This window comes from uncultured Fibrella sp. (assembly GCF_964250085.1).
Taxonomy (GTDB): Bacteria; Bacteroidota; Bacteroidia; order Cytophagales; family Spirosomataceae; genus Fibrella.
The window spans coordinates 115,343-173,013 of record NZ_CAXUEC010000011.1; the positions used below are offsets into that span (position 1 = coordinate 115,343).

Below are 57,671 nucleotides of genomic sequence, written 5' to 3' on the forward strand. Positions count from 1 at the left end.
TGGGGCTGGGAAGATCACCGGCGGCAAATTGGTAGGTGCTTCCGCCTCCGGCCGTAAGCGTTGCGGTTTGACCGGTGCAGATAGTAGCTGAACTAAAGGTAGCTACCGGCTGGGTGGTCACGACCAGTGTTCCCGTTGCCAGTGCGGTACAACCGCTAGCGTTAGTGACCGTTACGGTATAGGGAGTGGTCATCAATGGCGCCACAACCAGCGTATTACCGGTACCTGCCGCCGCGCCGGGGGCAAACTGATAAAGTTGGCCTCCACCCGCTACGAGCGTAGCCGTTTGCCCTGGGCAAACCGTAGCTGAACTGAGTGTAGCCGTTGGCGACGGATTGACAGTGACAGTGCTCACCGCTGTGGCTGAACAGCCACTGCCGTTGGTAACCGTTACCGTGTAGGTCGTTGTGCTTGTAGGCCTAACCAAAAGGGTCGAACTCCCACTGGCTGGCTCCCCCGTTGAAAAGCGGTAAAAACTCCCCCCCGACGCGGTAAGGGTAGTAGCCTGACCGGCGCAGAGGGTGGCCGAACTCAGCGTGGCAGTTGGCAGCGGATTAACACGTACCGTCGCTGTTGCCATTGCTGAGCAGCCGCTGGCGCTGGTTACCGTAACGCTATAAGGCGTAGTCGTGGATGGGCTGACAGGCACTGCAGTGGTTGCCGAAGCGGCTCCACCCGTGGAGAAGCGGTAGAAACTGCCACCGGTAGCGACCAGGGTAGCTGATCCACCCGTGCAGATCGTAGCTGAACTCAGCGTAGCTACGGGCAAGGGATCGACCGTTACGGTCGCGCTGGCGACACCCGTACAGCCAAAACTGTTGACCCCACTCACGGAGTAGATCGTGGTGGTTACAGGGTACACCACCACGGTGCTGCCCGTGGCTCCAGTCGTCGAAAATGCGTAGGTGCTGGCTCCACTGGCCACCAGCGTAGCTGATTGGCCAACACAGATGGCAGGCGTCGCCGTCAGCAGGACGTTGACGGAGGGACAGGTAAAGAAGCCTGCATCAAGCGTCGTATTATTCTCGCCCGAAGTGAGTGTCACGGGAGCAGAAAGGCCATTGACGGGATCACTGTCAGTGGCATCATTACCCGTGTTGGGAGTAGTTGCGGTATAGCCGGTCGGCGTGGTGAAACTGACCGAGTAAGGTTTACCCGGTGTCAGGCCCGTGAAGCTATAAAGTCCTGATCCGTTTGTCGTCGTCGTGGCCACCACCGTCCCGTTACTCATCAGCGTAACCACGACGCCCGCAATCGGTGTGTCACCCGCGTCCTGCTGTCCATTTCGGTTCGTATCGGCAAATACGTAATCGCCCAAGCTGGCAGGTTTATAATAGCCCATGTCGACAGTAGGATTATTTTCTCCGGCCGTCAGGCTGTAGACGCTTGTCAGGCCGGTAGCTAGGTTGCCGTCTGAATCCGTCACGTCGTTCCCCGTATTCTGAAAGGTAGCCGAAAAGCCGCCTGGGGCCGTGAAACTGACCGAGTAGGGCTTGCCCGGTGTCAGGCCGGTGAAACTGTAGAGCCCCGATCCGTTTGTTGTCGTCGTGGCCACCACCGTCCCGTTACTCATCAGCGTGACCACTACGCCCGCGATCGGCTTGTCAATGCCTGCATCCTGCTGCCCGTTAGCGTTCACATCCTCAAATACATAATCACCCAAACGGGCCAGCTGGTAGAATCCAACGTCATAAGTGTGATTGGCTATACCAACGTCCCCGGTAGTCAGGCTTATGACAGGAGCCGTGATGCCCGCTACGGTAGCCAGGATGGCGTCCGAGTCGTTAAGGTCGTTAGCCGTCGCGGTGGTGCTGTTAGCCTGCGTTAGTCCGTACTGATTCCCGTTGAGCGTTAGTTTGTTATTGGCAAACTGATTGGTACCGAACACGAGCTGGTATGCCGTTCCCGGCTTGATAGCGGTGCTGGAAGCCACACCGGTAACTGAACTGCTGACGGGGTTATTCGTAAAGAAATATTCGCCCTCGGCTGTCGTCGTCGTCGTGGCAATCAGTGTGCCATTGTTGTAGAGGGATACCCTGATACCAGCCAGCGGGGGCTCACAGGCATCCTGTATTCCATCCAGATCGTCATCCCGCCACACCCGGCTTCCGATCTCAAGTAGGGTGATCGTGTTACAACTAAGCTCTATATCGCCCAGCCCGGTCGCTTTAGCGAACGTTCCTGGGGTTTGGGTACCTCCCGGTTCGCGGGTAATGTAGACCGAATAGGCTCCGGTGACCTTACCTGTCGTGTTGTTCATGTACCGAACCCCACCGGCAAACGGATGCGCGTCCAATGGGTCAATGACTGTCACGACGACCTCTCCGGTGCCCGGCTTTAAGGCCAGCCCACCCATGATCTCTTCGGCGTGGTAAATGACGTTGGTACCCCCTTCTTGAATCCAGTTATCGTTATAAAACTCGCCAAAACCGGGGCCTTGTGCATTTTTAGCGCCATACCCGGTAGTAGGGCCCGCTTTGGCATTGTTCTCCAGTACAAAGGTGCCGTTCGAGTAGTAGGCACGCAGGATATCGCCCGCCTGCGAGTTGGTTTCGTACAGCGTAGAACTGGTGCCGTCGGGCCGGTAGTTCTGATCGCCGCCCTGAAAGCCAGTCCGGTCGCCAAAAGCCAGCACCATCGAGCCATCGATATCAAATTCAATATCGGTAAAGATTGGAACGGGGTGGCGCAGCGTGGTACTGGAGCCATCCAAGAGGTCGTTAAACGTATCTGTCCAGGGGAACCAGCCCGTTATATTCCGGTTGGCGGCGGCCGGATAACCTTTAGGGTAAGTAAGTGGAAAGTCGAAAATCTGGGTAAACGTCGAGCCGTTCAGTTCATAGACCGACGCCCGCAGGTCCGATTTATCACCCGACACCTGGGCATCGCAGACACCACCCACGTACACTTTCCCGTTATACACTTTTAGGGCCCAGGGTCTAAATTGACCATCCACACAACTGGACGGTACGACGTAAGCGCTCACGTTAGCGGCCGTGGGTTTAGTTACTCCGTCTAGATTATACTGCGTAATATCGATTGAATACAGCTTCTTATCACTCAGGTTCATCAGCCACAGTTTGTTGCCGTCTTCGGAGATCTCCAGATCGCCGATGCCCACTTTCGCCGTCACGCTGAAGGACTGGGCATCGCGGCTAGCCAGGGTTTTGTCACCCAGTAACCCACGAGCCGCATTACTGGCGATGCTACCCACGTTGATGCCGATGGTCGAGACGCTCAAAAACGTACTGGTAACCGGGGCTGATGGATTGGTGTAATCGGTAACGTATAGCCCTCCCAGGCCAGCGGGCCCCAGACCAGCATGGCGTTTCAATACAGCGCTCAGAAACAGTCGTTTCGTTAACTTATTGTAAGCGGATCCCCAGACAGTACCAATTTTACTGGCCAGTGCCAGCTCCTTTTCACCTTGAAAGGTCATCGAAGAGACCCCGTACGGAATACTGACTAGCGCCGCTGAGTTGGCCGACGAGCTTCCCGCAATCAATGGATCACCATAGACATAGCAGGGCACAAACACGTCGGGCGTGTTGGAGCAGTAATCGGCTGGATTACTAACGCCTAGGTTAATGTCGCAAGCGGGGGCCTGAACAAACTGAACAGACGTTCGTGAGTCGGCTCCATTTACCCCCGGGTTGTAGACGGTTGGAATGCTAGTGAACTCGACCCGAACCGGATACTTTCCCGTAGGTACCGGTAGCGTATAGCGGCCATACGGGTCGGTAACGGTCGAATAAACCGTACCATCACAGGCGATGGCTTGCACGGTAGCTCCTGGTATCCCGGCCGTCTCGCCCACTTCTTGACTGCCATTGTCGTTAAAATCGCTGAAGAGCATCCCGCCTAACCCCGTCCCCGAACAAGCCGTTGGTAAGCAGGGAGCCGGGGCAGTAAACGAGTGAGTAGCCTGGCAACTCGTGGTTGCATTAAACCGGGCAACAATTGTACTGGCAGTACTATTGGCGTCAATTTCAAAGGCGACTACTTGGGGCGATACAATCGTCGTCTGACCGGTAAGTGTACCCACTACCTGTGGATAGGTAATGGTAACAAGACCCGGTGTGATCGTTCGGCTTTGCGTTCCCGTGGTGACCACTATATACTGACCGGCGGGCGCATTGGTCCAGGCTACCTCCACGCTTACGGTGGCTTTGCTAACTCCGCTAATCGAGTAACAGCCTGAAACCTTCGGCGTAACGGTTAAGCTACACTGAGCCTGCGCCAGCGATGGTAGCAGTAGGCAGACTATACCGATTATACCGGACAGCGTGAGTTGGCGCCTGTGTATCCGTGTGCTGGTAGACTTGGCTACGGCAAGTGAGGGCGACGTACTCCGCCAGCGAATGGTTTCAGCGCAGCAATCTTCCTGCAAACCCCTGCGCACGTATTCGAGCCAACAGGTGAAAGCAGCATAGATATGAATATAAAGTGTAGTCATTAGGGTCAAGTGAGAAGGGAAGCGAAGTGTATGTATAGAGTCCTGTAAGCCAGGCGCAGGCAGCATTAATTTTCTTAAGCGCTTGGCGGCCTGCTCTAGTTACCTACGGCGTTGTACGTCGACGTGAAGCGGTTGGGCCAGGTCGAAAGCATACTGGCTTCGTTGGAGGCGATACCTGCCAGAACCTACCTGTGTTTCAGCACGTGCGCAAATCAGCTGTGTCAACCGGTTGACACGCACTGCTCGAACCGTTCCCCAACAAGGGGTCACTAACGAGTCGATTGGAACAAGCCAGTAGGATATCAAGTCGTTTGGTGTCCTGCCATTTACGACAGGTGCTGGCCAGTTGTTCCAACTCATCATACTGCCAGAAGGTATAATCCTGCAACCGAACCTGCAACTTGCGCGAACTGAGCCGCGCATCTTTCAGCAAGCGGCTCCGGACGCCATCGGGCAGGCTCATCAGCCGAAGCGCCACCGTTTGCAAACCAACGATTCCTTCAGCAGGGAGTCTTAATGTCTGGGCTACTTTACCTAACTCATCGGGCCGCCAGTGCGCCGCATTCTGCCGACGGCGAGCAAGTACACTGTACTTGACCAGTAACATATCCCCTAGTTCCGAGCAGGTTAACGCCCGTTTGTCTAAGGCACGCAGAATGGCCGCCCGGCTATTGAGGTACGCTTCAATGGGGTAAAGTAGTTGTTCGATACGCATAAGGAAAAGAATTAGAAAATCTCTGTTAAATGAATGTTGATCAGTGTTCCCAGACTACTTACTGGACCTTCCCCGATGCCTCGTAACGCTTGCGAAGGTGTTGGGAAAGGCAGGTTTCCTCGCATGGGTTGATGCCCGCATCCGGCCAAGCTGTACTTGCGCGCACAGGCCGTCTGGCAAGGCACCGATCAGGACGACTGAGCGGATCAGTCGGAAGGCCGGACCACCGAACAGGTTGTCATGTGGTTTGTCCGTGTCGAGCACAGGGATTGGTTGAAAGAAAAAGTGGCAAGTAAGGCAGATGACGTCAGGTACATTAGCGAAATGGGTACGTATCGGTAAAGAAAAGGGGCTCGGTGGCCTGTACCTCCAGGCCGCATCCCAAGCGCAATAGGCGCAGCCATAATCGGCCCATTGGGGTGGTAGCCGCGGCGTCGGGGTTCAGCCGTTCTATCCGTTGATGGTCTGACGTACATATGGAGGACGGTGCCGTTTCGCTCTGGAGTAAGTCGGGATAAGGGACCACATAACTTTCCCAATGAGTTAGGCTTTCTGGATCGTCGCCCCAGTCACGCGGATGCCTGAACGTAGCGTCATTGACAGTGGATCGACCAGCCGATAGTCCCTTTTGCTGGGGCGTATGGGCTGGCGGGTCAATGGCATCGAGCCAGTAACCGGGAGCCGTCAAAGGCGTAATTTTAAACGGTCTAGCCAAGAGTTGTATCTGGGTTAACTAAGTTAAGGGTTAAGCATAAGCAAGCCCATAAACAGGGCAGTTAGTGAGTAGCCGCTGGTTCTTGCCATCGCCGCTACCGGAGATATAGCTTTGGTAGCAGCTAGTGACAGGTAGTACTAACAAGCGAGCTAGCTGTAGAGGATAAGCCTTCTAAGCTTATGCGATCAGACAGCTAAGCGCAACGGACGAGACTGTTACACGATGATAGGTAAGAATAAAGGCTGGTACGTCTGGTCATAGGAAGGCAGGCACCGTCTCTGACTTGTTGAGGGGCGGTAACTTAGTATGGCCCAAACGTACTAGCACTGGTTTCAGCTGCATAGCATTGGTCATGCTGTACACAGAGTGCCTCTTGCAAATTGCCCGGCAACTTTAGGGGCCAACCAGACACGCGCTGCCTTTATACCATCAACAGGGAGTTTACCTACTTAAACTGGCTAGTAGAACGACGTTAACTGATCAGGCCACCAAACCCTAGTCCGTATAACCGTATTGAGTATTTCTGTCAGAAAAAAAAATCTATCTCAACGCGCAGTTTGCTATCTTATACAGGCTGTTTTAGAGCTACCAACGACTGGTTTCCTACCTGTGTTGAGGCCCGATCTTACTTAGTTAGTAAATGAAGTGGCAAGGATAATGCTGTAGACTGGGGTTCCACGGGATTCAATGACCTGCTCACCAGATGAACAAGAGTCAGAAACGTATGCCTTACCCTTAATAAGTAGTTTACTACCATAAACAGCGGGTCTAAGCGGCTTTAACGCAAAACTTTATGTCTATAAAATAAGTAGATAGTAGCTTTATAGTTTGTGAATAGTACCTATATTTACCCTTACCCTGTAGTTTATATTGGTTCCTTTGCCCAACTACGTATGAAAATAAAGCAGTACCTGGTCATCGATGATACTGAGTCAGATGTCACGTACCTGAAGAAATACCTCGATAAGTTTGCGCTTTGTCAGTTGGCAGCCGTAGCTACCACCGTGGAAGCAGCTATCGAGATCTTGCATCAAAAACCCATCGACTTAATTTTCCTCGACATTCAGCTAACAAGTCAATCGGGGTTGGCGTTGCTAAAATCAGGGGTCGCCCTGCCCCCCGTCATTATTATCAGCGCTTATCCAGAATATGCCATTGAGAGTTATGAAATTGGTAAGGCGGCCGATTACCTGTTAAAACCATTTACATTTGAGCGCCTGCATATTGCCATAACCAGAGCCTTACAACTGCAGCAAACGACAAACTCCCTGGTTGAGCCGGATGCCATATTTTTGAAAATGGGCCGCAAGATACAGCGCTTCGATTTTCAGGCCATCGATTATGCCGAGGCCTTCGGCATCTATTCCAAACTTTACGTGGGCGATCAGATAAACCTGGTCAATGAACGCCTTTCTGCCCTGACCCGGCTGCTTCCCTCACAGCTGTTTATGCGGGTGCACAAGTCCTATTTGATCAACATCAGTAAGATTACCAGTTATGACCGTCATAATTTATGGCTGGGCAAAACGAAAATTCCCATTGGCATCTCTTTCCGTCCTCAGTTGGAGGGTTTACTTGCCCTATTTGATACTTCCAGCGAGTAGCTAACGGTGTAGGTGCTGTTACGCTGCCCGCGGCTGATCAGGGGATACGGACACGCTGCCAATTAAGGTAGGCGAACACCCGCTTTAAGTACAATTATTCCGCTGTTTAGCTAACTTTTTGCCAAACGGTACGGAGCCAGCGGACGTATTGCGTTGATAAAAGGTTGAGCAATACGTCTACTGGCTTAGGGGCAGATCGACCACCGGCTATTACCTACCCCGCTGACCTTCGACTCGTTAATCCGCTTTAGTGACGCACCGGTAGGAATGGCCAGGTTAGCAAGCTAGCACTACCTAGCCAATCGGTTGCCGTCTATAACCCGGTAGACAACGGTATTTATATGATAGACACTAACCTGAGTGATGAAGACCTGATCCGAGCCTACCTTTACTCGGAACCCAGTCGATGTTTTGATGCACTTTATCTGCGCTACGCTGGCAAAGTGTTTGATCGGTGTTTCTCGTTAACCCGCAATGCAGAGCAGGCGCAGGATTTCACCCATGACATCTTTATTTTGGTCTTTAACAAATTGAGCGGTTTCGAGTACCGTTCCCGGTTTTCAACCTGGCTATATTCAATCTCATTTAATTATTGTCTGACTCAGCTCCGGCGGGACCAGCGGCTAAAATTTTATCCCTTAGAGTCAGTTAATAGCCACTACATAATGAATACGGCTTTCTCACCCTCAATTGTCGATGATCCGCTCGGCCTGATTAATCAGGCATTAACCTTGCTTCCTCTTCAGGAGCAGCGTCTGATGAAGCTCAGGTATGAAGCAGGAATGAGTATTGAGCAAATTACTCAACTATATGGCCTCAAGGCCAGCGCCGTAAAAATGCGTCTGAACCGGACTCGCAAGAAGGTGCTGGTTACCTGCCAGCGGTTAGCCAACTCTTAGACAAGTGGTGAGACACGAATTTTTGTACCATGCACTTACCTGGAATTGCCTTGAACGATGATTTTGTACAAAATGGCAGAACTCTCCTAATCTGGTTCCTAGCGCCGTTTTGTGACACAATATGGCCGGCTTGATGGCATTAAATCCCGAATTCGGGTTGATACCGAATAACTGGGCAACGGTCTGGTTGCCCGTCACTTATTTTCGTGCAGGAAACGTCATGTTATTTCGTAGCTGTATGCGCTTAAAGAACAAGAAAAACCGGACCAATTATCATCCCTTCTGGGCCTTAATTACCGTTTTTGTGCTCTGGCTGTTACTGCTTATAAGCCGTAATAGGCAAACCGCGGCCCTGGCAATGGAAACCTGCACGGTAAGGCCGATCCCCGCTCAAACTCCGCTCGACAACGCCAACGCGTCCTGGTACCACGGGCGTTAGCTACGGGCAGGCTGCCCCCTTATAAACCGGAGATCGCTACCTAGTTGGCGTCTTCGTCGGGGCCGTCAAACAAGGCCAGTAAACTCGCCAGGTGGACGCGGTAGGTAAATCCGATGGGGATCTTGGTTTTGTTTACCCACAGATTTTGCCGGTCGAGGCTGGCAATTTTATTGATGTTAACCAGGTAGGATTTATGCACCCGCACGAACGAACGGCCCGGTAGCCTTTTGAGCAGAGCCGATAGCCGTTCGTTCACCACGCTGGCCTGCTCACCCACATATACCTTCGTATAAATGCCAAAGGCTTCAGCGTAGTCGATGGCAGGATAGTTGAACCGCTGAATCCGGCGCCCCATTTTCAAAAATATGGCTTCCTCGTCGAAGGTGAGGTGCATGGGGGCCGATACAGGCAGCGCGCGGGTAACGGCCTGAAGCAGCCGGTCGGGGGTGAAGGGCTTCACGATAAAATCAGCAACCCGGCCTATTTCGTAGCTGTCGACGGCATATTCAGGGTAAGCACTGGTGATAATAGTTGGCGGCAGCACCACCTTGGCCCGCAGTAGGGCCAGGCCTGATTGGTCAGTAAGCCGCATGTCCAGAAAGACCAGATCAATGGGTTGGATAGCCAGGATACTGATGGCTGTTTCGAGCGTAGTGGCGACGGCCGCCGCTTCCAGGAGCGGAAATTTGTCAAGCATACCCTGGAGTACCTCAACATCAGCTTCGGCATCATCTACAATTAGGTATTTCTTCACATGCATAGCGAATGGGGAAAAGCGGCAAAGCCATGCCAATAATACAAACGCCCGCGAACATTATTCTTGCCAATCTGTCCGATTTCAGTCCGTTTTATCGCAGAACGGGAACATTTAAGTCCCAATTCATGAGTTGGAAGTTACTCTTGGTGTTAAAAAAAACCTTGTTCGTATCAGTTTAAGGTGACCTACTATTGGCGAACTCGCCCTGTTTCGTGGTGAAACTTTTTCGTGTTGGTAAATCGCCCCATTCAGGTTATCAAACAGCCCAATCAAGACAGTTGCAACAATCTAGCCCAGAGCGCCCGCTCGTTTGTCGCGGTTCTTGCCAAGCAGAGGGCAGTGGCTATTGGTCGGCAACGCCCTGGTCTTACCGGTAAGTGGGATGACACGACCAAACGCCTGCGCACTCACCTGCCTACCCCGATCGGCTCCCTACCAGAGCCATGTTTAGAGGGAACGTATATCCCTTACCGTTCATAGTTATCACCTGATGAGTACTTCTACCAAATAAATTAACCAGCACGAACACAATGAGAAAACTGATCTACCGACACATTGGACTGCGACGCCTCGGAGGGGCAGCCTCCCGACTTCTTTTGGCTATGCTTCTGCTCGCGGGCGCAACCGCAACCTATGCCCAGGTAAAAATCGGGGCCAACGCCAAGACTATCGGTAGCGCTAGTAACCTCGAAGTGGAAGCCGCCAATGGTAATAAAACCATCGTGGACAAGGCCACCGGGCAGGTCACCATTCAGGACGGGACGCAGGGAACCAACAAGATTCTGACTTCGGATGCCAATGGCGCGTCGAGTTGGCAGCCGTTAGCCAGTCAACCCTCGTTTCCAATTAAGTTGACCAGTTTGTTCAACGGGTTAATTTTACCCAAATCGAATTTGCCGGGAAATGTCTCGCCTGCCTTAAATACGCCTACCAGTGCGACGACGACAAACGGAATTGCTTACACCTACACGATGCTAACCAACCGAGCTGCCAGTGTGTCATCGACGCAATATTTGGCCCCACTCTGGACCGTGAAATATACGTTTATTACCAATATCTTTTCCAACGGCAGTGTGGCAGATATGATCTTGCTTCTGCCTCAAAATACAACTGGTTTGCCTGATAACTTTTCGGTAAACCTCATTCAGAAAACAGCCAACACGTTAACAATCAGTATTGTCAGGACGGATGGAGGGGCGAATGGTTTTTACGGTTCGGGAGGAGATTTCCTGTTGGACCTGGTCGCATTTAAGCTATAAACTGTTTCTCCCAACACTCCTCCTTTCCGCCGTTCCCACTGGCACGGTAAGGGAGAGCTTTAGTCAACCTGCTTTTCAAACCCATTGTCGATCAAGGACATGAACCAAATGATGGCTAGATATAGGTGGCCGGGTTTGGGTCAGGGGCAGTCTGGTTGAAACCGGGAGAAACGAGTGGCAGAAACACAGCATTTTGCCGGTTCAGGATGAGGTCCTTGATTTTGCAAAGGACGAAAACGATTCGCGTAGCCAGCGGAAGCCAGGGGCGGCATTCTAGTTCGATTCCACAATAGGCAAAGCATGGACAAATAGCCAATCGAACGACGTAGGAATTTCCAGAAAGAGCAAACATTTCTGGCGGCTACCACTGGCATAAAAGGCATAGCATTTTTTTAATGATGAAGCCCGCGACAAAACAACAGGGAGAAACCGCTCCGACAATGATACACCACCATCCGATTCCCTTAAACGAATGAAACGACTGCTACATGTAATTCTTCTGCTGTCGGCTATGGTTGGGCTGGTCCAGGCCCAGCCTATAACTAACATCTCGGCTACCGTGCAGGTACACCCGGCGGGTAAAATGGCCCAGTACAGTAGCCTAACCTTCAACGCGGGCTACGTGATTACGCCCCGAAGTGCCCCCAACGCCAACCTCAGTTTTCGGCCCGGCAGTAGCTGGGCCGGGGCTTCAGACGCCAGCCACGTCAACGGTTACGCCGAAGTCGTTGGCTCGTCGGCCTTTACGTTTCCCATCGGCAACGGCACTACCCTGCGAACGGCGGGGATCACGGCCCCCGCGTCAGGTACGTTTCAGGCGGCTTACTTCGGTACAAATGCTGCGTCGGCTACGCTACCTCTGGGCGCACCCTTCAACACGGCCAGCCTGGGCACGGGCGTATCGGCGGTCAGCACGGCGGAATACTGGGACGTAAACGGCCCCTCGGCGGTGAACATCACCCTGAGCTGGAACCCAGCCAGTGGCCTCGGTTCGCTGGTGGGCAGCACCCTGGCCAACCTGGCCATTGTGGGTTGGGACGGCAGCAAGTGGGTGAACCTGGGCGGCACGGCCACCGGCACCCTGAGCGGAACCGGCACCATTGCGACCACCGCGCCCATTACGCCCGATACCTACACGGCCTATACGTTTGGCAAGCTCACGACTACCACGCCCCCTGCCACCACCTGCGGCATTGTGATTCACGGGCCAACCAATGTGGAGGTGCTGCCGGGGGGGCACATGGCCGTTTATTGCGACGTAACCTTTATCAGTGGCGATGTTGATACGCCCCGCCCTACGCCCAACGATAACATCACCTTTATGCCCGGCACCGGCTGGTTCGATGCCTCGGATGGTAGTCACGTAAACGGCTACGTGGAGAAGGTGGGCAATACAGCCTTTACCTTCCCCGTGGGCGATGGTACGGTGCTGCGCCCGGTGGGTATGTCGGCCCCGGCAAGTAGCACCTCGACGCTGCAGGCGGCTTATTTCAGCACTAACCCCTCGTCAGGTACGTTGCCTACGGGTGCCCCCTTCGCCACCACGAGCCGGGGCATGGGCGTGAGTGCCGTGAGTCCGGTGGAGTATTGGGACGTGAACGGCAGCGAACCCGTTGACCTCACGTTTACCTGGAATCCGGCCAGCAACCTCAACACGCTGACGGGCGGCACGATCTCAAACTTGATCATGGTGGGATGGGACGGGGCAAAGTGGGTGGATCTCGGTTCGCCCACGACTACCGGCACCCTGAGCGGCACCGGCACACTGAACGTAACGGGCATCACGCCTAACGCCTATACGGCCTACACGTTTGGGGCGAAAGGCACGACCTGCCCTAACCCTTCAGTGGGCGGTACGGTGGCCTTTGCCGGTTCGCAACCTCTATGCAGCACGGCCAATACCGGCACACTAACCTTGAGCGGCCAAACGGGCAACGTACTGCGCTGGGAAACCAGCACCGACAACGGCTCAAGCTGGACCCCGATCACCAACGCAACGGCTTCGTTCAATTTCACCAACGTAGCCAACAACCAGCAATACCGGGCGGTGGTGAACGCAGGGGGGAGTTGCGCCGATGCAAATTCCACGCCCGTCACCCTAACTACAAGCGCGGCAGCGTGTTCGGCAGTGCTGAACTGTGCCTTTGCGGAGGCTGTGATCTCAAAATGAGAGCTACCCTAACCCCGCAACCCTCGCCGGAATGCCGATTATAAACCTGATTTAGAACAACTGTCCCTCTGGGGCACCACAATAAACACAAATGAAAACCAACCAATTCTCTCTTTTTCTGGCTGGCCTGATGCTGGCCCTGTTGACTACCCTGCCCAACGCAGCCCGCGCCCAGGTAAAAATTGGCACCAACCACAACACCATCGGCCCCAGCAGTAATCTGGAAGTGGAAGCGGCCAATGGGAATAAGGTGACCATTGATAAAACCACTGGTGCAGTAAGCGTCTCGGGGACGTTTGCGGGCGACCCATTGCAGGTTACAGGCGTGAAAGAAGGACAGACCTCGGCGGCTCAAACCCTGATGATTACCGCCGATGGGTATGTGCAAAAGGCACCTGCCGCTGTTTCGTTGCAAACACGGTTTATTGCCTCAGCAAATCAAAATCCAAGCCAGACATACACTGGTCCTACTCCACCACCTTATATTACCATTGATCTCAGCTCGATTGATTTTGAGTCGTATCCTGGCAGTGTTGATTTGACGAACAATCTAATCAAGGTTCCGCGTGATGGCTATTATCAGGTAAACGGAACACTGGGTGTCACGGATGCTCCCGCTGGTCAGACGATATCGACCTGTATCTATTACAAACGAAACACAACTTACATTGGAGAAAACTGCATCCGGTCGCATACGAATGGCCGCCAGTCAGGCTCGTTTTCTATTGTGCTTTACCTGAACGCTAATGATACCATATCAGCAGTATTAGCCAATTCATTTGCTAATACGTTGACATCTAAAGGTGTAACTAGCCCCTCTATGCTTCAGGTTATTGAACTGCGATAACTAATCCCTCGCATTTCCGGCCTTTTCCACCGCTCCACTGTGGCGCGGGTAAGGGGATGGTTTGTTTCACCACCTATTTTCAACGCTTTGCCAATCAAGGCCATGAACCGAGGGATGAATAGACATAAATGGCCGGGTTTGGGTCAGGGATGGCCCGGCGTTCCGGTTGGTGCAAACGGATTCACGACGATCAACCCGGCAATGGCCTGGAAATCGGAGACGTTGCGGGTAACGAGCGTGAGGTTGTGGACGAGGGCCGTGGCGGCAATGATGGCATCACCGAGTTTGATTTTGTGGGTCTGCTTGATAGCAATGGTTTGTTGCACAATGACAGCCGTTAGTGGAAATAGGGTAGACCGGCTCACGAACGCTTCGACCAACCGGCGTTTTTCAGGATTCGGAAATCGACCTACTAGCTCTATCTGCGTAGCCACCGACAACCTGGGGCCAGCATCCATGACAGCCAGAACAAACGGCAGGGTATGGTCAGGCAGCACACCGTCGAGGAAGTAAATAGCGATGTTGGTGTCGATCAGGTAAGCGGTATCGGCCAGGTGGGTCGGTCCCATTCGTTGCGGAGGGTTTGGAGTTGGTGGTCAATTTCTTCGATGGTCAAACCACTTTTCAACGAACCGTAGAACTGATCGGAGAATGACGGCTTATCGCTGTGTTGCAGCGTGGTTTCGGGTTGCGTTTCCTCGTCTACACGGACGTGCTCGACGAAATCGAGTGATTTCACGATTTCCAGAAAGTAAGTTATTTTCTGACGGCTGCTAATATCAATGTGAACAGTCATAGCATTTTTTGATAAGGACCATGACAAAAATACGAAAATGGGGTGGAATCGCCGCCCAAACGGTACACAACTCAATTCCCCTAAACGCATGAACCGACTGCTACACATACTTCTCCTCCTGCTGCTGTCATTCACCGGCGCACTGGCCCAAAGCACCCTCTTTGGCGATATGGAGGTGCATCCGGGCGGCAAAGTCGGAGTCTATAACTCGATGACACTCAACAGCGGCTACGTGATTACGCCCCGGCAGATGCCCCCGTCGAATATCGCCTGGCAACCGGGCAGCGTCGCCGTGGGTGGCTCCGACGGAAGCCACGTGAACGGCTATGCCGAAACCACCGGCAATACGGCCTTTAGGTTCCCCATCGGTAACGGCACCACCCTGCGAACGGCGGGCATCTCGGCGCCCGCGTCGGGGACGTTCTCGGCCGCTTATTTCAGCACCAACCCCTCGTCGGGTACGTTGCCCACGGGCAGTCCCTTCAGCACGGCCTCGCTGGGGTCGGGGGTGACGGGGGTGAGTCCGGTGGAATATTGGGACATCAACGGCCCCTCGGCCGTGCAGCTAACCCTGAGTTGGGATGCCAACAGCAGCCTCAACACGCTGACGGGCAGCACCCTGAGCAACCTGGTCATAGTGGGCTGGGACGGCAGTAAGTGGGTAAATCTGGGTGGTACAGCCACGGGCACGCTCTCTGGCACGGGCACCATCACCACCACGACGGCCGTGGTGCCGAACACCTACACGGCTTACACCTTTGGCTCGGCCACCGGTTGTGCTGCACCCTCGGTCGGGGGCCTTGTTACCTATCGCGGGCAACTGCCTCTCTGCATCAGCAGCAATGCGGGCAGCCTGACGCTGACGGGCCAAACCGGAGCGGTGACGGGCTGGGAAACCTCCACCGATGGCGGCACCACCTGGTCGGCCCTCAGCGGAACAGTGGGTAAAGACTACTATTCATTCGTGAACGCCCAGAACAACCAACAGTACCGGGCCATTGTGAGCAACGGGTCGGGTTGCCAGAGCGCGACGGCCACCGCGGTCAGCATCACCACGAGCAACACCGCCTGTACGTCAGGGAGTTGTGACAAGGCAGCGGGTATTGTTTCGATCAACACGGTAGCCCAGACGACCGGCTCAAACCTGACCCAACAGGTGATTCTGACCGATGCCAGCGGCACAATTCGGTTTTTGTCGGTTCCCGGCAACTACAGCATCAACAGCGTTACGGCGGGCGATTACCTGGCCTATCAGGTTACGTTCGACAATACGCTCACCCTGCCCACGCTGTCTGTTGGCACAAACCTTACGGCAGTAGGCGGGGCTTGTGTAAAATATTCCAACCAGTTACCACTAAGGGTTTGCGCTCCGCCAACGGTAGCCATCAGCGGCCCGGCCCTCAATGCGGTGGTTACCACGACTAACCCGCCCATCACCGGCACGGCCACGGCGGGCAGCAGCGTCACGATTACGGGCGGCCCCGGCTCATCGGGCGGCCCCTGCGTGGTCACAGCCGCCAACGATGGAAGCTATACGTGTACGAGTTTGACGTTTGCCAGCGGTCCGGCCACGGTAACGGCCATCGCCAGTAACAGTGCGGGTGTATCGAGTCCGGCGGTAAGCAATTTCTCGGTGGTTGGTTGCCAAACGCCGACAGTGGCGGGTACAGCCTCGTTTACGGGGAACCCACTGTGTAGCGTGGCCAACGCTGGCACCGTCACCCTGACAGGCCAAACTGGCGCGATTGTCCGTTGGGAAACCTCCACCGACAACGGCGGGACGTTTAGCCCGATTGCGAACGCCACCACGAGTCTCTCCTTCACCAACGCCCAGAACGGGCAACAGTATCGGGCGGTACTTCAGAACGGCGCATCGTGCGGACTAGCGAATTCAGCTCCAGCCACGATCATGACGAGTTCGGCAGCGTGTTCGACAGATTGCGCGGTGCAAGTAAGTGTAATCACGAAATAAACGAACCAATAACAATCAAATGAAAACGAATCAATTCTACCTTTTTCTGGCCGGCCTGCTGCTGGCCCTGTTGACTACCCTGCCCAACGCGACCCATGCTCAGGTAAAAGTCGGTTCTAATTACACCACCATCGGCCCCACCAGTAATCTGGAAGTGGAAGCGGCAACGTCGGGGACGGCTACAACGGGTAACAAGTTTATGGTGAACAAAACGACCGGGCAAGTGACCATTCAGGATGGAACGCAGGGACCCGGTAAGGTGCTGACCTCCGATGCCAATGGCGGGAGTAGCTGGCAATCACTGGCTACCCAAAGGGTTCCAGAAGTGGTTTGGATTGGGGAACAGTCGAGTGCCGATTACCTCATCACTACGTTCAACAGCACTTTTGATGTTTTGAAAGACCGCATTCCCTTAGTCCCCCGACCCGGTTCACTGCCGGGCTATGATGCAACAACAAAAAAGTACACGCTCCAGGCAGATGGTTATTACCGATTTTATATCGGCGCATACATGCAGGGAACCTTGCCAGCAGCAAATGCTCCGAACACCAGTGCTCGATTGTATTTGCAACCAAGTGGTGCTTTACAACAATTCGATAACATCACTAATGGCTCTGGTCCAGTTCTATCTCTTTTCTGGGAAGGATATTTTGCAGCGGGTACTACGGTCAATCCATATGTTATCTCTTTTGGCTCGAACCAAAATGTGATCGTTAGAAAAACCTTCTTATCCATCACCAAACTGTTCTAAACCCCTTGGTGAAATACGGTTGGGCTATTTCCCTAATCCAACTCCCCCGCATTTTCGGCCCTTTTCTTCCGCATCACCATTGGCGCGGGTAAGGGGATGGTCTGCTTCATTGCCTGCTTTTTGGCTGGATACCACCGCTATAGTCCCGTACATGTCTCGCTCCTTGCCCGGATTTATATTGACATACTCATTATTATGAACCGATTACTCTACTTACTCCTCTTCGGCTTGCTCTCCGTCGCCACCGGCCATGCCCAATCTACCGGAAGCGGTATCTTCGGCAACGTGGGGGTGCATCCGGGCGGCCACGTTGGGGTCTATAATACCTTGACCGCCGTGACGGGCTACGTGGTTACGCCCCGGCCCTCACCCACCAGCAACATTAGCTGGCAACCCGGCAGCAGCCACAACGGGACCTCCAACAGCAGCCACGTGAATGGCTATGCCGAAACCACCGGCAATACGGCCTTTAGGTTCCCCATCGGTAACGGCACCACCCTGCGAACGGCGGGCATCTCGGCGCCCGCGTCGGGGACGTTCTCGGCCGCTTATTTCAGCACCAACCCCTCGTCGGGTACGTTGCCCACGGGCAGTCCCTTCAGCACGGCCTCGCTGGGGTCGGGGGTGACGGGGGTGAGTCCGGTGGAATATTGGGACATCAACGGCCCCTCGGCCGTGCAGCTAACGCTGAGTTGGGATGCTAACAGCAGCCTCAACACGCTGACGGGCAGCACCCTGGCCAACCTGGCCATTGTGGGTTGGGACGGCACCAAATGGGTGAACCTCGGAGGCACGGCCACGGGAACGCTTTCCGGCACCGGCACCATCACGACCACTACGGCGGTGGTGCCTGGTAACTATACGGCCTATACGTTTGGGGCGGTGAGCGGTGCCACGCCCTCAGATACCGATGGGGATGGGGTGGCCGATAATGTAGATCTGGACGACGACAACGATGGTATTCTGGATGTTACGGAAGTAGCCGCCACGAATTTTGTGTATGACTTTTTTAATGGGGGTACACAACAAACCTATTCCAGAGCAGCGATTGATATTACGACGCAGGCCTGGCTTGATGGCCGGTTGCTGGGGGTGGGCTTTTCCGGCTTGCGAAACTACGGTATCTATCTGCCGGTTGGTGGCGGGAACATTCTGTATCAGGAACTCCCCAGTTCGGCTACGCCAACCGGAGGAACAACGGGTAGTTTTGGGGCCGGTAATATTGTTAACACGCTGGCGGCTGTCAATGCCGGCACCTTCCTCGGTGTTGGATCAAACACAAGTCAGGTATTCGGTTTCTTCCAAAATGGATCGACCATTCAGGCCGAAAATCTTACGGGTCTTGGGCCCCTGACCACGTTCACCAGTGCCAATGTTACAAATACGCTGGCGGCAAAAGCGGCTGGCAACCTACTGGCTATCACCGTTGACCCAAATAGCGGGTCGAGTTTTGCCGTTTACAAGTCTGGCGGTACGCTGGCCTGGGAACGACTCAATGATGGTGTTACCGGAACATTTCCGGCTGGCTTTTCAGCCGCTACGATAGCCGCCTTCAACAAAGGAACCTTGCTGGGGATAGATCATGTGGGCACCGGAAATGAGGTAGCCATGATTTACACGGGCGAAGATGTGGATAACGACGGAATCTGGAACTACCTCGACCTCGACAGTGACGGGGACGGTTGCCCGGATGCCCTTGAGGGCGGAGCCAATTTTACATCGGCCAATCTGGTCAACTCGACTATGGCGGGGGGCAGTAGTGGCGTAACCGCTAACCTCGGCAACAACGTCTCGTCGGCTTCGGCCACGATGGGCGTTCCGGTGATAGCCGGGTTGGGTCAGACGACCGGAGCCAGCCAGAACTCAGCTATTAAAACGGATTGCAACCCCTTGTGCGCCACGCCTACCGTGGGCGGGCAAATCAGCTACGCGGGCAACCTGCCCCTCTGTACCAGCAGTAACGTGGGCAGCCTGACGCTGACCGGCCAAACCGGAGCGGTGACGGGCTGGGAAACCTCCATCGACAACGGCGCGAGCTGGTCGGTGTTGAGCGGCACATTGGGCAAAACGGCCTATACGTTTGTGAACGCCCAGAACAACCAGCAATACCGGGCCATCGTGAACAACGGCAGCGGTTGTTTGTCGGCTACGGCTACGGCGGTCACGCTCACCACGAACAGTTCGGCGTGTCAGTCAGTGAGTTGCGACAGCCAGACGGGTAGTTTCTCGATCAACATCGTAAGTCAGGCGGGCGGCAGCAACATCACCGCGCAGGTGGTGGCCGTTGACCTGAGTGGTATTATCCGGGAGTTTTCGGCAGCGGGCGGCAACAGCGTAGCCGGTCTGCCCGTGGGCAATTATCAGGTCTATCACGTCACCTACGACAACACCCAATCGCCTATACCCAACATCAGCGTTGGCACGGCTGTCTCGGCGGTGGGTGGTGCGTGTGTACGCTGGTCCAACGGGCTGGCGTTTCGGGTTTGCCCGGCCCTGCCCACCATTGCCATCACCGGCCCGGCTCCAGGTACACTGGTCGCCGTGACCAACCCGCCCATTACGGGAACCGCTACACCCGGCACAACGCTGACGGTAACAGGTGGCCCTGGCACCACGGGTGGCCCGTGTGTGGTAGTGGCTTCCAATACCGGAAGCTGGACCTGTACGAGTCTGACGTTTACGCCTGGCTCGCAGACGGTCACCGCCATTGCCTGTACCTCAGCGGGTTGCGGCACGGCGGTCAGCAGCTTCACGGTTGTGAACCCATCGCAACCCCCCATTACCAACGGCGATATTGCCAATACCAATGTAAACCAGCCTGTTACGGGCAATGTGCTGACCAATGACCGCGACCCGCAGGGACAACCGCTCACGGCTTCGTTGCTGAGTCAGCCAACGGCGGGAACGGTGGTGCTGAACCCTAACGGAACCTATACCTACACGCCCCCAACGGGTTTCACTGGCACGACAACGTTCTGTTATTCAGCCTCTAACACGGCTGGCCTGAGCAATTCGGCCTGTGTGACAGTGAACGTGAACCCGGCTTCGTCGGTGGTGGCCAACAACCGGCCCGTTGCTAACAACGACAATACCCAAACCACAGCGGGACAATCCGTGACAGTAGCGGTATTAGCCAACGACACCGACCCGGATTTGGCAACGAGTCTAGCCGGGCAGTTCAACAATCCAACGATTTTGAGTCCGCCCGCGCAGGGAACGGCGGTGGTGAATGCCAATGGCACCATCACCTACACCCCGCCCACTGGGTTTACGGGTGTCGTCAGCTTTCCGTATCAGGTTTGTGATAGAGCGACGCCCGCACTGTGCAGCACGGCTTTGGTAACGGCGAACGTGCAGCCCACTCCGCCCACCGGAACGACGCTGGCGCCAACTGCGGTCGACGATGCACTGTTGACGACGATTAACACGCCCAAAACCGGCACGGTAGCCGCCAATGACAGCGATCCGGCGGGTTTACCGCTCACGTACACGGGCGGCCAACCCACCAGCGGCACGGTGACGATGACTCCCACCGGGTCATACACGTACACGCCCGCCCCGGGTTATGTTGGGCCGGACAGCTTTACGTACTCCGTTTGTAATTCGGCGGGTAAGTGCAGCATCGCCACCACGAGCGTGAACGTACAGGCGCCGACCAATCAGCCGCCGGTGGTGATCCCTGTTCCGGTGGTGACCGACCCCGGCAAACCCGTGGTAGTGTGTATGCCCATCAGCGACAGCCCCGGCGATACTCACACGGCCAGCGTCTGTAACCAGCCCGCCAGTGGTAACCTCGCGGCTGCAGTCAACAATACCACCCATCAGGTGTGCCTGACCTACACGCCTACCAGCACCTTCAGCGGCCCGCTGACGGCCTGCGTGAGCGTCTGCGATGCGGCCGGTACGTGTACCACCGTAGTAGTCCCCATCACCGTAATCCCCGTCAGCCCCACGGCCGTAACCACCCAGCCGCCGGTTGTCGTGGTGGTGCCGGTGGTCACGCCCAAAGAGATACCAGGCGTGGTGTGCCTGGACATCAAAGACCCCAACCCCACCGACACCCACTCGGTGAGCGTGTGCAATGCGCCCTCGTCGGGTTCGGTCACCGCGAGTATTGATAATGTGACCCATCAGGTATGCTTAACGTATACACCTCGATTGGGCAGTGTGGGACCGGATCAAATCTGCCTGACGGTCTGCGATCAGGGTGGGTTGTGCGAGACAGTGACGGTGCCGGTGTTGATTGTGGACCCAACCCCGCCCGGCCCCGCACCGAAGCCGCCCGTAGTGACACCCGTGCCGATTGTGACCATCGACAAGCCGGTGACGGTTTGCACGGGCATTCTCGACAATGCGGGCGATACGCATACGGCAAGCCTTTGCGGACAGCCCGGCAGTGGCACGGCGAGTGTGGTGGTTGACAATAACAGCCATCAGGTCTGTGTGGTGTATGTGCCGGGCAGTGCGCCGGTCAACACCAGTGTGTGCATCACGGTGTGCGATGGGGGAAGCCTGTGCAGCAATGTGATCTTCCCCGTCACGGTGCTGCCCGCCAACCAGCCGCCCGTAGTTACCCCCGATTTCAACAATGTGCTGGTGGGCATTCCGGCCACGGGCAACGTGCTGACCAACGACCGCGACCCCGAAGGCTCTCCGCTGACGGCTAGCGTGATCGGTACGCCACCGCCCGGCCTGGTGCTGTCGCCCAACGGGTCGTATACCTACACGGCTCCGGTCGGCACAACGGCCCCGGTGACGGTTCCGGTGCAGGTTTGCGACGGGGCCACACCCCCCGCCTGCGCCACCACCACGCTGACCCTGGTGCCAGTGCCACCAACGACTCCCGGCGTGAACCGGTCACCCGTGGCTAACCCCGACAGTCCGCGCACTACGGCGGGCGTATCGGTAACGACCAATGTGCTGGGCAACGACCGCGACCCGGAAGGCTTGCCCCTGAGCAAGCCCACGATTGTGAGCGGCCCCACCAACGGCACGGCCCTGGTGAACCCCGATGGCACGGTAAGCTACACGCCCAACCCCGGCTTTACGGGTACCGACAAGCTGGTTTATCAGGTGTGCGACACGGGAACGCCCCCGGCCTGCTCAACGGCAGTGATGACCATCGACGTTGACCCAACTCCGCCAACCGGCACCACCAACACGGCACCGGTAGCCATTGACGATGCGCTACTGACGGCGCCTAATACATCGGCAACGGCAACGGTAGCGGCCAACGACCGCGACCCGCAGGGCCAGCCCCTGACCTTTACGAGGCTCACTGGCCCCACGAATGGGACGGTGGTATTCTCGCCCACGGGCAGCTACACCTATACTCCGGCCCCGGGTTTTGTGGGCAGCGATGGGTTTACCTACCAGGTCTGCGACAACGCCAGCCCGGTCCTGTGCAGCACGGCTACGGCCCACCTCACGGTGACCAGCCCGGGCCTGCCCACGCTGACGGTAGACCCACCAGCCGGCCCCGGCCCACCCGACCAACCTATTTCGGGAACGGCCACGCCGGGTAGTAAAATCGTGATTACCGGCCCCGGCAATGTGACCATCTGCACCACTACGGCCAGCAGTTCGGGTACGTTCGCCTGTCCGGGCAGTTTCACCAGTCCTGTTACGACCGTTACCGTTACCGCTTGTAACCTAGTTGGTTGCGTGAGTGAGCCCGGCACATTCTCGGTAGTTCCGACGGTGAGCATCGTTACGCCAGCGGTGAACAGCACGGCCACGCCCACGCCCACCATCAGCGGAACGGCCACACCCGGCGCAGTCGTAACCATTACGGGTGGCCCCGGCTCAACGGGTGGTCCGGTCAGCGTGACGGCGGGACCAACGGGCACCTGGTCAACGTCAGCCATCACGTTCCCACCGGGACCGGGTTCGGTTACGGCAGTGGCCCGCAACGAGGGCGGCACGAGTACGCCCGACGTGCATAGCTTCACGGTGATAAGCGGTGCCGGTACGGCCCTGCTTAACGTTCGGGTGCTGTTGCAGGGGGCGTTGCTCGGTGTGAACAGCGGAACCCTGATGCGCGACGATCTGCGGACGGGTGGCTACCTGCCTCTGACCACACCTTATTCCGTTTCGGTGAGTCCGCGCTTCGGCCAAACGGGCGGTGGCGGTGGCGAGACTACCACCCCGGCGGTGCTGAGTGCCAACGCCGGTACGTCCAACGCCATTGTAGACTGGGTGCTGGTTGAACTACGTAGTCCGGCCAACCCGGCCCAGGTGGTGGCAACGCGCTCCGGGCTGCTACAACGCGATGGCGATGTGGTGCTGCCCGCCGATGGGACATCTCCGCTGACATTTACGGGCCTGACCGGAACGCAGTACTACGTGTCGGTGAAACACCGGAATCACCTCGGCGTGATGACCGCAACGGCCCTGCCACTGAGTGCAACCGGCACACTGGCGGACTTCACCACCATGACCGACGGGCAGGTGTATGACAAACCGACGTCGGGTACGATCAGCTACGATGGGGCAGAGATGGTGACGGTAAACGGCAAACGCGCGCTATGGGCGGGCGATGCCAACGCCGACGGGAAGGTGAAGTACATCGGCGGAGCGTCTGACCTGAGCCAGATTCTCAACGATGTGATTACGTTCCAGGGGGCCAGCTCCAACCCGGCCTACAACTATGACTTTGCGTTCGGGTATTTCTATGGCGACCTGAACCTCAACGGTAAAGCCAAGTACCAGGGGTCGGTAAACGACCCGACGGTGGTTTTCGACAACGTAATTGTCAATTACCTGCTCAATACGCAGCAGTTGTACAACTACGATTTCATGGTCGAGCAGTTGCCGTAGGAATTGGGGAGGTGTCAGGCGCAACCCGGCGTGCCTGATACCTTCCTACTAGTTGCGTAACGAAACACACCCTACAGGTTAATAAACTGCCCGTTGGCGACAGTTGGTCCCGTTTGGGTAGTTCGATTGACCAGTTTGTCAGGCGATTTGCATTGGATTAACCTAACAATGCATTGCTGCCGGACCAGTTCCATGCAGATGCGTTTTAACTCAAATTAGTATCATGAAAACCCTCTTTACGTGCATAGTACTCTGGCTGGCCGGTATATCGGTTTACGCCCAGAACCAGATTGACCTTACCCTGCGCTACAATATTGCGCTAAGCCGCTACGAGGTCTATGCCCGCCCCACGTTCTCACAGACTGATTTTCTGTGGGGCAGTTCGCAGATCTCGGTCGTTACGCCCGGGTCAGTTGCCAACGCGCCGTTTGTGGTCAGCAGCCTGGAAGCAGGCGGCTGGGACGATAACTCACCTGTATACGGTCCCACGGCTGCTCCAACGCTCGATTTTCATGGTATCGGCTCGTCGGGCAGGAAAATTACGCTCGTGGCCAACCAGGAGAAGCTGCTCTTTACGTTCACCCTGCCCGGTGGAGCCTGCGTGCCGGGGCTTCGGCTGTTTGTGAATGGCTCCGACCCGGCTTCCAACCCGCAAACCATGCCCGGGGATTTTGCCAACGTGGTCTATGCTGCCGGGGTGGCGGCCAGCTATTACCGGGTTAACTATGCCAATACCGGTACCACCTGTACGGCCTGTAACCTGGTAGCCCCGTCGTTGAGCAAATGAGTCATTGTTCCCTGCGCCACTGGCCGTTGCCACTGGTTGAACGACTACCGAACATGACACAATTTCTAGCCACACTAGGCGGAGTGCTACTGGCACTGCTGTTACTACCCCCCGATGCCGCGGCTCAAACGCCCCCCTGCGACTACACCACCACTACCATTACGCTCAACAGCGCAGGTGGGGCGGGTGGTGGCACGGTGCGCTACGTGCTGGCCGACGAGACGGGCCAAATCCGGCAGGTGAGCAGTACCCCTACTTTTAGTGGCCTCACTGGCAGTCACAGCTATACCGCTTTGGCGATCAGCCATGATGGAACGGCCACCGGCTTAACGGCGGGCAATGCCCTGAGCGCGGTGTCGGCTTCGTGCTATGCCTGGTCGGCTCCGCTGGTGCTGCGGGTGTGCGTAGCTGACCCGGATTCGGATGGTGACGGCGTGACGGACACGAATGACCGCTGCCCCGGTACGCCCCTGGGAACGCCCGTCAACGCTTACGGCTGCCCTAAAACGACGGCTGTCTGTAGCTACACCACCACAACGGTTACGCTCAATGCGGTTGGTGGATCGGGCAACGGAACCGTGCGGTATATACTGGCCGATTCGGTGGGCATCATCCGCCAGATCGGCAGTACGCCCACCTTTAGTGGTCTGACCAGCTCTAAAACGTACATGGCTCTGGCCATCGCGCACGACGGAATCGCTACCGGCCTGACCGTTGGGCAGTCGCTCAGTGGCGTATCGGCCAGTTGCTATAACTGGTCAGACGCGCTGGTGCTGAAAGTCTGCGTGGACAACGACGAAGATAAGGACGGGGTGATTGACGGGAACGACCGTTGCCCCGGAACGCCGTTGGGTATGCCCGTGAACACCTACGGCTGCCCAACGTCGTTGACGGTCTGTAGTTATACCGGCACGAGTTTCAGCCTGGTTAGTGCCAATGGGGCGGGCGGTGGCACGGTACAGTATGTGCTGGCCGATTCGGTTGGAACGATTGTGCAGGTCAACAACCAGCCCGTGTTTAGCGGCCTGACCCGCAGCAAAACCTACATGGCCCTGGCCATCAGCCACGACGGATCAGTAATGGGCCTGACGGCGGGCAATGCCCTGAGCGCGGTGTCGGCCACGTGTTTCGACTGGTCAGACGCGGTGGTCGTGCGGGTCTGCGAACCCACGCCCACAACCTGCGACTATACAATCGGCGATGTGATTACCCTGAAACCGACGGGCGGCACGGCACCCACCGGCACCCTGACGCGGTATGCGCTGGTGAATGCCGCCGGTCAGATCATCCGCCTGGAGCCAAGTGCCTCGTTTGCCACCAATGGGCTCACCCCCGGCCCATACACGGCCTACGCGCTGGTTTATACCGACGATGGCAGCTTAGTGAATTTGCAAACGGGGCAGTTACTGACAGCAGTGCGGGCCAACTGCCTGGCTCTGTCGGCCCCATTGCCCCTCAGCCTGTGTCCAGCCTGCGCCGTAACGCGGTGTATACCGATCATGGTGACGAAAGTGCGCTAAAATCGAACCCCCGAATGCGCTCGGTGGAAATATTTAAATAGGAACCAAAACCAGTAAAACTAATGAAAATTAATCAATTACTAGGAACGCTCACCGGCATATTACTGACAACATCACTCTCCGTGGCTCAGGTAAAAATGGGCGCCAATCCCGGCACCATTGGCGCTTCGAGCAACCTCGAAGTAGAAGCCGCTGCTTCGGGTACGGCTACGACTGGCAACAAGTTTATCGTGAACAAAGTCACCGGGCAAGTCACGATTCAGGATGGTACGCAGGGAACGGGTAAAGTGTTTACCTCTGATGGCAACGGAGCCGGGAACTGGGCGTTTCCAACGGCGGGCGTAAACCTCTACAATGCCGACGGAATCCTCACCGGCAACCGCACCGTGACGTTAGGCGGCAAATCATTGCTCTTTACGGACAGTCAGGCTGGCGGGCCATTTATGGGACTACAGAACACGTCAACATCCAATCTGGCCTATTCTGCTTTCGGCCTTAGAAACGATGTTGGGGGAACATATTTTTTTCTGAACTCAAGTACGCGCACGGGTGATGGTGGGCCGAATACGACGACGCTGCGAAATGATGCTGGGGGGTTGCGGTTGCTGTCAAGTGGTAGCAACGGTATTTCTATCGCTGGGGGGACGGGAGCCGTTACCATAAATGCGGCCACTACAATTCAGGATGGGACGCAGGGAGCAGGAAAAGTGTTTACTTCTGATGCCAACGGGACGGGGAGTTGGGTAGCCCCGGCAGCACCAGCCGTTGCCAGTGTCTATGCGTTTGCTGCCACAACGACCACAACGCCCCGTCAGTCTGTTCCGCAAAGTGGAGGAGGAACTACAGCGTATGAGATGACGTATCAGGCCAGTAATATCAACACAGCCAACGCATTCGTACCGGCCACGGGGCGGTTTACGGCTCCCTCATCGGGGTTTTATGTCCTATATGCTTCGACCCAGTTTGATAATGGCCTGGTTGCCGGGCAACCAAACTTTCTGGCAGCCGGGCTTACGATTGACAAGAACAGAGGCCTCGGCTCCGCTGCCCGGTTAGCCCAGACGTTTTATTTTCCGAACGCACTGATTGTGAGTGCCACCGCTTCGACCATCGTTTACCTGAACGCGGGGGATTATATCAGTGCTACGGTTGGCGCGCAGGTAAGTTCGGGTTCTACGTTTCAGGTCGTATCGAGTTCGTTCTACGGCTACAAGATTGCGAATTGAGGGATTTTCGGCAAAGTGGGGACGGTTTTAAACAGAAAAATCCCGAAGGGGGCCGTACAGCGGGATGGCCAATGGGCTAGCCATAGGTTTTAACCAGCGGAATGATTCAGTATAAGCGTTTTGAGCTTGCGAAGGATGAACACGAATTGGGTCCGGTCGTCGCGGTCGGAGGCATCATACAGGCGGCTGGTACAGTAGCCATTGCCGTGAAGAGTACTGAAACAGCAGGTACTGCCAATCACATAGCTCCCACAAAGAGGTTGGTTGTCCCCGTTTTTATCCTGAGCAACTAGCATTGCCATCAGCACTTGGGCCTCCGGGTCTTTGGCCTCCCCTCGCCTTTTTTTATACTCCTGGAGAAAAAAATACGGCTTTTTGGGTGTATTGAATTTGAGGGGAGTAGCTACCAGACAGTTAGTAATAACGGCTAGGTGATACTTGTCGATAGTAGCAGAAAGGGGAGGTTCGTAAAAGACTTTGATTTTATCGGGAACATCAATTTGTGCAATAGCATACAAACCGCCGATGAAGCGAATTTTCAGCTCCTCTTCATTCCAGTATTTGCCATCTACACGAACCTGCTCATAGCAGGTAAGATAAGTTGGCTAGTTCAGAGTCGGTTAGTGTAAACGAGGCATCGAGCCATTGGTGAAGCGTTGCACAACTTGACGAAACAGTGAGAGTAAACGCTTCGGCTAAAAGCCTCAAATCATAAGGGAATTTTTGGGTAGTGTTCCTGTCTTCGTAAATCCAATGTTTTGTACTCATGAGGTTATTCCTTCGGAATTAGTTCAAAGATACCCAAACCCGGCCATAAGCTGCCACAAACACACAACAACCCTATGAAAACGAGTTTATTGCTGGGCCTGCTGGTTATGGTCAGTGCCACCTACCCACCCGCCATCGCCCAGCCCGCCAGCCCCGAACTACGAGTCAGCCTGAGCTACAACGCCGACCGCAGCCAGTATGAGGTCTACGCCGAGGCCAACTTCGCCAACGACCAGTTCCTGCTAGGCCCTTCGCAGATTTCGGTCGTTGTGCCCAAATCGGTGGCCGACCAGTCGCTCAACGTCATCAGCAGCACAGGTCGCTGGACAGACTATTCCACGGTGTTTGCCCCGGCGACAACGCCTGAATCTGATTTTCACGGGGTTTACACCCTGGGGCGCAGTATGGCCGTGCAGCCGGGCGTGCCACTGCTGCTGTTCGCCTTTGTGTTGCCAACCGGCTACCTGGATGGCGTCCGGTTGTTTGTCAACGGGCAGGACCCCCACGCTGGCCGACCGGGGATGATGGGCGGTGATTTTGTGAATACGCTGCAAAACCACAAAGGCACCGAGCTGTACCGCAGCGGGCCAACCCCCACCGAGTTGGTGCAGCTCACGCAGGCTAAACCAGAGGTGGGCAAACCGACCCTGTCGGTCTACCCGAATCCGGTGACGGGCGATGTCCTGACGGTAACGGTGGGGCAGCTCGCGCCAGACGAGCGGGTCAGGCTGCGATTGCTGTCGGCCACCGGCGTCGAATTCGGGCGTGTCGATGAACTGGCTGGTCAGCTCGTCAATTACCGGCTTCGCCTCCCCCGGCAACTGACTGGCCCAGCCTATATCTTGGCCGAGCCATTGGGCAGCACACAACGGGAGGCCGCCCACCCCAGTGCCTCCGGGCAGGCATTTAGCACTAGGTTAATTATTCTAAACTGACGCACGGCGTGGGAATCGAACAACTACTCCATCTGGTTGAATTGTACCTCAACAGCCGCAGCCGGGTACTGCTGGCACTGGAAAGCCGGGGCTACCGGCGGGCTGAGCTACAGCGCGTTTTGCAGGTACACCCCAACGTGCTCGACCGTCGGCAGCGGAACCCGGCCCTCTGGCGGCCCGGCGAACTCAGGCAACTGGCCGACGAATTGGGTACGTCTGCCTGGGGTATCATGGGTATTCGGATCTTAGCGGCCCAACTCTTCCTGCTGCCGGAGTCGTTTCGTCGGCAATTGTACAAAGAAACGCAGCTGAACAAGACCAAACTGGACACCCGCTATAACGACTACGATACCTGGCAGTATGAAGAGGTGTGGCGGCTGGCGTGTACCCTGCGCCGGTGGCGGGATGTCAACGCCAGATACTAGTCGATACCAACCCGGCTGGGGCAGTCCAAAGCGGGTGATGAACGAGGATTGACAAGCTGATTCGGGCGTGGTGTTCATCCCGGTTAGCGAGTTAAAAGCCAAAAAAGCCCACCGGTCTGACGGCGGGCTTTTTTTTGTTTGGGTAAAACCAGATTGTCAGTATCTTGAGATGGCGCTTGATTGATACGTGCCTGAACTGGTTTATATGCGTTATTTTATTGGCTTGGTGTTCTCTATTTTCCTGATAACAGTAGCGGATGCCCAGCAGGACCTGCCCGCTCAACTTACGGCGTATAAACGCCAACTGGCCCAAACCCGGACGGATAGTATTGGGGTACGGTTATGCGTACTGATCGGACAGGCGTACCTGGTCGAACATCAGTATGATAGCCTGTATCGCTACACGCAGCGTGGGTTTGCGTTGTTGAAAAAAGCCCCGTCACCCTATTATGCCGGCGACCTGTATTATTTTCTGGCGCGGTATTACCGGGCTAAGAGCGTTTATAAGAAAGCCATCCTTCCCATGCAGCAGGCCGTGCGGGAAGCCCAACGGGCCCAAAGTCCTGAGAAGCTCGCCCGTTTTCAGTATAGTCTGGCTATGATCTACTCCGATGCCAACGACCTCTCGAAGTCGATAGATCAGATAGCGATAAACCTGAAGCAGCTAACCCGCCACCCGAACGACAATCTGCTAGCCGATAACTATCTATTGGTGATTGAACTCTTCAAAGTCTTGAAAAATAGACCCATGCGCGAGCGCTATATCAATCGCTACCTGGCACTGGTCAAACCCTCGTGGCTACCCGTCGATCGAATGTTCGCGTATTTTCTCAAGGCAGAGGCCCTGACCGAAGCCGGATCAATCAAACAGGCAGGCATTTTTTATCAGCGGGGGTTTCGCCAGGCCCTGTTGACCAATAACCGCGCCTATATAGCCGCTATGCAGTGTGAACTGGGCATAAACTGGCGGACTCAGAAAAAGTATCTGGCGGCCATTCGGGCATTCACCGACGCTTTTTCTACAGCCCGGCTCATCACCGATAAATCAATTATGGCCGAGTCGAGGCGTGAACTGGCGTTGACCTATCTCGTTATGAATCAGCCTGCCCGTGCCCTAGCACCAGCCCGGTACGCGCTCCGAATGGCTCTGATAAATAAACAGGAAGAAGGCATACTCGCTTCTCAGACCTGCTTGGTCATGGCCCTGAAGGCTAACGGGAAGTATCAAGAAGCGTTGGGCTTGTCCGAAGAGCGGCAAGCTCTGAATGAGAAACACTTTTCGGACAATACGATGCAGAAAATTGCGCGGATGCAGACCGAATTTGAGACGGAGAAAAAGGAACAGACCATTAAAATTCTTCAAAAAAATGCCCAGATTAATCACCTCAATACGCTCCGTCAACAGGAACAACTAACCTTAAACCAGCGCACACAAATGGCCGGTATTGTGGTGATTGGTTTGCTGATGATAGTAATTGGCCTGGTTGTGCATGGCCTGCGCAAATCCAGGCGGAGTTATGCGCTGCTGACCCGGCAACAGGAACTGCTCCAGCAAACGGCTAGCCAATTGGCCGAGACCAATGCCGTGAAAGACAAGCTCTTCTCACTCATCAGCCATGATCTGCGCAGCCCGCTAGCAAGCATGAAAAATACCCTTCGCCAGGTTCGGGAGGATGACCAGCAGTCCCAGCCTCTGTTACCGGTGGTGGGGCGATTAGAAAAACACGTTGATAGTATTCTGGATCTGCTGACCAACATCCTAGACTGGTCGCTGACGCAGTTAAAGGGATTTGATTCGCTGCTGCAACCCATCCGGCTGGATGAACTAACCGCCGAAATGCTAAACCAGGCCAGTGAACTTATTGCCCAAAAGCAGTTGAGGATCATTAACCAAGTGACTGACGATCGGGTGGTGCTGGCCGATAAGCACCAGTTACGGGCAGTTATCCGAAACCTTCTCGGTAACGCCATCAAATTTACCCCCGTGGGCGGTTATATCCGGCTCTATACCGTTGTGCAGGCCGATCACGTTGAATTGCGCGTGCGGGATTCAGGGGTTGGTATGTCTGTCGACCAGGTGGAGAGGGTGTTTCACACGCCTGATATCCGTACTGGAACCGGCGGTGAACGGGGCGTTGGATTAGGATTACGGCTTTGTCGGGACCTGCTCAATCAACAGGGGGGTACCCTCCGCATTGATTGCCCGGCGGGGGGCGGTACGCAGGCAAGCATTCGCTTAGGGGCGTTTACAAGGCAGGACGTAGCCGCTCAGCCTGCAGAAGCCAGCTAAAAGAAACGAATTTGTGGGTAGTTGATTGTGCCCGTTTTATGGAGAAGGCCTTAAAACCTATCTAACATGTGGCCAGGCAGGGTTAATAACGATTGGCTTCCAGAGTCTACCCCCTTAATCGCTCCCGGCAATGAATAAATAGAGACTTGAACTTACAACAGTACACTGGAGGTTTTTTTAAGCAGCTATCGGAGCGGCGTAAAAATAGGATTCTTGTTGGACCGGTGTCTGGTAGTTTGGGCTCGAATGCCGCCGGCGGCGATTATACCGTAGCGGCGGACCGTAGAAAACTGGCGGGCGTACTCTGCTATAAATCGGAAGATTTTCTACGGTCCGCCGCTGCGGTACGAAACGCCAAAGCGCCCCAAGCGCCCCATTAGTATCGCACAGGCAAGGCCACCCGAAACGTCGTACCCCGGCCCGGTTCGCTTTGCACATCAATGTAACCCCGGTGGTTTTCGATAATCTTTTTCACAATCGTCAGTCCAATGCCCGTGCCCGCGTACTGGCTTCGACCGTGCAAACGCTGAAACATACCAAAAATCTTATCCTTGTACTTTGGGTCGAAGCCGATCCCGTTGTCGCTCACCGAGATAACGGTGTATTTCAGCGTAGGTAAACCTAATGCCTTAGCGACTTCGTCGGTGAGCGGCACCTGCTTAATTCGAATTTGAGGCTGGCCGTTGCCCTGAAACTTCAGAGCGTTCGTAATCAGATTGAGCAGCAGTTGGTGCATCTGCCCCGGCGCGGCCAGCACCACAGGCAAGTTTGCGCTTTGTAGGTCGGCTCTCTGCTCCCGTATGGTCAGTTCCAGATCCTCACGAATCTGGCCCAGCACCGCGTTGAGGTCCACCGGCTCAAAACTGGCGGTTTGGTCGGACAGTTTGGAGAGCCGCAGCACGTCGCCGACCAGTGTCTGCATTCGGGCCGTAGACGCAATCATGCGCCGAAACAGGTCGGTTTCTTCGGCACTGAGCCGCCCGGCCAGCACTTCCTCCAGGCGGGTGCCAAAGGTTTGTATTTTCCGCAATGGCTCTTTCAGATCGTGGCTGGCTACGGAGGCAAACTGCATCAGGTCGAGGTTCGAGCGTTCGAGATCGCTATTTGCCTGGCGAAGTAATTCGGTTCGTTCCATTACGAGATGCTCCAACTGGTCGGCCATCGTCTTCTGCTCGTGAATGTCGGTGTTGGTGCCGACCCACTGAGTGACCTTGCCGGTTTCGTCTTTGACCGGATAGGCCCGCGTTAGAAACCAACGGTAACTACCCGCCTGACTACGGAGCGGAAAGGTCAGTTCAAACGGTTCGCCCGCGCCCCAGGCCACTTTCACAAACTCAACCACCCGCTCCAGGTGGTCGGGATGATGTACCGCCTGCCAGCCCCAGCCCTGCATTTGCTCCAGGGTGGTGCCGGTGTAGGCGTACCACCGCTCGTTGTACCAGTAAATCCAGCCCCCGGCATCAGCCAGCCAAGCCAGTTGGTCAATTGAGTTGGCCAGCGTGTGGAATCGCTGCTCGCTGGCCTGAATAAGCTGGCGGGCCTGAACCTGTCCGGTCACCTCGTGGATTACCTCCATCAGGCCCGTGACCTGTCCGGTATCTTCTTCCCGGAGCGGCTCATAAACAACATTGACCCAAATACCTTCCCGCTGACCGTTGCGGTTCAGTTCGACGTACTGCTCGTTGGCCACATAGGGAACTCCCGTTTCCAGTACCTTGAGCAGGATGGCTTCGTAGCCCTGCCCGGCCGCTTCGGGAATCACCTCGAATACAGGCCGACCGGTCACCTCCGCCAGCGGTCGGCCCCAGAACTCCAGGTGCCGCTCGTTGGCTAATTCAACAACGAAATTACGGCCCCGCAGAATGGCAACCGCGACAGGTGCCTGCCGGAGCAGGGTCTGGATTTTCCGTTCGCTGGCTTCAATTTGCTGCCGAGCCCGTACCGATTCGGTCACCTCAGTGGCCACAACAATAATACTTGATACCCGATCGGTACCCGGCTCACGCAACGGTTCATAGACTAGGCTTACAAACACGGTTTGCGGCTCACCGCTTCTGAGGAGAGTGACGGGTAGCTCCAGACCCTTAAAAGGAATCCCCGTTTCCAGCACGCCCGTCAGCAACTCCTCGAAGCCCTGCCCGGTGGCTTCGGGCAACACCTGGAAGATGGGTTGGCCCATCAGTTGATCGAGCCGACGATTCCAGATTTCGCAGATCATCGGATTGGCCAGTTCAACGACAAACTCCGGCCCGCGCAGGATGCCTATAGCAACGGGAGCGTGTTCAAAGAAACCGTGCAGTCGGCTGGCATTTTCGGCCAACTGCTGCCGGGCCTCTTGCCGCAATTTCGCCTGTTGGAGCTGCGCCCGGACGCGGGTCAGCAGTTCGCTGGCCGAAAAGGGCTTGCTCAGGTAATCGTCTGCCCCAGCCGTATAGCCGTCGATGCGGGCTTCTTCTCCGGCCCGCGCCGAGAGCAGCATGACGGGAATCAGAGCCGTTTCAGCGGTTGCTTTCAGGTGTTGCAGTAGCCCGAACCCGTCTAAGCGGGGCATCATGATATCGGTCAGCACCAAATCCGGCAATGACTCCCTGAGCGTCTCAATAGCAGCTTGTCCATCGGCTACGGCCACTACATCGTAATGCGGTTCGAGTAGCTGATGGATGTAGGACCGCATGTCGGCGTTATCATCGGCCAGCAGGACGCGGGCTCTGTCTCCTGTCGGGACCGATACTATAGAGGTGTTTGTCCAGGATAGATTCGGCTCCGTGGCCTGCCGCGATACCTCGCTCAGGAACGGCTGTACCAGGCCGTCAGTGCCGGGCGGTGCTGGCTCGGTTACCGCCGAATCGACCGCCTCGCCGTAGGGAAGCAACACCCGGAACGTGCTACCCCGGCCCGGCTCACTCTCGACCCCAATGGTTCCACCCTGCAACAGAACCAGTTCCCGGATAAGCGACAGGCCAATACCGCTGCCTTCATGCGTACGCCCGTGCGAACCCGTCACCCGATGAAACCGCTCGAAGAGCCGGGGCTGCTCGTCGGCAGGAATGCCCACGCCGGTGTCGGTTACGCGCAGTTCCACCCCGCCTGTTACCGGGGTCAGCGTTACCGTCACCGAACCGGACCAGGTATATTTATAGGCGTTGGAGAGCAAGTTCAGCACGACCTTCTCCCACATCTCCCGGTCGACCCAAACAGGTCTGGGCAACGGTTGCACGGACACGTGTAGGGACAGACCGGCTCCTTCCAGGGCCGCCCGGAACTGACTGGCCAAATCCGCCGTGAGCGCGGCCAAGTCGAGCGGCCGGGGGTTAAGCTGCATCCGCCCGGCTTCGATCCGGCTGAAATCAAGCAGGTTATTGACTAACTTCTGTAACCGCAGGCCGTTGCGGTGCATCATGCTTAAGCTCTCCAGCAACGGGGCGGGCAGTGCGCCCTCGGCCTGACGCAACTGATCTTCGAGGGGCCCCATGATAAGCGTGAGGGGGGTGCGAAATTCGTGACTGATGTTGCTAAAGAATTCGGTTTTGGCCCGATCCAGTTCGCGCATCTGCCGCTCGGCCAGCACCATAGCGGTCGTTTCGGTAACCGCACAGAATACCCCTCCTATGCCGCCCGACTCGTCATAGACAGGACTGTAGGAAAACGTGAAGTAACATTCTTCCTCGTACCCGTGCCGGTTGAGGGGTAACATCTGGTTTTCCGACCAGGTTGCTTCGCCCCGCGCCAGTACGCCCGTCAACATCGGCCCAATGATGTCCCAGACTTCGGGCCAGACATCCATGCCCCGGTTGCCCAGCGAATGGGGATGCTTCGTGCCCAGAATGGGGCGATAGGCATCATTATATAGCATGACCAGCTCCGGCCCCCACCAAATCAGAATGGGAAAGCGCGAATTGAGACAGGTACTGATGGTGGTACGCAGACTCTGCGGCCACGTATCAACCGGGCCAACGGCTGACTCGGACCAGTCCTTCTCGCGGATGAGCCGGGCCATTTCACCCTCGCCTTTTAAAAAGGGGACCGAATCAATGGAAGTGTTCTGCATAAGGCGGGGCCGTTTGTGTCAAGCGTGGTTTGTTGCGCGCCAGAGATCGTAAATGTCCTGCATGAGTATTTTCATCTGGTTAAAGTCGGTTGGCTTGGGTACGCAGACCGTTGCGCCCAAAGCCTCGCAACGGGCGCGGTCGTCGGCATCGTCCGGGTTGATGAACAGCACTACTGGAACCAGGCTAAAGATCGGATCGGCTTTGATGGCGATGAGTGTATCGAAGCCGCCCAGTTCGGGCATATGCTTATCGAGCACGATGATCCAGGGAACAAACGCGACGTTGGGATGAGCGGCGAAGTCGGCCCTCAGGTATAGCAGCAGATGCCGCCCGTTTTCCACCTCCTGAATGGACAGGTTTAGTCTAAGCTCGCGCAGGGCCATCTTCATCAGCAACCGGTCATCGCTGTCATCATCAACCAGAATGAGCGTGGGTCGTCCCGCAGTAGCTGTGTCTTTTTCGTCGTGCATAACGTTGTATGAGTTGAGAGGGGCCGGTCGTTCAGGGTTTTGGAGGGGTTCCATTCGGTAGTCGAACCAGTTTAAGCCAGAAATCGCGCAGTTGCAGCACCATCGTCCGCAGGTCGGCATGACCGGCCGGTTTAGTCAGGAAGGCATTGGCTCCTAAGGCGTAGCTTCGATTAATATCGTCGGGTTCCTCGGAGGTGGTCAGCACCACGACCGGAGTACTCCGCTGCGTCCCCTCGCCTTTCAGGTAGCGTAGCGTGTCGAAGCCACCGAGCACGGGCATATTCAAATCCAGCAGAATCAGCGAAACCGGTAAACCGTCCGGCTCGTTGAGCAGGTCGAGAAGTTCCTGCCCGTTCTCGGCAAAGCGGAGGGTGTGGCCGGGGCAGTGCTGGGTAAGTAGACTGCCAATCAGCAGTCGGTCGTCTTCGTCATCATCGACCAAGATAATCTGACTGGTAGGCTGTAGGGTCATATTCAGGCTGTTTTATCGGTAATGGGTAAAGGGGATTGTTCATTCAGGAGCTATAGGCAGATAGACGGAGAAGGTAGCTCCCTCACCCTCCCGGCTGTGGACTACAATTCCCCCGCCGTGATTCTCGACCACCCGTTTCGCAATAGCCAGCCCGATGCCTGTGCCGGGGTAGTTGCCCGTGCGCCCATGCAACCGTTGAAAGGCACCAAATATGCGTTCACCGTGCTTGTCGGCATTGAAGCCAATGCCGTCGTCGCTGACCGTGATTCGGTAAGCGTATCGCGATTTGGTCTTTCCCTCACCGTCTGGTCTGTTATCCCCTCCCCCAAAGGTAGGGGATAACAGACCAGACGGAATGTCGTTGAGGTGTACCCGCTCACATCCCACCTCGACCTTGGGCGTCTGGCCGGGCCGGGTGAATTTGAGCGCGTTAGTCAGCAGGTTCTGGAACAGTTGCCGCAGTTGCAGGGCATCGCCGGGAACCGTAGGCATAGCGGCTGATTCCACCACCGCGCCAGTGTCGGCTACCGCCGTTTCCAGGTCGCCCAGTACCTCGGCCAGCAGCCGGTTCAGGTCCACCCGCGTAAACGCTTTTTGGTGGGTGGTGAGCCGGGAGAGGGCCAGCAGGTCACGGATGAGTCCGCTCATTCGCTCGGCGGCTGTCTGCATCCTGTGCAGCATATCCTGCCCGGTTTCGGGCAGCAGGGAGCCATACTGTTCCAGCACCAAATCACCGAACGATTTGATTTTTCGCAGGGGCTCCTGCAAATCGTGGGAGGCTACGTAGGCGAAATTTTGCAGGTTTTCGTTCGATTTGAGCAGTTCGGCGTTGGCGTGTTCCACCAGCAGCCGGGCACGTCGTTCGGTGGTTTTGTCGTGGACAGTCATGACAAGGCCATCACCCCGCTTGACAACCGAGTAATCGTACCAGCCGGGTACGTTACCATAGGTATATTCAAGCTCGAAACGGAGCGGCTCCCCCGTTTCAACCACCTGCGCATACTGCTCCAGTAGCCCATTGGTGGCCACGTCGGGGAAAAATTCCAGCATGGTACGGCCCAATAGTACCTCGTCGGAGCGGCCCACCCGTTGCCGGTTAGCTTCGTTTTGCAGTACGTACCGAAAGTCCGTAATGGGTCCGGTTTGGTCCTGCTTGCCCTGACTACGCACCGCATCGAAGGCGATGATGGCATTTTGCGACCCATTGAGGACACTTTGCAACAAATCGCGCTGGTCCTGGACGAGGGCATTAGCGGTTTCGAGCTGATTACGGTACTGCCGGTTTTCGGTGATGTCCACCGACGAGGTCAGGATACCATCGCCGAATCTGACTACCGACACGTAGTAATAGCGGCCCCTCACCTCGCGTTCCAGGATGACGGGCTGGCCGGTTTCGCAGACGGCCACATACTGAGCAAAGGCCGGGCTGGTTCGCAGGGGTGGGTTTAGCTCGGTGAGGGTTTTGCCGTATAACTCGTCGGCCCTCAACCCGAAGACGGCTAAGGTAGTCTGGTTGGCCAGCGTAAAGCGGAAGTCGGTAATCGTGCCGGGGCCGGTTCGCCCTGGCGGGCCATCCGTGCTCTCCGTTCGGACCGCTTCATAAACGGCCACCGCTGTCAGTGATGCATTCAGCACACTTTGCACTAGCTCCTGCTGTTGCTGGGCGGCTTGTTGTGCCTGCCGGATGGGGGTAATGTCTAAAAAGGTCCCAACCACGCCATCGCCCTGCCGGTGAGCGGCAATGTCGAACCAGTTTTCTAAGCCGTCGCCCTGATAATGCACCTCAAACCGGGCGGGCTGGCCGGTTTCCAACACGGTCCGGTAGCGGTCATAGATACCGAGGGACCGGTAGGTGGGAAAGGTTTCGATAACCGATTTACCCTGAATGTCGGCCACCGTCCGGCCCGTCATGTTGGCCGTGGCCTGGTTGGTCAACGCTAACCGGAAATCTACGAGCTTCCCGTCCGGGTCGCGCTGGGCCTGCATGAGCGAGATACCGGCAGGCGATGCATCCATGACCTTACGGAGGAGTTCCGACGACTGTTGCCCGCTTACTTGAGCCTGCTTGATGGCCGTGATGTCCAGAAACGTAAACAGCACTCCATCGCCCTGCCGGATGAACGAGCCGTCGAACCAGCCCGAAATGCCATCCCGTTCGTAGGGAAATTCCATACGTTGGGCCTTTCCCGTTTGGGTTACGGCCAGCAACGTCTGAAAAAACGGCTCCTGGCCGGTTTGGGGAAACAGCTCCAGCAGGGTCTTGGCCTGAAAGTCGGCCATCGACCGACCCGTTACGCGGGCATTTTCGGGGTTGACCAACTGGTATCGAAAATCCGTGATGCTATTGGCCTCTGGATCACGTACCGCTTCATAGAGCACGATGCCGGTGGGCGACGTATCGACAATGGTTTGCAGCAGCTTAGCCTGCTGCTGCTCTTGTAGCTGAGTTTCGCGCAGGGCGGTAATATCGGTGAAGCTGACCAGCACATACTCATCCACCCGTCTCACCGCCACGTCAAACCAGTTTCGCATCCCAAACTGATCGTACAGCGTAACCCATGAACGGGGGTGGCCCTCTGTAAAAACCTGTTGGTAGATGGCAAAGTTTTCCGTCTGTTGCCAACCGGGAAACAGGTCGCCTATCCCCTGCCTGCCCGTCAGCTCGCTTACCGTTCGCCCAAAACGCTGGGCAGAATAAACATTAATGACCACATTCCGAAAATCGGTTATCTGTCCGGTGGCATCACGGATCGGTTCGAGCAGCGAAAACCCGGTCGGCATGTTGTCGATGACGGACTGCAACCGTTGAACCTGCTGCCGCAGCCGGGCATTTTCAGCCCGCAGTTCAGCTTCCGTTTGCGGCTGACTGTCGAACAGGGTGTTTGGCGGAGAAACAGGGTTCATGGTCGGCTGGCGTTGGACAAGGGCAGAACTAATGTTAATGTCTGCTCACCCGTGGTTAGATCACGCCTAGCCCAAACCGCGTAGCTGTCAGTGAGGAAGTCTTCAATAACGGCCCGAAACAAGTGGAGCGTTAAAGTAGTAAAGGTTGCGTCCATATAACTCGATCAAGTAACCCAGAGAGCAGGCCGATAAGATCCTGAAGTGTAAGCTGGCAAAATACAGCTTACTCCGTCCGTTAAATAAGTTTTCGACAAAATCTGACTGTATGGCTCGATGGTGTGTTAACCGCGAGAGCTGCCGCTCGACAACAGGGCAAATGGGATAAATTGCACCTATAGAATTTCTACTTCTGAATACTGTTGGCGAATTCACTTTAAGGTCTTATTCGGGGGCCACATTCGTACAAATGTTCCACCTGCCGGTTTAAGTAGTAAACCAATTCGTATAAACGAAATCGCTAAATACAGAACAACTCATTTACAACGGATCAGCATGAAACGGAATCATTGTAAGTATGAGAGTAATGGAGATTACGCTGCTGTGGGGGCTGAGTTTACTGTTCAGTTGTCAGCAAAAGGGGCTTGAACCCGAAACAATGGCAACGATTCTTCGACCGTATAACGCCATGTGTGCGCTCTGTGGCGGTTGATTTGTACAGGTCGATTCGAGCCAATACCGGGCTGAGGTCATTTATATAAGTCTGAATCTGCTCAACCTTCTAATCAATAGGTAAATCCTTGTCTTTCAACAACCAATACCTATGCTTTCTGTAGAAAGTGATACGAACAGCTGGCCGGTCCATGTTAACCAGCTTGATTGTCCGGCAATCGAAATCGCGGCTTGTCTCAAATAAGGGTTAGTGGGCGACGTCGACGAAATAGATCGTGCCAATGGCTGCCCAGTCACCCTCAATGTCCCAGGCATCATGATCTGGCCGTAATTTCGGCACTTCGGGGCCGCAAACACAGTAAGGGTGAAACCGCCACGAAAAGCTCATAAAAATCTGTATATCAATCATTAAAGTTCAATTACTTTACTCTGAGTTACTTTAGGCTACGGAGTAGAATAGCCTACATAAGTTCTTATGTCGGTTGCTAAAACTTTCATTTTGGGCTTAAGCCCATTTTAATGTCGTTTTGGGCCTTAAGAGTCCAGTTTTTAATGCTTTACAGAGTCGCTTTCTAAAACGGTCGTTAGAAGCGTAAAGTTTTTTGTAAGTGATTGATAGCCCTTTACGTGGTAAAAAAGGCGGTTTTGTGTCAACCACCCTATTAATGGGGCTTCAGTTAGGATGTTCGACAGCCACGAGCCAAATCACCAGGGCGACAATCATAACACTACCGAGGGTATCGTCTTCACGGCCAGGCGCGCCCAACCATTTCCCTGGCTGGGCGCAATGATCCGCCAGGATTCCGGTTATTGTCACCCATTCTCCCAGTAAAACTGGTTTAGCCCGGCTGGTGCTCATTTGTACGAGCATACGATCAATACGTAGCAGACCATGCAATTGGCTTTCCAGCCTGGCCTTTAACCTATCTGAAATTCTGTCTGCCCGCTCTTCCCCATTGGCTTCAAATATCAGTCCAACGTATTTTTTCCCTCTTCCCGCCTGAATGATTGCTTCTACATCCATTTCGTCCGATGTACCGCGAACACTATCCTGGATCGCTGAGAGCACGGCTTGGGTTTGGCTCATGTCTACTTGAGTTTGTGGGGCAAGATTATGCGGTTTTGTCCATGTAAGTACGAATGCATTTACATGGACAAAGGAAGACTCAGCACCTTTTCTCTTAAGCTGTAATGTGGATTACCCTCAAGATACTCTCTAAGCCTCTACACGTTGGAAGCGTGCCATTCTTTGCCATTACTCTCGAATTGAGATCAGAGTAAGTGTGACACAACAGTAACATGCACAAATGGTTGAATTTCAACCACAAAAATGAGTCTAATGACCATTAAGTAACTAAAGTGAATTAAATCGCTGGCTGATGACAGGTAGCAATATTGAATATATTATATATGTGACTAAAATCACACATTATGAAAACTCTATCTTATACCTTAGTTTTTTCGCTTATGCTTGTCATGTCGCACATGTCGAGTTGTAGCAGAGACGTTCAGTTGGTTTCTGCTGGAAATAGCATTCCTAGTCAGGCAATCAGCAATTTGGGTGGCGAGTCGTTTAAAGGAAAAGTCAGTATTCATTCCAGTACTGATGGGAACATCACTTTTTTGGTTAGCGATATGAATTTTATTGTGACCCAACCCAAACTAGCGAGACAGAACAAGGCTGTTCCGACAAAGCAAGCATTTGTCCTTCAACGGCCATCGAGCAGCAGTAATGAAAGCATCGATTTGGAAATGGTCGATGCTGAAGTGATTATGTTACCCAGTTTCATCATGGTTAGCGTACCTCAAAAAGGGAGCAGATACATTTTCAGAGTCGATGGGCCAATAACACAGGAGTATCAAGATAGGTTAGTGGGTACAATAACGGAAGGCAGTAATATCTATATCGGATATGGTCTTTCTGTTAGAACTGGTATTGTAGAAAGCACTGCTACTAGCTACTACAAAAACGTTGTTAATAAGCGTAGTTCTTTTGATGGAACCCTCAACGTAGGTGACGGCGGTGGCGGCGGTGTAGCTTGTGAAAGTGGAGGTGTAGGATCAACTAGTTGTAGCTCAACATTTGGCGACGCATCTTGTAGTACATCTTGTGGTACTGGTTATTATGCCTGTTGCAGGGCCGGTGCTACATCTTGCAAGTGTGAGCCCAATCCGCCTAAAGATTAATGCATAGTCTAACCTTTAGATCTTTCCCCTAAAGTTGACCATACGAAAACTTATAGGGGCCGCACTGCTTGCTTATCTATTAATGCACAGTAACGAGAAAGCCCCATTTAGGGGCTTTCTCGTTACTGTGCATTAATAGATCGCCTGTCGTTTTGTTCAAGTAAATACGTCCGTACTCACTTGAACAAGGCAATCTGAATAGACACAAAAAAGCCTAGGTTCATACAGACCCAGGCTTTCGATATTACGCTTTATCCAACTAATAATTATAAGGGCTTATGACTACTCTGCTAGAAATACGGGACGCACTGCAACCAAGTCCCTGTGCGACTGAGCAAACAAATTTATACTCCCAAGGTTATTTGAGCAATTATAACCAAACATTTATCTTTAATGGCCGAACACTACACCGAAGAAACGTTGGTTTTGTCTGTGCAACGAGGCGAACAAGATGCTTTTCAGTATCTTGTTCGGTATTATCGTAATTCTCTTCTTAGTGTAATAACGGCAATCATCAAGGACCCTGACGAAGCACAAGACGTGTTGCAGGACACGTATGTGAAAATTTGGTCGCGTTTCCACTACTATAATTCCCAACACGGGGCTCTGTTCACTTGGCTACTTCACATCGCGCGCAATACGGCCCTGGATGCCCTACGCCGCCGGAAAATTCTCTATGTTTCCTTAGATTCGGCTATAGAAATGATCCCATCCGCCGTCGATAGTAGATCAGTCACCGATTTCATTGAGGTAGAATCCATCGTCAGCCAGTATTTGCAACCGCACCAATGGCATTTGATTCGCTTAGCTTACTGGCAAGGCAACACCCACAAAGAAATTGCCGAAAAATTAGTGATGCCGTTGGGAACAGTGAAAACGCGTCTTCTCAACTCTCTTATCCGACTACGCCCGATTTTTCGATAGAATAAGCGCCCATCTACAGGCCAAGGCGCAGGATAGGGGTCGTCGCCAGATCCCACCAGTATGCCCGCAGGGGCCGTAGACAGGCCAGCCATTCAGAGACACTGCCCGGCTTAACTAGGTAGGCAGAGCAGCCCAGGCGGTAACTGGCGCTGATGGCGGAGAGCGAATCTACCTGGCTCATAGTAATAATAGGCAGTTGATTAAAAGGTTCTTCCATCATTCTCAGTTCGGAGAGCAACCGCCAACCCTCCTGCTGATCTGGCAAGTCCAAATCCGCCAGGATGAGTTTAGGAATTTCCCACTCAGTATTTACCCATTCCTTCGCCAGCTTATGCACTTGCGAACGGGTAGATGCCCGAACAAGTAAGACTTCGGACCATACTTCCGCCATAGCTTGCTGTATCCAGGTCCAATGAAGCTCGTCTTGCTCCACGATCAGTATACGGGGTCGTTTAATATTGCTTTTGATAGGTTCGATGTCTTGGCTGGCGAACATGGTTTACGGGTAAACGGCTCTGTTAAAGAGTCATCTCTGTGGATCGGTTAATTATTGCTATAGATCAATCTGTTGAATCACTTTTGTTTCACTTTCTTAATATTCTCGACTATTCGGATCAGCTTGAGCCTCATATTGCCTATAAGTGACATTACGAATGATCGACTTTAATGTGCACGTAGAGACACTGGCGTAAGGGTGTTTACCAACCAGCCTAATCGCCGGTAGAGACGAACTGGCCAAGCAGCATGAAATCCGGTCGGAAAGTTGAATTAAACCCAATTCGATGGTCAAATTATCGGCCATCATTAGCCAGCAGATTAGCCGCCTATAGATCAGCGGTAGAGCATCCTACTTAGGCAAGCGCCAGTCGATGGCCAGTTGGCGCAACATCGCCACCACCCCATCAAACTTAATAGGCTTGGTAAAGAAAGCATCGGCTCCCAGTTGCAAAGCTTTTTTTCGATCTTCTTCCGCATCCGAGGTGGTCAATACCACAACGGGTAAGTGTTTATACGGAGAGCAACTGCGCAGTTCACGCAATGCCTCAAATCCGTTCATTCGTTCCATATTCAGATCTAGCAACACCAGTTTGGGTAGCTTCGCCGCCTGATGGAGCTGGGGCAGTAACTCATCTCCATCACTGATGGGCTTGATGGTCAGCCGGGTGGAAACGGCTTTAAGTGCCTGACTGATTAAGTATTGGTCGTCAGTATCGTCATCTACTACCCAGATATCTGGTTGGCCATTCATGTCGATTATGGGTATAGACGGCAATTACTGAAAGGAGAGGGTTATTACCTAACCATCTGTCTATTATTAACAAATGGAAGATACATTACTTCAATACTGAACCACCATTTTGTTAGTATGCGGTTTACCGCTCGTTTTTTCGACTGCGCAAATCCCGCACAATAAAGGCGACCCCTATAATCACGGCTATAAAGACCCCGGTCGATATGAAATCAATGGCACATGCACTCATTGTGAGTAATCATCCGTGTGCTAAAAATTCTTTTACCAAACTGTATAATGCTCCCCAAAAATTGGCTCTTACGTACTTTGTGTGGTTGACTAGGCGATCTGATTTTTAGCTTTTGTTGTTCTATCTAAATGAGCACTGAGCTTCCATTTCCCGTTTATCTTCCCAATTGCCAAATTATAGACTGCCAGCCCCGGCAAGAAGGCTACATCCTACTAACCCATTCAACTGATCAACAGGCCAAGTGTCCGTCTTGCCAGCAAATCTCAAGCCGATTACACGGATTTTATTATCGTAAGCCTGCGGATTTACCTGTTAGCGATAAACAAGTCCAGTTGCGGTTACGGTTGAGACGGTTTCAGTGTTTAAATCCAGCTTGCCCCAAACGAACCTTTGGTCAGCCTTGTCCAGATTGGCTGCCTGCTTTTGCCCGTCGAACTAACCGCCTGGCTCATGCTCAACGAAGTGTGGCAATGATGCTGGGTGGGCAAGCCGGTGCGCGCTTACTAACCCATTTATATATGCTCACCAGCCACGATACGCTGGTGCGACTCATCCGAAAATGGCAACCGGGCGACGCACAAACACCTCATGCACTGGGTGTTGATGATTGGGCTATTCGAAAGGCAAAGACATACGGGACAATTCTAGTTGATCTAGATAGGCATCAACCGATCGATGTATTGGAAGGCCGAACGGCTGAAGGCCTACGCGATTGGCTGAAGGCCCATCCAGGCGTAGAAGTGATTACAAGAGATCGGTCGGGAGAGTATGCCCGGGGTGCTCGTGAAGGGGCTCCAAAAGCCATACAAGTGGCCGACCGATGGCACTTGCTTCAAAACCTGGAGCAGGTTCTGGAGAGAATACTAACCAGTTGCTATCAACGACTTCGGAAACTGCCAATATCGCAAGCAGTTTCAACGGCTCAACCGACAACAGAACGGCTTACGTATGTGATGCGGGATTATTCAAAAAATGAGATGGAGACTCGTTTGGCTGGCCGAGAAAGACGCGTAGGTTACTTTGATAACGTACAGCAATTACGTCAAGCAGGCCTGTCTATTTCTGAGATCAGCCGGAAATTAGCCATGAATCGTAGTACGGTTCGTCGGTATGCTCATGCTGACTCGTTTCCTGAACGAGTCAGGCGCCCAACCGGACGTAGCATGCTCACTCCTTATCTAGCTTACTTAGAAAATCGCTACCAACAGGGTTGTCGTAACGCCCAACAGTTGTGGCGGGAGCTTACTGAGCAGGACTATCCGGGTGCGCATAATCAAGTGACGAAATGGCTGAGTAGACGTCGTAGTGAAGAGGAGGTAATCACTCGTAACCAGTCCTTAACCAACTCGTCTGCATCTGATCAATCGCCGGCTCTTCTACTCGAGCCATCTTTTGAGTTACCTACTACTCAGCAGCTTGCTTGGCTGATGGTACGCCCTGTATTCTTACTGGAAGAGGCTGATCGGCAAATCCTGAGCTATGTTGGTCAAGACTCTATTATTGCCCAAGTCTATGAACTGGTGAAGGACTTTGCCGCTATGGTTCGAGCTCGTCAGGCAGCGTTATTTGACGATTGGTTAGTCCGTTGCCAAACTTGTTCGGTCGTTTTACTACAGCAGTTTGGCCTTCGTCTTCAGCAGGACTATGCGGCTGTACGAGCAGCCCTGGCTACCGCCTGGAGCAATGGCCAAACTGAAGGGCAGGTAACTAGACTCAAACTGATCAAACGGCAGATGTATGGGCGAGCCAAACTGGACTTATTGCGTCAACGCGTACTTTATCGGTGCTGAACCACACAAAGTGCGTAAGAGCCAACTATTGGGGAGCGCCATACCCGACCTCATTGCCGATTATACAAAAACGGGTCAACAAATCCATCTTGCTGGTAGACTAACCAAATAAACGGGTGGAACAAAAAGTTTACCAAAGTAAATGAATGGGATCAATTCCTAATTTCATCAAGGGATCTTTCTACTGCTTTACATAGGGGTAAACCATCATTTTGAACCCAAAAGACAGTGACTATATCTATTAAAGCACGGTTAGATGGCTAAATAGACCGCTTAAAAATTATACTCAACTAATATATACGCTTCTACAAATAATTTGGTACTATTTATGTGTCCGGCAAGCCAGATCGAAATATTTAAAAAGCGTTTTCAATATCTGTTCATCAAACCACACATTTACCTATTTTACACTTGTATGCTTAAAATCGACTTGAGCCACCGGTTACATCAAAATCTGCTGTCTCACTTTCTAATCAACCGAAATTATACTATTTCAGATTGCGACAGCACTCCAGGTGATCAAACAGTCGTGATATTGATTACAGACAAGATACCTGGCACTAACAGGTTACTAAGTAAAATGCCTCAAGTATGGTTGCTAGACGGTCAGCAACATTTATCACTTCCTATTCCTACTCAAGTAAAAGGCCTGTTGCTAAGTGATTGTGAACTTCCAGAACTGGAACTCTGCTTGCGCCAACTACTCAATCAACAAACTTATGTATCCCCTAAACTGCTTCACCTATTGACTGAGGAACGTCCTAAACCGGCTATAGATACCGCCTGTAGTCAATTGACTAACAGGCAGAAACAGGTATTTGAACTCATTAAGGCAGGCTTATCGGTGAGAGACATTGCCGAAAAACTGTTTATCAGCCCTCATACAGCAGAAAACCACCGTGCCAATATTCAACGCAAGATGGAATTGTCTGGGCGGCTAAGTTTAGTGCGGTATGCTGCTTCAGCCAAGTTGCATTAAAAATGGACTCATTGTCGGCATCTCTAAGCATCTGCCTCGCAAGCTCCAGTTAATTACAATTGAAAAATAAGAAGTGACTCTTCCTGTAAATGGGATAAAGTTTCCTGTTAGACTATAGCTTTCACCTTTGATGTACTCAATCCTTTCACGTTTACCAAGGAGTCATTTTGCTATCTGTTGCTGGCTATTGGCCATGTTGTATAGATTACCATGTGCTTATTCACAAGCTAATGATTATTGTAAAACACTCCCGGATAAGTACGTTTCAGGTGGATTTGCCCTAAGCTCAACTACAGTTTGCCAGGGAGATTTGGTGAAGGTAATTTATGAAGCACCTGGTTTAAGCCAAGTGCGTTATACGTTTGATTATCGGGGCGGAGAATTACCGTTTGGGAATAGTAGCTCTGAAACGACCTACCTACAGCCAGGAGAATTTACGGTGCTTCAACAAGCTGTGAGTGGTGGAAAGCCAACACTTGCCTGCAGTAAGATCACGGTATTGGCAACAGATCCCATAAGTTTTAGCGTGAGCAGTTGTCTTGCAAGACGAGTATCACTGAATTTTTTTCCTACCCCTAGGACAAGCGCATACTCCAGAATTAGCATTAACTGGGGCGATGGTGTAGTCGAATTGATTTCGTTAATGACTGATCGAACTCACCAATATACTAAAGACGGAAAATACACGGTCATTGTAACTGGAGGCTATGCCACTATAACTGGCTGCAAAGGGGCTAGCAATCAGCGTTCTGTCGATGTATCAGCCCTACTCACAGGAAACCCATATTTCAGTAGGGTACAGGGTATTAACGATACATCCGTTGTATTATCTGTAGAGGGACAAGCAGGAGTCTATTCTGTACTGTGGCGAGGAGCGGCCGGAAATTCCCTCCAATCAAACAGTACCGTTGAAGAGGGAAAAGCGTTTACCATGACAATCCCTGTGGGTCAGACAACCTGTTTCCAACTCCGTCGGCAGAATGCCTGTCAGCAGCTTACGCAATCAGATATTGTCTGTACGTTACCTATTTCAGTAAATGCTCTCGACAACCTGAATAAAATAACCTGGCAGGCCTATAAAGGGTCTGGAGTCTTTAAGGCCTGGTCTGCAACCCGAAATGGTAATCCTGTCACAATTTTAAACTTCACAGACGCAACTACCAGTTCAGTAAATGACAACGCAGCTATTGTATGTGGACGCCAGTATTGTTACGAACTATCTGCTGATGTGGGGCAAACCCATATACGCTCGGCCCCGGTGTGTGTCAGGGGGGTCAACTCTTCTTCGCAGCCAATACCTAACCCTTTATTTGTTACAATAAATCCGAATGGGCAAGACGAAGCCATTATTGAAACGACACTGCCACAAATCTCTTTAACTGATCAGTTTACTATCAACGTGAGCCGGTCTGTTATGCCATTCGACGTCTATTCTACCGTAGCAACCGTTCCTCGCTCTTACAGCTATCTCGATAAGAGCATCCAGGCAGCGGCACAGCCCTACTGTTACCGGGTTGCACTTCAAAGTGCCTGTAGCACTACCTCAGCATTGAGTGAATCTGTGTGTACACTATGGCTTTCTGGTAATTCGTCTGCCGGGATAGGGTGGTCAAACTACAGTCCGTTCGGGAGTGAAGGAGTACGAACATACCTGTTGCGACGATACGACAGGAATAGTGGGCAGTTAATCGACGAGAAGCCCCTTGGTCGGATTACCAGTTTTGATCCTGATCCTACCAATCCGTCTTCTTCTACGTATTTATACCAGATTGTTGCTGTAAGTCAAAATAACAGGTTGAGTTTCTCAAACGTATATCATTTTAAGCCCAGAATAAACGTATTGATTCCTACAGCCTTCACACCCAATGGTGATGGCGACAATGACGTGTTTATATTCAAAAGTAGCCAGGTACGTGCCTGTGTCATACTCATTTATGATCGCTGGGGAAACCTGATTTTCAGATCAACCGATCAGACTACAGGATGGGATGGGCGGATTGGTGAGCAGGACGCGCCAGCAGGTGCTTACCATTACCAGATTAATATATCGAGCACTACAGACGAAGATCAATTCTACCAAGGACGTTTGATGCTAGTACGCTGAACCATTACCCCTAAAAATAGTGGTTAACAACTAGGGGAAATAGGGGACTACCGCGATTGATTAAGGGACGAATAGCCAGTCTCTTTGTAACGAGACAGTAACCATGCAACCAGTTCAGGAAACGTGGTCAACTGCTTTTACACTACTGGTTAATCGTCTTTCGTATGTTACGTCGTCTGTACACCCTGCTGTGCCTATTTCTTGGTTTGGTTGTCCCGTTATCTTCATCAGCTAGTCCGGGCAACGATGATTCTCCAATCAGGCCAAATCCGCGTAAGGGCGCAGTGGTGACTAAATCCACCCCCAATCAAGACGGACCAGTACGGCTACCGTTTTCGGTAGGACCTATTGCTTATAAACCGTTAAAGTTTCCGCTCGTACAAGCCAGCGATTTGCTCACTCGCTTTGCCATGCTGGGTCCAGACCCCATTCGATTCACGATGACGGCCTCTAAAGATTCGGTACGGATAGGAGAGGAGTTCGAACTGACCATCACTGCCGAATTGCTCAATATCCCTTCGCAGTTGCTCTTTTCCTTTGAAGACCAAAAAGCATATACGATCAAAGTAATTACTCCGGCGGGGTTTGTACAAACGGGCGGTGATTATGTTGATTTTATGGGTGGCGATTTTAGAAATACCTCAGGTAAGTGGTCGTATACGCTTCGGGGTAAATTTACCTCGGTAACGGCAGACTGTTTTACATTGTTGAGAGGTGGATTTGAAAAAGATAAATTTGTTAGGAAAAATAGCGTTTGTATATCGACTATCGAAAAAATAAATAATTATTCAGTTTCCAGTAAGGATACTTTGCGCGACGTTAAAGTAGCTTCTGCTAAGATTTCAGCTACCACTGATAAACCAGTAATTACGGTTACTAGCTATGACATAAAAGATGTCCCTAGTACTAATTTTAAGACAATTAGCCTGTCTACCCCATTGTCAACACCTGCAACTTTGAATTTATGCATTAGATATTACAATGGAAATTGGACAGATGGAGAAAGAAAGTTGAGCGTTTCAGTAGCTAATTGCCCATCCCATAAAGTAGCTTGGTATACAGGATCAACTATAGGAGGCATATTTAATGATAGCGAAAAATTTAGCGTAGATGGTGGTAGCAATACCAGCTTCTCAAGACAATACAAATTCAAGTGCGTCGACAGTAATAATAATACAACGGGAGAGTTTTCAGATGTACTTACTGTTAATCTTTACAGGGAGTATTTTGGCGGCACAGTAGCTTATCTACCAGCTACTTGTAATACACTGGCATCGCTTACATTGAGCCCTATTAGTACAAGTTATTTACTGCCTTATGTAGCTGTTATAAAGAACAGGATTGGTGAAGATATAAACGACTGGAAAAAACCCGAAATAAGTTGGTTTCCTGGACCTAAAACGTATAGCCTTGAAGAGGGTAAGTATTCCCATGCAATGCGGAATAATTATTGCCCTACATCATTCAACTCTCTGAATGACAACAGCCCGTATCACGGAATTGTAGGTGGCGAAAAAGACTTAACTATCACAGAGACTGCGCCAACTCCAACCTTATCACCACAGGGTTCGATCTCACGGGAACAAGAGGAAGCAGTTACTTTGACAGCTTCCAATTGCCCTTCTACTGTTAGATGGAAAAAAGGTGAAAATTTAATCCTGAAGGCAGATGGAAATCCGTATGAAGGATCATTCTATATCGTACCTGCTCGGGAAGTAGGAACGTTTAAAGCTATATGTCGCAAATCATGTACTAATAAAACCGGTGGTTATCTTGAAAAGGAATCCGATCAATCAACGATAATTACTCGTCAGGGTTGTGGTCCATTACCTAAGCCAAGCATCACCGTTCAGGGAAGTTCAAATACTAATTTTGATCATTGTTTGATAGCCGATGGGACTGTTGGCATTCAGAAAACACTGATAGCTTCAGGGTGTACTACTGGGCAAAAAATGAACTGGTATGTTCGCACTGATGGTGTTGAATCTAATTTATTAATTGGCTCTACTTCTAATACTTATAATTCAGTTAGCAAAAGCATCAGTGATAAGAATACAGTGTATCAGTATTATGTATCCTGTAATGACAATCCGTGCGCTGGTGACAAATCTGAACCGATTACTATCGTCGTTCGTGGCCAAGTTTCATTGTCAAAATCTATAAAAGACAAGGACTGTGATGCCGTAGGACAAATAACAGTTGCTGCCAACACAACAAGTGACTATGAGTTTAAGCTAGGTTCGAGCAGTTACCAAAACTCAGGTACGTTTACAGGTCTAAACGCCAGTGCTTACACAATCACTGCGCGGAATAAAAGCTGTGGGGATAGCCCAACTAACGATGCGAACCGATTGTCCACCATTGATTTCACTATTACTGACAATTCAACATCGCCACCAAGCAATCCTGAGCTAACCCAAACTGGCACTAAAACGTTAAAGAATGATGAGTCGATACAGGTAACGGCTAATGGCTGTAGCTATACTGTGTTTTGGTTTAAAGATGGTACTCGTTTGACGGGAGACCGTTGGCTAACTAGTACGCAGACCATCTATTGGTATGAATCGGGTAAGTACACGACTAAATGCCACAAAGTTTGTTCGACTAATCCCAACGGCTATATTGATAGTGACGAATCGGACGCGTTGACTATAGCTATCTGCGAAAAACCGAATGCTCCCACAATAACAGCGACCAGAACGGCACTGACAGGTACTGAAACAGCCGTACTCTCAACACAAAACTGTTCTGGGCAAACCGTTTATTGGAATGGCCCTGGAGTAAGCCAGAATACCACCGGATCGGCGGTAACGGTCAGTAGGATTGGGACATATTGGGCGAGCTGTGCGAAAACTTGTGCCGGTATAGCAGACCCGGTTCATAGCAACAAATCGAATGAAATAACTATTTCAAACGATACCGATCCTTGTAAAGATGAAATGCCTACTACGCCAACGATTAGCTTTGTTGGTAGTGGGGATGGCGGAATTTATACTAGTGGGAATACGGGTAGAAGTAGGGTGTTGCAGGCACAAGGCTGTAATGGAACCATTTATTGGTATGCACAGGGAAATAATCCTTCCATTGGTCAGAACTCCCCTTTTGAGGTCAACACTGTCGGTATATATTATGCCATTTGTGTGAAGCGCTGTGAGCGGACGGGTGATTACAACCCTAGTGCACCATCCAACCTGCTTGATGTATATGATAAAGGAGACCCCTGTGCAACTACTGTAAAGCCAAACGCTCCGGCGTTATCAACGAATCCGGCTGATGGTGTACTGCGCAACAGTGCACAAATAAGGTTATCTGTAACGGGCTGTTCTGATCGGGTAAATTGGTATAAAGAGAATAATTTTATTGGGCAAACGCAAGCTAAGTATCTGGATGTACAGAGCAAAGGAACGTATTCTGCAGCCTGTGTTATTGCTTGTCCGGCCAAGCCTTCTCAGGATATAACTAGTGATCAGTCGTCGGCCAGAGAGGTGATCGATCCGTCTGACTATTGTACGAAACCAGACGCTCCTAAAATTAATGTCGATCTAAGAAAACTATCACCCGGAGAAAAAGCCACATTGACCGCTACAGGGTGTGAAACTGGCAGGTTGAGTTGGTCAGGACCAAATATTGATGGGAGAACAGAACAAAATTTAATTGTCACTGCTACTGGGGATTACAAGGTGAATTGTACTATTGATTGTTTTGGCCCCATAACCAGTAACTACTCAGAGACAATCTCTATAGAGATGGCCTCATTAGCTATTGTCAGCACACACGAAGAGGTATATTATGGTCAGCCATTCACCCTACGAGTCGTTGGCTGCGATAAAGGCGTTGTCCGCTGGACACGACCAAATGGTACTATCGTCGATTTCGCCAATCCTGTTGAAATGAATAGTGGACCAGGCTGGTACCGGGCCGATTGCTTTGGAGCTGGGTTCAGTACCCAGGCTACTAAATTTATAGAAGAAAGCGCCGCTCAGGTGGCTGATATTACTGCAGACCGGGAGTATATCTTTGATAGTGAGTACGTAAACCTGGTAGTAACCGGTTGCACAGTCAATAACATTGAGTGGGAACTGGCTGGTTTAACCGTGCAGAACTTTCAAACCAGTACTAACCAGAACACATTCAGAGTACAGGGAGCGGGTACATTCAGAGCTCGTTGCCGTACCAGTGATAATCCACGCGGCCTGGGACCATGGTCGACGGTAGTGGTTGGCTTGAAAACACCTGCTGTTGTCGATATAACGGCCAACAAGGACTCGGCCAATATAGGTGAGCCTGTTTTGCTAACAGGAAGCGGCTGTACGGTAACCTATGTGCAATGGCAGATTGCCGGAAAATACCAACAGGTTGGCGTAGGAAGTCAGGTAGTGGTACCAGGACCTGGTACATATTACGCCCGTTGCTATGCGTCTGACCGAAGTGTTGGCCCGTGGGTGAGTTACAAAGTGCGTACAGCCCGCCCTGGTAAGGTCACAATTATTCCAAGCCGGTATGCCGTGAGCCCGGATGAAACTGTCACGTTGAAGGCGGAAAATTGTCCGAATGGAATCATCGGCTGGATATTTCCAAGTAGAAATGGATTGACAGCCAGTGAACCCCTTACGGGTAATCCTGTTGACGGCGTTGGCCCAGGTGAGTACAAGGCCTATTGTATCAAGAACGGTTATACGGGGCCCGTGGCCAGTATAACCATTGCGGCTTCACCAACTGATGCCCCCAGATTTTACGCCACTAAATCCAGCGTTCGTCTAACAGAAACGGCAGACTTGCTCTCGGAAGGTTGTCCCAACAATTCTGTCCAGTGGCGCATTCCCCGACCAGGTGGAGGCTATGACTATCCCGTTGGTCGAATCATCGCAGTAACCGGACCAGCCGTATATAGCGGACGTTGTTTGTCAGGGCCGTATAGTAGTTGGGTCGATGTTCAAATTTTCCCCGCAGAGCAGAACGCATTACGGCTAACGGCTAATAAGAGTTCCGCTAAGTCAGACGAGGAAGTGATTATTACGGCATACGGCTGTAATACCGGAACTATTCGCTGGATGTGGGGCGAAAACTCACCCGTGGGTAAAACAGAAATTCTGGGCCAATCACAGTTGACTAAAAACGGGCCAGGTACGTATAAGGCGCGGTGTGAGGGTGATCCGGCTACTAACGGAAGCTGGGTGCAGATTACGATTCACCCAACAGACTTGAACCAATTTATACCGAGCATTACACTCAGTAAATCGAATGCCTGTCCAGACGAACCTGTAACGATTACTGCTGCAGGTTGCCCGGCTGGCTATTCCGTGCAGCTCAGGTATGTTCGTGACGAGGCGTTGGCCTATTGGAAAGACAACAGAATAGTGGCTGAATATCAGTCGACCTTTGACTTGCCCATTTTTGCCTACGGGAATTCCCCTCTGACGCTTAACGGACCACGCACGGTATGGGCGCGCTGCTTTAAAGTCGATGGTAGCTATACGGGCGACTTTAGAGAAAAATCGGCGACGGTTGACCCGCGCATTTTCGATGATTTCTACGTTAGCTCGAATGGGCCGCTCCAGGTTGGTCAGAAATTATTGGTTGGTGCTACCCTGGTTGATGGCGGTACTTACAGTTGGACAGGCCCTGACGGGTTTAACAGTTCTGCTGGGCGAGTCATTAACATTGAGCACGTAACACTAGCCAATGCGGGCCTGTATAAGGTGACTGTAACAGCCGGTACAGGGGGGGCTACCTGTAGCAAGACTGCTGAGGTAAATGTCGTGGTAAAAAACTGTGATCTTAACATCCAGGCGAGCTATGTGGATAATAACGGAAAGAATGTAATTGTGACCGACTTCCCCGCCGAAGGAATTTCAGTGGTGCCGCCTTTGACACTCAAGGCCCTCGACCTGACTAACAGACCCTTTCAGAAAACAGACGTGAACCTGCTGAAGTGGACATTTAACGGCAGCGAACTAACCAAAGTAGACTCGCTGCTGATTTCGCCCAATTCGACGCTCACTACCTACACAATCGCCCGCACGGATAAAGCGGGCTGCACCGATCAGGTGGCCGTGAAGCTGAAACCCGTAGCCTGCTCAACACTGGTGGCCACCGCGACTCCCAATACGCTGCTGATGGGCCAGCAAACCATCCTGACAGTAAACAATACGCTGGGGAAAGCGGGTAATGGCCTTGTGATGGACGGAGCCACCAACACGTTTACGACCAATCAGCAACCCAACCTAGCTTTGCATTCCAACTTTACATGGGAGGCGTGGGTAAAGCCAGGAAAGCCCCGGAGCCTGAACGCCGAAAATGAGAACTATGCCCTATACCCGTCTTATCAGGCTAACACCAACGATGCCGGGCGTACCGGGATGGGGGTGGCCGTTGGTACCGACGGTATCACCGTGGTTGAACACGGCCCTAACCTGTTGCGCGGCATTGTGGCCCTGGACATGGACATCAACCAGTGGACACACGTTGCCATCACCTATACCAACAACCTGCCTCGGATCTATGTAAACGGAAAACTACGGGCTACGGCCAACACCAGCTCCGGCCGTGTAGCCATGCCTGGACTAGGCGTTGGTGGGGGGGATGACAATCGTTACGGTCGCTTTAAAGGCAGCATCGACGAAGTTCGCATCTGGAACACGCCACGCTCGGCCCAGCAAATCAGTGCCGATTACTACAAAACCTTCGAGACGGCCAACCTGCCTGCCGGCCTGGTCACCTACTGGAACTTTGATAACGCCGCCAATGGAACGGCTACGGCTATATTACCGGCCAATGTGGCGGCTGGCCTGGGCGGAGCCACCGTTGCCGACGGGGCCCTGCTGATCGAGGAAGACCGCCAACTGACCACAGCCTATGAATGGAGCCTAAACGGCAGTGTGCTGGCTAACACCGCTACGCTGCTGCACGAGCCGCAGCAGTCGGGCACCTACCAAGTACGTTGTATCAACTGCCAAACGGCCTGCGCCACTTCTGTAGCCGTGACGGTTACCCGCTTCGATGGCTGCTTCCGCCTGGCGGCCAAACATAGTGGTAAGGTGATGTACCCCGGTCTGGACAACACCATCAAGGTGCAGCCGCTCAATACTGATAGCAAAGATCAGGTGTGGGCCTTGCAACCCGCTGGCAGCGGTAGCTTCCGGCTTATCTCGGCGGTGAACGGCAAGGCCGTGCAGTACTACAATGGCAGCAGCCTCAGCCTGGTGCCGGTCAGCCAGACGCTGGCCCAGCAGTTTAGCCTGGTGCCCCAGGCGGAGGCCAACACCTACCGGCTGGACCCGCTGGATCTGGTCAACATCGACGCTAATAACCCCCTGGCTACGCCCCAGCCCCACAGTGTGGAGGCCACCGACGACGGCCTGTGGGCACCGCTGACCACGGGTGGTACTAATCAGTTCTTTGTGCTGAGTCCGGCCACCTGCCCCTTCACCCTGCCCGCCGACTGCGGCATCCGGCTGGTGGCGACGGATGCCACGGGGAAAGAAACCGACCGTCTACCCCGTAAGGCAGGTACGACTGACCAGTTTGACCCGCTCACAATCAGAGCCGAGAG

36 protein-coding genes (2 of these 36 running past the window's edge) are annotated in these 57,671 nt (G+C 53.2%); 20 read left to right on the forward strand and 16 right to left on the reverse strand.

The window, feature by feature from the left end:
- From ACFE8Q_RS26165 to ACFE8Q_RS26175, 3 genes are all read right to left on the reverse strand, one after another.
- On the reverse strand, window positions 1-4,456 hold the 5' portion of the coding sequence (locus tag ACFE8Q_RS26165; protein WP_375448407.1) for an SdrD B-like domain-containing protein. 1,832 nt of this gene lie to the left of the window's left edge; 4,456 of the gene's 6,288 nt are visible here — the first part of the coding sequence; its start codon is at window positions 4,454-4,456; its stop codon lies off the left edge, out of view.
- Between the two features lie 196 nt (window positions 4,457-4,652).
- Window positions 4,653-5,171, reverse strand: coding sequence for a hypothetical protein (locus ACFE8Q_RS26170; protein ID WP_375448408.1), 519 nt, complete (start codon window positions 5,169-5,171; stop codon window positions 4,653-4,655).
- Between the two features lie 316 nt (window positions 5,172-5,487).
- Entirely contained in the window at window positions 5,488-5,886 is a 399-nt protein-coding gene (locus ACFE8Q_RS26175) for a hypothetical protein (RefSeq protein ID WP_375448409.1), read from the reverse strand.
- Between the two features lie 830 nt (window positions 5,887-6,716).
- Between ACFE8Q_RS26175 and ACFE8Q_RS26180 the strand changes: the two genes are divergently transcribed.
- Both ACFE8Q_RS26180 and ACFE8Q_RS26185 read left to right on the forward strand, forming a co-directional pair.
- Window positions 6,717-7,490 carry a LytR/AlgR family response regulator transcription factor gene (locus tag ACFE8Q_RS26180; protein WP_375448410.1) on the forward strand — a complete coding sequence of 258 codons (774 nt, stop codon included), beginning with the start codon at window positions 6,717-6,719 and terminating at the stop codon, window positions 7,488-7,490.
- A 341-nt stretch (window positions 7,491-7,831) separates the two neighbouring features.
- A complete protein-coding gene (locus ACFE8Q_RS26185) occupies window positions 7,832-8,389 on the forward strand; it encodes an RNA polymerase sigma factor (RefSeq protein WP_375448411.1) in 558 nt (185 codons plus the stop codon).
- Window positions 8,390-8,868: 479 nt separating this feature from the next.
- Here ACFE8Q_RS26185 and ACFE8Q_RS26190 read toward each other — a convergent pair whose 3' ends face one another.
- Window positions 8,869-9,582: a LytR/AlgR family response regulator transcription factor gene (locus ACFE8Q_RS26190; protein WP_375448412.1), complete on the reverse strand. Its 714-nt coding sequence runs from the start codon at window positions 9,580-9,582 to the stop codon at window positions 8,869-8,871.
- Between the two features lie 605 nt (window positions 9,583-10,187).
- Here ACFE8Q_RS26190 and ACFE8Q_RS26195 point away from each other — a divergent pair.
- Complete coding sequence (locus ACFE8Q_RS26195) at window positions 10,188-10,844, forward strand: hypothetical protein (RefSeq protein ID WP_375448413.1); 657 nt, start codon at window positions 10,188-10,190, stop codon at window positions 10,842-10,844.
- 115 nt (window positions 10,845-10,959) lie between these two features.
- Here ACFE8Q_RS26195 and ACFE8Q_RS26200 read toward each other — a convergent pair whose 3' ends face one another.
- Window positions 10,960-11,196, reverse strand: a complete 237-nt coding sequence (locus ACFE8Q_RS26200) for a hypothetical protein (protein ID WP_375448414.1) — start codon at window positions 11,194-11,196, stop codon at window positions 10,960-10,962.
- Window positions 11,197-11,316: 120 nt separating this feature from the next.
- Here ACFE8Q_RS26200 and ACFE8Q_RS26205 point away from each other — a divergent pair, with 120 nt between their 5' ends.
- Together ACFE8Q_RS26205 and ACFE8Q_RS26210 are read left to right on the forward strand one after the other, a co-directional pair.
- Complete coding sequence (locus ACFE8Q_RS26205) at window positions 11,317-13,014, forward strand: hypothetical protein (protein WP_375448415.1); 1,698 nt, start codon at window positions 11,317-11,319, stop codon at window positions 13,012-13,014.
- A gap of 91 nt (window positions 13,015-13,105) precedes the next feature.
- Window positions 13,106-13,861: a hypothetical protein gene (locus ACFE8Q_RS26210; protein WP_375448416.1), complete on the forward strand. Its 756-nt coding sequence runs from the start codon at window positions 13,106-13,108 to the stop codon at window positions 13,859-13,861.
- A 143-nt stretch (window positions 13,862-14,004) separates the two neighbouring features.
- On the opposite strand, the gene ACFE8Q_RS26215 is transcribed toward ACFE8Q_RS26210, so the two are convergent.
- Both ACFE8Q_RS26215 and ACFE8Q_RS26220 read right to left on the reverse strand, forming a co-directional pair.
- Window positions 14,005-14,430, reverse strand: a complete 426-nt coding sequence (locus ACFE8Q_RS26215) for a type II toxin-antitoxin system VapC family toxin (RefSeq protein WP_375448417.1) — start codon at window positions 14,428-14,430, stop codon at window positions 14,005-14,007.
- Window positions 14,394-14,657, reverse strand: coding sequence for a hypothetical protein (locus ACFE8Q_RS26220; protein ID WP_375448418.1), 264 nt, complete (start codon window positions 14,655-14,657; stop codon window positions 14,394-14,396). The genes ACFE8Q_RS26215 and ACFE8Q_RS26220 overlap by 37 nt, the downstream gene beginning before the upstream one ends.
- Before the next feature lie 88 nt (window positions 14,658-14,745).
- On the opposite strand from ACFE8Q_RS26220, the gene ACFE8Q_RS26225 reads away from it, so the two are divergent.
- From ACFE8Q_RS26225 to ACFE8Q_RS26250, 6 genes are all read left to right on the forward strand, one after another.
- Complete coding sequence (locus ACFE8Q_RS26225; RefSeq protein ID WP_375448419.1) at window positions 14,746-16,629, forward strand: hypothetical protein; 1,884 nt, start codon at window positions 14,746-14,748, stop codon at window positions 16,627-16,629.
- Window positions 16,630-16,648: 19 nt separating this feature from the next.
- Window positions 16,649-17,380: a hypothetical protein gene (locus ACFE8Q_RS26230; RefSeq protein WP_375448420.1), complete on the forward strand. Its 732-nt coding sequence runs from the start codon at window positions 16,649-16,651 to the stop codon at window positions 17,378-17,380.
- Between the two features lie 195 nt (window positions 17,381-17,575).
- Window positions 17,576-24,199, forward strand: coding sequence for an Ig-like domain-containing protein (locus ACFE8Q_RS26235; RefSeq protein WP_375448421.1), 6,624 nt, complete (start codon window positions 17,576-17,578; stop codon window positions 24,197-24,199).
- Between the two features lie 223 nt (window positions 24,200-24,422).
- Complete coding sequence (locus ACFE8Q_RS26240) at window positions 24,423-24,986, forward strand: hypothetical protein (protein ID WP_375448422.1); 564 nt, start codon at window positions 24,423-24,425, stop codon at window positions 24,984-24,986.
- 53 nt (window positions 24,987-25,039) lie between these two features.
- Window positions 25,040-26,506, forward strand: a complete 1,467-nt coding sequence (locus ACFE8Q_RS26245; protein ID WP_375448423.1) for a thrombospondin type 3 repeat-containing protein — start codon at window positions 25,040-25,042, stop codon at window positions 26,504-26,506.
- 62 nt (window positions 26,507-26,568) lie between these two features.
- Window positions 26,569-27,732, forward strand: coding sequence for a hypothetical protein (locus ACFE8Q_RS26250; protein ID WP_375448424.1), 1,164 nt, complete (start codon window positions 26,569-26,571; stop codon window positions 27,730-27,732).
- 89 nt (window positions 27,733-27,821) lie between these two features.
- On the opposite strand, the gene ACFE8Q_RS26255 is transcribed toward ACFE8Q_RS26250, so the two are convergent.
- The gene (locus ACFE8Q_RS26255; protein WP_375448425.1) at window positions 27,822-28,250 is read right to left on the reverse strand and encodes a hypothetical protein; all 429 of its coding nucleotides are present in this window, start codon (window positions 28,248-28,250) and stop codon (window positions 27,822-27,824) included.
- Between the two features lie 324 nt (window positions 28,251-28,574).
- Here ACFE8Q_RS26255 and ACFE8Q_RS26260 point away from each other — a divergent pair, with 324 nt between their 5' ends.
- The 3 genes from ACFE8Q_RS26260 (at window position 28,575) to ACFE8Q_RS26270 (ending at window position 32,150) form a co-directional block, all read left to right on the forward strand.
- Window positions 28,575-29,435, forward strand: a complete 861-nt coding sequence (locus tag ACFE8Q_RS26260; RefSeq protein ID WP_375448426.1) for a hypothetical protein — start codon at window positions 28,575-28,577, stop codon at window positions 29,433-29,435.
- An 8-nt stretch (window positions 29,436-29,443) separates the two neighbouring features.
- A complete protein-coding gene (locus ACFE8Q_RS26265; RefSeq protein ID WP_375448427.1) occupies window positions 29,444-29,860 on the forward strand; it encodes a hypothetical protein in 417 nt (138 codons plus the stop codon).
- Between the two features lie 205 nt (window positions 29,861-30,065).
- Window positions 30,066-32,150: a sensor histidine kinase gene (locus ACFE8Q_RS26270; RefSeq protein ID WP_375448428.1), complete on the forward strand. Its 2,085-nt coding sequence runs from the start codon at window positions 30,066-30,068 to the stop codon at window positions 32,148-32,150.
- Between the two features lie 376 nt (window positions 32,151-32,526).
- Here the strand turns inward: ACFE8Q_RS26270 and ACFE8Q_RS26275 are convergent, their stop codons facing one another.
- The 6 genes from ACFE8Q_RS26275 to ACFE8Q_RS26300 form a co-directional block, all read right to left on the reverse strand.
- The gene (locus ACFE8Q_RS26275; protein WP_375448429.1) at window positions 32,527-36,198 is read right to left on the reverse strand and encodes an ATP-binding protein; all 3,672 of its coding nucleotides are present in this window, start codon (window positions 36,196-36,198) and stop codon (window positions 32,527-32,529) included.
- Between the two features lie 18 nt (window positions 36,199-36,216).
- The gene (locus ACFE8Q_RS26280; RefSeq protein WP_375448430.1) at window positions 36,217-36,669 is read right to left on the reverse strand and encodes a response regulator; all 453 of its coding nucleotides are present in this window, start codon (window positions 36,667-36,669) and stop codon (window positions 36,217-36,219) included.
- Between the two features lie 31 nt (window positions 36,670-36,700).
- Window positions 36,701-37,141, reverse strand: a complete 441-nt coding sequence (locus ACFE8Q_RS26285) for a response regulator (RefSeq protein ID WP_375448431.1) — start codon at window positions 37,139-37,141, stop codon at window positions 36,701-36,703.
- Between the two features lie 39 nt (window positions 37,142-37,180).
- Entirely contained in the window at window positions 37,181-40,045 is a 2,865-nt protein-coding gene (locus ACFE8Q_RS26290) for a PAS domain-containing protein (RefSeq protein ID WP_375448432.1), read from the reverse strand.
- An 856-nt stretch (window positions 40,046-40,901) separates the two neighbouring features.
- Window positions 40,902-41,063, reverse strand: a complete 162-nt coding sequence (locus ACFE8Q_RS26295; RefSeq protein ID WP_375448433.1) for a hypothetical protein — start codon at window positions 41,061-41,063, stop codon at window positions 40,902-40,904.
- A 264-nt stretch (window positions 41,064-41,327) separates the two neighbouring features.
- Window positions 41,328-41,741, reverse strand: a complete 414-nt coding sequence (locus ACFE8Q_RS26300; protein WP_375448434.1) for a hypothetical protein — start codon at window positions 41,739-41,741, stop codon at window positions 41,328-41,330.
- Between the two features lie 344 nt (window positions 41,742-42,085).
- On the opposite strand from ACFE8Q_RS26300, the gene ACFE8Q_RS26305 reads away from it, so the two are divergent.
- Together ACFE8Q_RS26305 and ACFE8Q_RS26310 are read left to right on the forward strand one after the other, a co-directional pair.
- Window positions 42,086-42,841, forward strand: a complete 756-nt coding sequence (locus ACFE8Q_RS26305) for a hypothetical protein (protein WP_375448435.1) — start codon at window positions 42,086-42,088, stop codon at window positions 42,839-42,841.
- Window positions 42,842-43,234: 393 nt separating this feature from the next.
- Window positions 43,235-43,765 (forward strand): RNA polymerase sigma factor, encoded by a 531-nt coding sequence (locus ACFE8Q_RS26310; protein ID WP_375448436.1) that lies wholly within the window; start codon window positions 43,235-43,237, stop codon window positions 43,763-43,765.
- 13 nt (window positions 43,766-43,778) lie between these two features.
- On the opposite strand, the gene ACFE8Q_RS26315 is transcribed toward ACFE8Q_RS26310, so the two are convergent.
- Together ACFE8Q_RS26315 and ACFE8Q_RS26320 are read right to left on the reverse strand one after the other, a co-directional pair.
- Window positions 43,779-44,261: a response regulator gene (locus ACFE8Q_RS26315; protein WP_375448437.1), complete on the reverse strand. Its 483-nt coding sequence runs from the start codon at window positions 44,259-44,261 to the stop codon at window positions 43,779-43,781.
- Between the two features lie 351 nt (window positions 44,262-44,612).
- On the reverse strand, window positions 44,613-45,014 hold the full coding sequence (locus ACFE8Q_RS26320; protein WP_375448438.1) for a response regulator: 402 nt from the start codon (window positions 45,012-45,014) through the stop codon (window positions 44,613-44,615).
- Window positions 45,015-45,374: 360 nt separating this feature from the next.
- Between ACFE8Q_RS26320 and ACFE8Q_RS26325 the strand changes: the two genes are divergently transcribed.
- The 4 genes from ACFE8Q_RS26325 to ACFE8Q_RS26340 all read left to right on the forward strand — a co-directional run.
- On the forward strand, window positions 45,375-47,036 hold the full coding sequence (locus tag ACFE8Q_RS26325) for an ISL3 family transposase (RefSeq protein WP_375448439.1): 1,662 nt from the start codon (window positions 45,375-45,377) through the stop codon (window positions 47,034-47,036).
- Between the two features lie 415 nt (window positions 47,037-47,451).
- Window positions 47,452-48,015: a response regulator transcription factor gene (locus ACFE8Q_RS26330; RefSeq protein ID WP_375448440.1), complete on the forward strand. Its 564-nt coding sequence runs from the start codon at window positions 47,452-47,454 to the stop codon at window positions 48,013-48,015.
- Between the two features lie 130 nt (window positions 48,016-48,145).
- A complete protein-coding gene (locus ACFE8Q_RS26335) occupies window positions 48,146-50,119 on the forward strand; it encodes a gliding motility-associated C-terminal domain-containing protein (RefSeq protein ID WP_375448441.1) in 1,974 nt (657 codons plus the stop codon).
- A gap of 3,746 nt (window positions 50,120-53,865) precedes the next feature.
- Window positions 53,866-57,671: the 5' portion of a LamG-like jellyroll fold domain-containing protein gene (locus ACFE8Q_RS26340; protein ID WP_375448442.1), read on the forward strand. Its footprint extends 3,766 nt past the window's final position; 3,806 of the gene's 7,572 nt are visible here — the first part of the coding sequence; its start codon is at window positions 53,866-53,868; its stop codon lies beyond the right edge, outside the window.

Excerpts from the sequence above, each read along its gene's own strand:
- ACFE8Q_RS26170 (WP_375448408.1), bottom strand. The coding sequence starts at position 5,171 with ATGCGTATCGAACAACTACTTTACCCCATTGAAGCGTACCTCAATAGC.
- ACFE8Q_RS26330 (WP_375448440.1), top strand. The coding sequence starts at position 47,452 with ATGCTTAAAATCGACTTGAGCCACCGGTTACATCAAAATCTGCTGTCT.
- ACFE8Q_RS26335 (WP_375448441.1), top strand. The coding sequence starts at position 48,146 with ATGTACTCAATCCTTTCACGTTTACCAAGGAGTCATTTTGCTATCTGT.
- ACFE8Q_RS26200 (WP_375448414.1), bottom strand. The coding sequence starts at position 11,196 with ATGTTTGCTCTTTCTGGAAATTCCTACGTCGTTCGATTGGCTATTTGT.
- ACFE8Q_RS26295 (WP_375448433.1), bottom strand. The coding sequence starts at position 41,063 with ATGATTGATATACAGATTTTTATGAGCTTTTCGTGGCGGTTTCACCCT.
- ACFE8Q_RS26245 (WP_375448423.1), top strand. The coding sequence starts at position 25,040 with ATGACACAATTTCTAGCCACACTAGGCGGAGTGCTACTGGCACTGCTG.
- ACFE8Q_RS26235 (WP_375448421.1), top strand. The coding sequence starts at position 17,576 with ATGAACCGATTACTCTACTTACTCCTCTTCGGCTTGCTCTCCGTCGCC.
- ACFE8Q_RS26315 (WP_375448437.1), bottom strand. The coding sequence starts at position 44,261 with ATGTTCGCCAGCCAAGACATCGAACCTATCAAAAGCAATATTAAACGA.
- ACFE8Q_RS26215 (WP_375448417.1), bottom strand. The coding sequence starts at position 14,430 with ATGGGACCGACCCACCTGGCCGATACCGCTTACCTGATCGACACCAAC.
- ACFE8Q_RS26275 (WP_375448429.1), bottom strand. The coding sequence starts at position 36,198 with ATGCAGAACACTTCCATTGATTCGGTCCCCTTTTTAAAAGGCGAGGGT.
- ACFE8Q_RS26230 (WP_375448420.1), top strand. The coding sequence starts at position 16,649 with ATGAAAACGAATCAATTCTACCTTTTTCTGGCCGGCCTGCTGCTGGCC.
- ACFE8Q_RS26270 (WP_375448428.1), top strand. The coding sequence starts at position 30,066 with ATGCGTTATTTTATTGGCTTGGTGTTCTCTATTTTCCTGATAACAGTA.
- ACFE8Q_RS26205 (WP_375448415.1), top strand. The coding sequence starts at position 11,317 with ATGAAACGACTGCTACATGTAATTCTTCTGCTGTCGGCTATGGTTGGG.
- ACFE8Q_RS26185 (WP_375448411.1), top strand. The coding sequence starts at position 7,832 with ATGATAGACACTAACCTGAGTGATGAAGACCTGATCCGAGCCTACCTT.
- ACFE8Q_RS26260 (WP_375448426.1), top strand. The coding sequence starts at position 28,575 with ATGAAAACGAGTTTATTGCTGGGCCTGCTGGTTATGGTCAGTGCCACC.
- ACFE8Q_RS26250 (WP_375448424.1), top strand. The coding sequence starts at position 26,569 with ATGAAAATTAATCAATTACTAGGAACGCTCACCGGCATATTACTGACA.
- ACFE8Q_RS26325 (WP_375448439.1), top strand. The coding sequence starts at position 45,375 with ATGAGCACTGAGCTTCCATTTCCCGTTTATCTTCCCAATTGCCAAATT.
- ACFE8Q_RS26280 (WP_375448430.1), bottom strand. The coding sequence starts at position 36,669 with ATGCACGACGAAAAAGACACAGCTACTGCGGGACGACCCACGCTCATT.
- ACFE8Q_RS26300 (WP_375448434.1), bottom strand. The coding sequence starts at position 41,741 with ATGAGCCAAACCCAAGCCGTGCTCTCAGCGATCCAGGATAGTGTTCGC.
- ACFE8Q_RS26310 (WP_375448436.1), top strand. The coding sequence starts at position 43,235 with ATGGCCGAACACTACACCGAAGAAACGTTGGTTTTGTCTGTGCAACGA.
- ACFE8Q_RS26220 (WP_375448418.1), bottom strand. The coding sequence starts at position 14,657 with ATGACTGTTCACATTGATATTAGCAGCCGTCAGAAAATAACTTACTTT.
- ACFE8Q_RS26305 (WP_375448435.1), top strand. The coding sequence starts at position 42,086 with ATGAAAACTCTATCTTATACCTTAGTTTTTTCGCTTATGCTTGTCATG.
- ACFE8Q_RS26195 (WP_375448413.1), top strand. The coding sequence starts at position 10,188 with ATGCTTCTGCTCGCGGGCGCAACCGCAACCTATGCCCAGGTAAAAATC.
- ACFE8Q_RS26210 (WP_375448416.1), top strand. The coding sequence starts at position 13,106 with ATGAAAACCAACCAATTCTCTCTTTTTCTGGCTGGCCTGATGCTGGCC.
- ACFE8Q_RS26225 (WP_375448419.1), top strand. The coding sequence starts at position 14,746 with ATGAACCGACTGCTACACATACTTCTCCTCCTGCTGCTGTCATTCACC.
- ACFE8Q_RS26285 (WP_375448431.1), bottom strand. The coding sequence starts at position 37,141 with ATGACCCTACAGCCTACCAGTCAGATTATCTTGGTCGATGATGACGAA.
- ACFE8Q_RS26240 (WP_375448422.1), top strand. The coding sequence starts at position 24,423 with ATGAAAACCCTCTTTACGTGCATAGTACTCTGGCTGGCCGGTATATCG.
- ACFE8Q_RS26320 (WP_375448438.1), bottom strand. The coding sequence starts at position 45,014 with ATGAATGGCCAACCAGATATCTGGGTAGTAGATGACGATACTGACGAC.
- ACFE8Q_RS26290 (WP_375448432.1), bottom strand. The coding sequence starts at position 40,045 with ATGAACCCTGTTTCTCCGCCAAACACCCTGTTCGACAGTCAGCCGCAA.